This window comes from Bradyrhizobium sp. CER78 (assembly GCF_029846235.1).
GTDB lineage: Bacteria > Pseudomonadota > Alphaproteobacteria > Rhizobiales > Xanthobacteraceae > Bradyrhizobium.
Map to the genome: position 1 here is coordinate 341,543 of NZ_JARVWP010000006.1, position 56,360 is coordinate 397,902.

Annotated in this window: 54 protein-coding genes and 1 tRNA gene (2 of these 55 running past the window's edge); 34 read left to right on the top strand and 21 right to left on the bottom strand. The window is 64.9% G+C overall.

The genetic code is table 11. From position 1 onward, the window contains the following. From QDT69_RS15745 to QDT69_RS15765, 5 genes are all read left to right on the top strand, one after another. A protein-coding gene (locus tag QDT69_RS15745; protein WP_279707411.1) for an NAD(P)H-dependent oxidoreductase crosses the window boundary here: on the top strand, positions 1-495 show its 3' portion. 84 nt of this gene lie to the left of the window's left edge; 495 of the gene's 579 nt are visible here — the last part of the coding sequence; its start codon lies beyond the left edge, outside the window; its stop codon occupies positions 493-495. Between the two features lie 6 nt (positions 496-501). Then, on the top strand, positions 502-1,224 hold the full coding sequence (gene pyrF, locus QDT69_RS15750; protein WP_279707412.1) for an orotidine-5'-phosphate decarboxylase: 723 nt from the start codon (positions 502-504) through the stop codon (positions 1,222-1,224). Positions 1,225-1,247: 23 nt separating this feature from the next. Further along, positions 1,248-1,550 carry a DUF1330 domain-containing protein gene (locus QDT69_RS15755; protein WP_050424071.1) on the top strand — a complete coding sequence of 101 codons (303 nt, stop codon included), beginning with the start codon at positions 1,248-1,250 and terminating at the stop codon, positions 1,548-1,550. Between the two features lie 66 nt (positions 1,551-1,616). After that, on the top strand, positions 1,617-2,429 hold the full coding sequence (gene dapB / locus QDT69_RS15760) for a 4-hydroxy-tetrahydrodipicolinate reductase (RefSeq protein WP_279707413.1): 813 nt from the start codon (positions 1,617-1,619) through the stop codon (positions 2,427-2,429). A 47-nt stretch (positions 2,430-2,476) separates the two neighbouring features. Then, positions 2,477-3,100 carry a 2,3-bisphosphoglycerate-dependent phosphoglycerate mutase gene (locus QDT69_RS15765; protein ID WP_279707414.1) on the top strand — a complete coding sequence of 208 codons (624 nt, stop codon included), beginning with the start codon at positions 2,477-2,479 and terminating at the stop codon, positions 3,098-3,100. 129 nt (positions 3,101-3,229) lie between these two features. Here the strand turns inward: QDT69_RS15765 and QDT69_RS15770 are convergent, their stop codons facing one another. Next, positions 3,230-4,126 carry a bifunctional helix-turn-helix domain-containing protein/methylated-DNA--[protein]-cysteine S-methyltransferase gene (locus tag QDT69_RS15770; protein WP_279707532.1) on the bottom strand — a complete coding sequence of 299 codons (897 nt, stop codon included), beginning with the start codon at positions 4,124-4,126 and terminating at the stop codon, positions 3,230-3,232. A 57-nt stretch (positions 4,127-4,183) separates the two neighbouring features. Then, positions 4,184-4,729 carry a DUF2244 domain-containing protein gene (locus QDT69_RS15775; protein ID WP_279707415.1) on the bottom strand — a complete coding sequence of 182 codons (546 nt, stop codon included), beginning with the start codon at positions 4,727-4,729 and terminating at the stop codon, positions 4,184-4,186. A gap of 22 nt (positions 4,730-4,751) precedes the next feature. Between QDT69_RS15775 and nth the strand changes: the two genes are divergently transcribed. The 6 genes from nth to QDT69_RS15805 all read left to right on the top strand — a co-directional run bounded on the left by nth (position 4,752) and on the right by QDT69_RS15805 (position 11,716). After that, positions 4,752-5,549 (top strand): endonuclease III, encoded by a 798-nt coding sequence (gene nth / locus QDT69_RS15780; RefSeq protein ID WP_279707416.1) that lies wholly within the window; start codon positions 4,752-4,754, stop codon positions 5,547-5,549. A gap of 182 nt (positions 5,550-5,731) precedes the next feature. Next, positions 5,732-6,769: an HlyD family secretion protein gene (locus tag QDT69_RS15785; protein ID WP_279707533.1), complete on the top strand. Its 1,038-nt coding sequence runs from the start codon at positions 5,732-5,734 to the stop codon at positions 6,767-6,769. After that, on the top strand, positions 6,756-8,384 hold the full coding sequence (locus QDT69_RS15790) for an MFS transporter (protein WP_279707417.1): 1,629 nt from the start codon (positions 6,756-6,758) through the stop codon (positions 8,382-8,384). The genes QDT69_RS15785 and QDT69_RS15790 overlap by 14 nt, the downstream gene beginning before the upstream one ends. Before the next feature lie 127 nt (positions 8,385-8,511). Beyond that, positions 8,512-9,573 (top strand): type III polyketide synthase, encoded by a 1,062-nt coding sequence (locus tag QDT69_RS15795; protein WP_279707418.1) that lies wholly within the window; start codon positions 8,512-8,514, stop codon positions 9,571-9,573. Beyond that, the gene (locus tag QDT69_RS15800) at positions 9,570-10,082 is read left to right on the top strand and encodes an isoprenylcysteine carboxylmethyltransferase family protein (protein ID WP_279707419.1); all 513 of its coding nucleotides are present in this window, start codon (positions 9,570-9,572) and stop codon (positions 10,080-10,082) included. The genes QDT69_RS15795 and QDT69_RS15800 overlap by 4 nt, the downstream gene beginning before the upstream one ends. 62 nt (positions 10,083-10,144) lie before the next feature. Next, positions 10,145-11,716, top strand: a complete 1,572-nt coding sequence (locus QDT69_RS15805) for a DHA2 family efflux MFS transporter permease subunit (protein WP_279707534.1) — start codon at positions 10,145-10,147, stop codon at positions 11,714-11,716. Here the strand turns inward: QDT69_RS15805 and QDT69_RS15810 are convergent. From QDT69_RS15810 to QDT69_RS15820, 3 genes are all read right to left on the bottom strand, one after another. Then, positions 11,708-12,460, bottom strand: a complete 753-nt coding sequence (locus tag QDT69_RS15810) for a sulfate transporter family protein (RefSeq protein WP_279707420.1) — start codon at positions 12,458-12,460, stop codon at positions 11,708-11,710. The genes QDT69_RS15805 and QDT69_RS15810 overlap by 9 nt on opposite strands. A gap of 93 nt (positions 12,461-12,553) precedes the next feature. Beyond that, positions 12,554-13,966, bottom strand: coding sequence for an MFS transporter (locus QDT69_RS15815; protein ID WP_279707421.1), 1,413 nt, complete (start codon positions 13,964-13,966; stop codon positions 12,554-12,556). A gap of 186 nt (positions 13,967-14,152) precedes the next feature. Then, entirely contained in the window at positions 14,153-15,076 is a 924-nt protein-coding gene (locus QDT69_RS15820; RefSeq protein WP_279707422.1) for a LysR family transcriptional regulator, read from the bottom strand. Positions 15,077-15,247: 171 nt separating this feature from the next. Between QDT69_RS15820 and QDT69_RS15825 the strand changes: the two genes are divergently transcribed. Both QDT69_RS15825 and QDT69_RS15830 read left to right on the top strand, forming a co-directional pair. Next, positions 15,248-16,417: a CoA transferase gene (locus tag QDT69_RS15825; protein WP_279707423.1), complete on the top strand. Its 1,170-nt coding sequence runs from the start codon at positions 15,248-15,250 to the stop codon at positions 16,415-16,417. 7 nt (positions 16,418-16,424) lie between these two features. Continuing rightward, positions 16,425-17,372, top strand: coding sequence for a hydroxymethylglutaryl-CoA lyase (locus QDT69_RS15830; protein ID WP_279707424.1), 948 nt, complete (start codon positions 16,425-16,427; stop codon positions 17,370-17,372). Positions 17,373-17,406: 34 nt separating this feature from the next. On the opposite strand, the gene QDT69_RS15835 is transcribed toward QDT69_RS15830, so the two are convergent. Then, positions 17,407-19,032 (bottom strand): glycosyltransferase family 39 protein, encoded by a 1,626-nt coding sequence (locus QDT69_RS15835; RefSeq protein ID WP_347952042.1) that lies wholly within the window; start codon positions 19,030-19,032, stop codon positions 17,407-17,409. 160 nt (positions 19,033-19,192) lie between these two features. Beyond that, on the bottom strand, positions 19,193-20,074 hold the full coding sequence (locus QDT69_RS15840; protein WP_246667456.1) for a YiiX/YebB-like N1pC/P60 family cysteine hydrolase: 882 nt from the start codon (positions 20,072-20,074) through the stop codon (positions 19,193-19,195). A 198-nt stretch (positions 20,075-20,272) separates the two neighbouring features. Here QDT69_RS15840 and QDT69_RS15845 point away from each other — a divergent pair, with 198 nt between their 5' ends. Further along, complete coding sequence (locus QDT69_RS15845; RefSeq protein ID WP_279707425.1) at positions 20,273-21,682, top strand: NAD(P)/FAD-dependent oxidoreductase; 1,410 nt, start codon at positions 20,273-20,275, stop codon at positions 21,680-21,682. Positions 21,683-21,868: 186 nt separating this feature from the next. Here the strand turns inward: QDT69_RS15845 and QDT69_RS15850 are convergent, their stop codons facing one another. The 5 genes from QDT69_RS15850 to pheS all read right to left on the bottom strand — a co-directional run bounded on the left by QDT69_RS15850 (position 21,869) and on the right by pheS (position 27,960). Continuing rightward, a complete protein-coding gene (locus tag QDT69_RS15850) occupies positions 21,869-22,813 on the bottom strand; it encodes an MBL fold metallo-hydrolase (RefSeq protein WP_279707426.1) in 945 nt (314 codons plus the stop codon). Between the two features lie 39 nt (positions 22,814-22,852). Then, complete coding sequence (locus QDT69_RS15855; protein ID WP_279707427.1) at positions 22,853-23,629, bottom strand: sulfite exporter TauE/SafE family protein; 777 nt, start codon at positions 23,627-23,629, stop codon at positions 22,853-22,855. 217 nt (positions 23,630-23,846) lie between these two features. Further along, positions 23,847-26,255, bottom strand: a complete 2,409-nt coding sequence (pheT, locus tag QDT69_RS15860; RefSeq protein WP_279707428.1) for a phenylalanine--tRNA ligase subunit beta — start codon at positions 26,253-26,255, stop codon at positions 23,847-23,849. Beyond that, a complete protein-coding gene (locus tag QDT69_RS15865) occupies positions 26,252-26,686 on the bottom strand; it encodes a DUF559 domain-containing protein (protein ID WP_279707429.1) in 435 nt (144 codons plus the stop codon). Before QDT69_RS15865 ends, pheT begins: the two co-directional genes overlap by 4 nt. A 191-nt stretch (positions 26,687-26,877) precedes the next feature. After that, complete coding sequence (gene pheS, locus QDT69_RS15870) at positions 26,878-27,960, bottom strand: phenylalanine--tRNA ligase subunit alpha (RefSeq protein WP_279707430.1); 1,083 nt, start codon at positions 27,958-27,960, stop codon at positions 26,878-26,880. A gap of 194 nt (positions 27,961-28,154) precedes the next feature. Here pheS and QDT69_RS15875 point away from each other — a divergent pair, with 194 nt between their 5' ends. After that, positions 28,155-28,565: a hypothetical protein gene (locus tag QDT69_RS15875; protein ID WP_279707431.1), complete on the top strand. Its 411-nt coding sequence runs from the start codon at positions 28,155-28,157 to the stop codon at positions 28,563-28,565. Between the two features lie 15 nt (positions 28,566-28,580). Here QDT69_RS15875 and rplT read toward each other — a convergent pair whose 3' ends face one another. The 3 genes from rplT to infC form a co-directional block, all read right to left on the bottom strand. Beyond that, the gene (gene rplT, locus QDT69_RS15880; protein WP_018269297.1) at positions 28,581-28,940 is read right to left on the bottom strand and encodes a 50S ribosomal protein L20; all 360 of its coding nucleotides are present in this window, start codon (positions 28,938-28,940) and stop codon (positions 28,581-28,583) included. A 74-nt stretch (positions 28,941-29,014) separates the two neighbouring features. Continuing rightward, positions 29,015-29,215 carry a 50S ribosomal protein L35 gene (gene rpmI / locus QDT69_RS15885; RefSeq protein ID WP_008539890.1) on the bottom strand — a complete coding sequence of 67 codons (201 nt, stop codon included), beginning with the start codon at positions 29,213-29,215 and terminating at the stop codon, positions 29,015-29,017. A gap of 326 nt (positions 29,216-29,541) precedes the next feature. Continuing rightward, on the bottom strand, positions 29,542-30,081 hold the full coding sequence (gene infC / locus QDT69_RS15890) for a translation initiation factor IF-3 (protein WP_194461044.1): 540 nt from the start codon (positions 30,079-30,081) through the stop codon (positions 29,542-29,544). A gap of 227 nt (positions 30,082-30,308) precedes the next feature. On the opposite strand from infC, the gene QDT69_RS15895 reads away from it, so the two are divergent. After that, positions 30,309-31,112, top strand: a complete 804-nt coding sequence (locus QDT69_RS15895; protein WP_279707432.1) for an alpha/beta hydrolase — start codon at positions 30,309-30,311, stop codon at positions 31,110-31,112. Positions 31,113-31,297: 185 nt separating this feature from the next. Beyond that, a complete protein-coding gene (locus QDT69_RS15900) occupies positions 31,298-31,768 on the top strand; it encodes a nuclear transport factor 2 family protein (protein WP_279707433.1) in 471 nt (156 codons plus the stop codon). A gap of 102 nt (positions 31,769-31,870) precedes the next feature. Here the strand turns inward: QDT69_RS15900 and QDT69_RS15905 are convergent, their stop codons facing one another. From QDT69_RS15905 to QDT69_RS15915, 3 genes are read right to left on the bottom strand one after another with little or no spacing between them, the layout of a single operon-like run. After that, entirely contained in the window at positions 31,871-32,668 is a 798-nt protein-coding gene (locus QDT69_RS15905; RefSeq protein WP_279707434.1) for an acyl-CoA thioesterase domain-containing protein, read from the bottom strand. Positions 32,669-32,702: 34 nt separating this feature from the next. Next, positions 32,703-33,893 (bottom strand): tRNA epoxyqueuosine(34) reductase QueG, encoded by a 1,191-nt coding sequence (queG, locus tag QDT69_RS15910; protein ID WP_279707435.1) that lies wholly within the window; start codon positions 33,891-33,893, stop codon positions 32,703-32,705. After that, positions 33,842-34,534, bottom strand: a complete 693-nt coding sequence (locus QDT69_RS15915) for a glutathione S-transferase family protein (RefSeq protein ID WP_024584298.1) — start codon at positions 34,532-34,534, stop codon at positions 33,842-33,844. Before QDT69_RS15915 ends, queG begins: the two co-directional genes overlap by 52 nt. A gap of 263 nt (positions 34,535-34,797) precedes the next feature. Here QDT69_RS15915 and QDT69_RS15920 point away from each other — a divergent pair, with 263 nt between their 5' ends. Further along, positions 34,798-35,604 carry an undecaprenyl-diphosphate phosphatase gene (locus QDT69_RS15920; RefSeq protein WP_279707436.1) on the top strand — a complete coding sequence of 269 codons (807 nt, stop codon included), beginning with the start codon at positions 34,798-34,800 and terminating at the stop codon, positions 35,602-35,604. 145 nt (positions 35,605-35,749) lie between these two features. Here the strand turns inward: QDT69_RS15920 and QDT69_RS15925 are convergent, their stop codons facing one another. Then, a complete protein-coding gene (locus QDT69_RS15925; protein ID WP_279707437.1) occupies positions 35,750-36,718 on the bottom strand; it encodes a complex I NDUFA9 subunit family protein in 969 nt (322 codons plus the stop codon). A 145-nt stretch (positions 36,719-36,863) separates the two neighbouring features. Here QDT69_RS15925 and QDT69_RS15930 point away from each other — a divergent pair. Then, positions 36,864-36,950 (top strand) — tRNA-Leu (locus QDT69_RS15930). Between the two features lie 114 nt (positions 36,951-37,064). Here QDT69_RS15930 and QDT69_RS15935 read toward each other — a convergent pair. Beyond that, a complete protein-coding gene (locus tag QDT69_RS15935; protein WP_279707438.1) occupies positions 37,065-38,333 on the bottom strand; it encodes an MFS transporter in 1,269 nt (422 codons plus the stop codon). A gap of 367 nt (positions 38,334-38,700) precedes the next feature. On the opposite strand from QDT69_RS15935, the gene QDT69_RS15940 reads away from it, so the two are divergent. The 8 genes from QDT69_RS15940 (at position 38,701) to ptsN (ending at position 46,204) form a co-directional block, all read left to right on the top strand. After that, positions 38,701-39,315, top strand: coding sequence for a ribonuclease D (locus QDT69_RS15940; protein ID WP_279707439.1), 615 nt, complete (start codon positions 38,701-38,703; stop codon positions 39,313-39,315). A gap of 182 nt (positions 39,316-39,497) precedes the next feature. Beyond that, positions 39,498-40,229: an LPS export ABC transporter periplasmic protein LptC gene (gene lptC, locus QDT69_RS15945; RefSeq protein WP_279707440.1), complete on the top strand. Its 732-nt coding sequence runs from the start codon at positions 39,498-39,500 to the stop codon at positions 40,227-40,229. 8 nt (positions 40,230-40,237) lie between these two features. Further along, positions 40,238-40,966, top strand: coding sequence for an LptA/OstA family protein (locus QDT69_RS15950; RefSeq protein ID WP_279707441.1), 729 nt, complete (start codon positions 40,238-40,240; stop codon positions 40,964-40,966). Positions 40,967-40,989: 23 nt separating this feature from the next. Beyond that, positions 40,990-41,673: an LptA/OstA family protein gene (locus tag QDT69_RS15955; protein WP_279707442.1), complete on the top strand. Its 684-nt coding sequence runs from the start codon at positions 40,990-40,992 to the stop codon at positions 41,671-41,673. A 320-nt stretch (positions 41,674-41,993) separates the two neighbouring features. Then, complete coding sequence (gene lptB / locus QDT69_RS15960) at positions 41,994-42,980, top strand: LPS export ABC transporter ATP-binding protein (RefSeq protein WP_074131723.1); 987 nt, start codon at positions 41,994-41,996, stop codon at positions 42,978-42,980. 90 nt (positions 42,981-43,070) lie between these two features. Beyond that, a complete protein-coding gene (rpoN, locus tag QDT69_RS15965) occupies positions 43,071-44,726 on the top strand; it encodes an RNA polymerase factor sigma-54 (RefSeq protein ID WP_074131724.1) in 1,656 nt (551 codons plus the stop codon). Positions 44,727-44,911: 185 nt separating this feature from the next. Beyond that, positions 44,912-45,511, top strand: coding sequence for a ribosome-associated translation inhibitor RaiA (gene raiA, locus QDT69_RS15970; protein WP_050424100.1), 600 nt, complete (start codon positions 44,912-44,914; stop codon positions 45,509-45,511). Positions 45,512-45,742: 231 nt separating this feature from the next. Further along, positions 45,743-46,204: a PTS IIA-like nitrogen regulatory protein PtsN gene (ptsN, locus tag QDT69_RS15975; protein WP_016843543.1), complete on the top strand. Its 462-nt coding sequence runs from the start codon at positions 45,743-45,745 to the stop codon at positions 46,202-46,204. 203 nt (positions 46,205-46,407) lie between these two features. Here the strand turns inward: ptsN and QDT69_RS15980 are convergent, their stop codons facing one another. Further along, positions 46,408-47,013, bottom strand: coding sequence for a TetR/AcrR family transcriptional regulator (locus QDT69_RS15980; protein WP_279707443.1), 606 nt, complete (start codon positions 47,011-47,013; stop codon positions 46,408-46,410). A gap of 367 nt (positions 47,014-47,380) precedes the next feature. Here QDT69_RS15980 and QDT69_RS15985 point away from each other — a divergent pair, with 367 nt between their 5' ends. The 7 genes from QDT69_RS15985 to QDT69_RS16015 all read left to right on the top strand — a co-directional run. Then, a complete protein-coding gene (locus tag QDT69_RS15985) occupies positions 47,381-48,184 on the top strand; it encodes an SDR family oxidoreductase (RefSeq protein WP_050424116.1) in 804 nt (267 codons plus the stop codon). A gap of 36 nt (positions 48,185-48,220) precedes the next feature. Continuing rightward, positions 48,221-49,351: a DUF5938 domain-containing protein gene (locus QDT69_RS15990; RefSeq protein ID WP_279707444.1), complete on the top strand. Its 1,131-nt coding sequence runs from the start codon at positions 48,221-48,223 to the stop codon at positions 49,349-49,351. A gap of 143 nt (positions 49,352-49,494) precedes the next feature. Then, on the top strand, positions 49,495-51,018 hold the full coding sequence (locus QDT69_RS15995) for an AMP-binding protein (protein WP_279707445.1): 1,524 nt from the start codon (positions 49,495-49,497) through the stop codon (positions 51,016-51,018). Positions 51,019-51,317: 299 nt separating this feature from the next. Next, a complete protein-coding gene (locus QDT69_RS16000) occupies positions 51,318-52,649 on the top strand; it encodes an MFS transporter (protein WP_279707446.1) in 1,332 nt (443 codons plus the stop codon). A gap of 109 nt (positions 52,650-52,758) precedes the next feature. Further along, positions 52,759-53,106: a DUF6665 family protein gene (locus QDT69_RS16005; RefSeq protein WP_279707447.1), complete on the top strand. Its 348-nt coding sequence runs from the start codon at positions 52,759-52,761 to the stop codon at positions 53,104-53,106. 127 nt (positions 53,107-53,233) lie between these two features. Continuing rightward, the gene (locus QDT69_RS16010) at positions 53,234-54,652 is read left to right on the top strand and encodes an HlyD family secretion protein (protein ID WP_279707448.1); all 1,419 of its coding nucleotides are present in this window, start codon (positions 53,234-53,236) and stop codon (positions 54,650-54,652) included. A 226-nt stretch (positions 54,653-54,878) separates the two neighbouring features. After that, on the top strand, positions 54,879-56,360 hold the 5' portion of the coding sequence (locus QDT69_RS16015; RefSeq protein WP_279707449.1) for a cellulose synthase catalytic subunit. 282 nt of this gene lie beyond the right edge of the window; only the first 1,482 of its 1,764 coding nucleotides appear in the window; it begins with the start codon at positions 54,879-54,881; its stop codon lies off the right edge, out of view.

Below are 56,360 nucleotides of genomic sequence, written 5' to 3' on the forward strand. Positions count from 1 at the left end.
GAGCTCGCGCTAGCCGGGGCCGACGTCACCCGCATTTCGCTCGGGGATTTTCCGCTGCCGATCTATGACGGCGACCTGCAGGCCAAATCGGGCGTGCCGCAGCACGCCGTCAATCTGAAGCGGATGATCGGCGCCCATCATGGCGTGCTGGTCGTGACGCCGGAACACAATTCCTCGGTGCCGGCGCTGGTGAAGAACACCATCGACTGGGTGAGCCGCGTACAGGATCCGCACGAGGCCCGCGGCCAAGTGTTCCGCGAGCGTGTGTTCGCGATCGCCGCGGCATCCGGCAACCGGCTCGGCGGCACCCGCGCGCTGGCGGCGCTGCGCCTGATCCTGTCGGCGTGCCACGCCACCGTGATCCCGAACCAGCTCGCGCTGTCATTCGCCGAGCACGCTTATGACGACATGGATCATTTGAAGCACCAGGGCGACATCGACACGATGCGCGCGCTGGTGCGGCAGCTGATCGACCATTCCCAACGCATGATGTGAGGTGACATGCAGCCAGCCAAGATCGCTCCAAGGATCGCCCCAAGAGACCGGTTGATCGTGGCGCTCGATGTGCCGTCGGTCGCTGCGGCCGAGGCGATGATCGACAGGCTCGGCGACAGCGTCACCTTCTACAAGATCGGCTATCAGCTCGGTTATGCCGGCGGCCTCGTGCTAGCGAAGCAGCTTGCGGGCAGCGGCAAGAAGGTTTTCGTCGATCTGAAGCTGCATGACATCGGCAACACCGTTGCGCGCGGCGTCGAGAGCGTCGCCTCGCTCGGCGCGACCTTCCTCACCGTGCATGCCTATCCACAGACCATGAAGGCTGCGGTCGAGGCCCGCGCCGGCTCCGGCCTCAAAATCCTCGCCGTGACGGTGCTGACCTCCTATGACGACAGCGACCTCCACGCCGCAGGCTATCGCCTCAACGTCTCCGACCTCGTCGAAGCGCGCGCACGGCAGGCGCAGGCGCTCGGTGTCGACGGCCTCGTCAGCTCGCCCGAAGAAGCCGCCGCCCTGCGCAAGATCGTCGGCGATCAGATGAACCTGGTGACCCCCGGCATCCGCCCCGCGGGCTCGGCGACCGGCGACCAGAAGCGCATCATGACGCCGGCCCGTGCCATTGCCGCCGGCGCCGACTATCTGGTGGTCGGACGTCCGGTGATGGAAGCCGCCGATCCGAAGGCCGCCGCCGAAGCCATTCACACCGAGATCGCGCAGGCGCTCGCCTGAACCAATAACAAGGGAGAACACAGATGGCGAAGGGATACTGGATCGGACGCGTCGACGTTCACAACGACGAGGGCTACAAGCCCTACGCGGTCGCCAACCTTGCGATCTTCAAGAAATTCGGCGGCCGCTACGTGGTCCGCGGTGGCCAGCTCAACTGCGTCGAGGGCCAGAGCCGCTCCCGCAACGTCGTGATCGAATTCCCCGACTACGCAACCGCGATGGCCTGCTACAATTCCCCGGAATACCAGGCCAACATCAAGGTGCGGCAGCCGCATTCGATCGCCGACCTCATCATCATCGAGGGCTATGACGGCCCGCAGCCCTGACCGGCGGGCGGCCGGTTCGGTTGCCGGAACTGCCACGGCTCGCTATATCGCGTGGAGAGGTGAGCCATGGCTGACATGCGTTTGATCGTTGCGGGTGCCGGCGGCCGGATGGGCCGCACGCTGACGCGGGTGATTTCCGAAACCCCGGGGGCAGTGCTGGTCGGCGCGCTGGAGGCGCCGGGCTCGGAACTGCTCGGCAAGGACGCCGGCGTGCTTGCCGGCCTTCCCGCCAATGACGTCAAACTGTCGGCCGACCTGTGGTCGATGTCCGCCGACGCCGACGGCATCCTGGATTTCACCGTGCCGGCCGCGACCATCGCCAATGTCGCGATCGCGGCCGAGCGAGGCCTCGTACACGTCATCGGCACCACCGGCCTGTCGCAGTCCGACGACGCGGTGATCCGCAGCGTCACCGACCGCGCCATCGTGGTGAAGTCGGGCAATATGAGCCTCGGCGTCAATCTGCTCGCGGCGCTGGTCAAGCGCGTCGCGCAATCGCTCGACCAGAGCTTTGACATCGAAATTCTCGAGCTGCATCACAGGCAGAAGATCGATGCGCCGTCGGGCACCGCCTTGATGCTCGGTGAAGCCGCCGCCGCGGGGCGCAAGATCGCGCTCGATCAGCATTCGGCGCGTGGCCGCGACGGCCTGACCGGCGCACGGCGTGCCGGCGATATCGGCTTTGCCTCGCTGCGCGGCGGCACTGCGGCCGGCGATCACAGCGTGATCTTTGCCGGCCCCTCGGAGCGCATCACGCTCTCCCACCATGCCGAGGATCGTGCGCTGTTTGCGCAGGGCGCGCTGAAGGCGGCGCTGTGGGCGCATGGCAAGAAGCCCGGCATGTATTCGATGACCGACGTTCTCGGGTTGAGTGACTGAGATCGCTCGTCGAGATCAAATCCAGCTCAAGCGAAACGGAATCTGAAATGAGTGATCGACTTCTTGTGCTCGTTCGTCACGGTCAGAGCGATTGGAATCTGAAGAACCTGTTCACCGGGTGGAAGGACCCTGATCTCACCGAGCAGGGCATCCGTGAGGCCAAGGACGCCGGCCGCAAGCTGAAGGCGCAGGACCTGTCGTTCGACGTCGCCTTCACCTCCGACCTCACCCGCGCGCAGCACACGCTGAAGCTGATGCTGGAAGAGATCGGCCAGACCGGCTTGCCGACCACGAAGAACCTCGCGCTCAACGAGCGCGACTACGGCGATCTGTCGGGCCTCAACAAGGACGACGCCCGCAAGAAGTGGGGTGAGGACCAGGTCCTGATTTGGCGCCGCTCCTACGACGTGCCGCCGCCCGGCGGTGAAAGCCTGAAGGATACGCTGGCGCGCACGCTGCCCTATTATGTGCAGGAGATCCTGCCCGGCGTGCTGCGCGGTCAGCGCACGCTGATCGCCGCCCACGGCAATTCGCTGCGCGCGCTGATCATGGTGCTGGAGAAGCTGACGCCGGAGCAGATCCTCAAGCGCGAACTCGCCACCGGCGCGCCGGTGGTCTATCGGCTCAACGCCGATTCCACCGTGGCGTCGAAGGTCGATCTCGCGGGGTAGAAGCGATCGAGATTGTCGTCCCGTCATCCTGAGGAGCGCGAAGCGCGTCTCGAAGGATGCACGGCCACCAGCCGGGCCGTCGACCCTTCGAGACGCGCTTCGCGCTCCTCAGGGTGACGGACCTTCGCTTTAGTGCAACCCCACCTGCCCGGCTTCCCAGCCCAGCATCGCCTGCTTGCGGGTGATGCCCCAGTGGTAGCCGGTCAGCGCGCCGCTCTTGCCGAGGGCGCGGTGGCAGGGCACCACGAACGACACCGGGTTGCGGCCGACCGCGGCGCCGACCGCACGTGAGGCCTTCGGGCTGTTGATGTTGCAGGCGATGTCGGAATAGCTCACCGCGCGGCCCATCGGGATCTTGAGCAGCGTTTCCCACACCCGCACCTCGAAGTCGGTGCCGATCAGGACGACGCGCAGCGGCTGGTCCGCCCGCCACAACCTTGTATCGAACACGCGCTGTGCCAAGGCGGTGGTGCCGTCGGTGTCCTCGACATAGGTCGCGTTCGGCCAGCGCCGCTTCATGTCGGCAAATGCCGTCTGCTCGTCGCCGGGGTCGGCGAAGGCAAGACCTGCGAGCCCGCGGTCCGTTGCGATCACGATCGCGGTGCCGAACGGCGAGGGGTGGAAGCCGTAGCGCAGTGTCATGCCGCCGCCGCCGGTCTTCCATTCGCCGGGCGACATCGCCTCATGTGTGACGAACAGATCGTGCAGCCGTCCCGGCCCAGAGAGGCCGGAGTCGAGCGCCGCGTCGAGCACGCTGGCGGAATCGCGCAACAGGTTCTTGGCGTGGTCCAGCGTCAGCGCCTGCATGAAGGCCTTCGGCGTCAGCCCGGCCCAGCGGCGGAACAGATGGTGCAGTTCATCCGGCGTGACGGCGGCGGCATCGGCCATCGCTTCGATGGTCGGCTGCGTGCGCCAATGCTCCGAGATGAACGCGATGGCGCGCCGGACCGAATCGTAGTCGCGCAGCGCGGCGGTCTGGAGGCCCGGCTTGGCCAGGCGCTGATCATGTATGGCGAGTGTCATCATGGTGTCTGATTTAGGAGCCATGGCGCATCCAAACCACCCGATTTCCGACAAGCGTGCTCAACCGATGGGGTTGTAGGTCGGGCCCCGTTTCGCGGCGTTCAAGGCGGCAGTCAAGGCTTTGGAAAAACTGGCCTTTTCATCCGGGCCCAGAAAGCTGCCGACGCTGACCCGGCGGCCCCGGGACACCAAATAAAGACGCTCGATGCCGAACTCCTCATGCGAGATCTGTTCGAACCGCACCCAGAGCGGATTGAGCACCCATTCGGCCACGTGGCCGCGGTGGCTGATCCTGCGCACCCGCAGTTCCGACGGCGTGACGGTGATCTCCTCGCTCGCCCTGGCGGTGCGGAAATTGACCTTGAACGCCCAGTAGATCACCAGCACATCGAGCCCGAAGAAGCCGAAGATCGGCCAGGCGCCCAGCCACCAGAACACCGCGCCGGCGATGAAGCTGATCACGGTGACGAGCGACATCAGCACGATGAAGCCGGTGCGGTTCAGCGAGCGATGCGGCGTCAGCAGTGCCGAGAACAGTTTTGGCTCCGCCTCGGGGCCGGTCGCCTCGGCGTCGTTCGCGGGATCAAAGTCGTTGCCTGCGGTCATGACGTATCAGTATATGCCGTTCATGGCCAAAATCATCCGCTCTCAACGCACCAGCGCGCCAAGCGTTCGGTCCGCGCCGAAGAAGAAAGCCGCGAAAGCGACAAAGCCGCTGTCCAAACGCGCGGCCAAGAAGCCTGCTAAGCAGGCGCCGGCAAAGGCCGCCAAGAAGGCCGCAAAGCCGAAGCCGTGGACGGCGGAGGAGGTCTACGAGGTCTTCGACCGATTCCGCAAAGCCAATCCCGAGCCGAAGGGCGAACTCGAGCATCTCAATCCCTACACGCTGCTGGTTGCAGTGGTGCTGTCGGCGCAGGCCACCGACGCCGGCGTCAACAAGGCGACGCGGGCGCTGTTCGCTGTCGCCGACACCCCGGAGAAGATGCTCGAGCTCGGCGAAGACCGAGTGCGCGACTACATCAAGACCATCGGTCTCTATCGCAACAAGGCGAAGAACGTCATCGCGCTCTCGGAGAAGCTGATCGCCGAATTCGGCGGCGAGGTGCCGCGCACCCGCGCCGAGATCGAATCGCTGCCCGGTGCCGGCCGCAAGACCGCGAATGTCGTGCTCAACATGGCGTTCGGCGAACACACGATGGCGGTCGACACCCATGTGTTTCGCGTCGGCAACCGCACCGGCCTCGCGCCCGGCAAGACGCCGCTCGAGGTTGAGCTGGGATTGGAGAAGGTGATCCCGACGGAGTTCATGCTGCACGCCCATCACTGGCTGATCCTGCATGGGCGCTACACCTGCCTCGCCCGTGGTCCGCGTTGCGAAGTATGTCTGATCAATGATCTCTGCCGGTGGCCGGAGAAGACCGTCTGAGCCATGGTCGTGATCATGTGTTACTAGGTTCGTCCCTGGTTTCGATGCGTGCTTGATGGGAGTGTGGTGTGGCAGAGCAGGTTCAAGACGGTCCGTCACAAACCACACAGACCACTGCCGCTCGGGCGGCAGCGCAAGTCGCACCGAAATCTGCGACCAAGGGTTTCTGGCGCCGTTTCGCGATTCCGCTGTTTGCGGTGCTGGTTGCACTCGCCTTCGTCGTTGTGGCGACCTCGCGCTGGAATGCGTGGGTCGGCAGCGCCGCGATCCAGACCACCGATGATGCCTACGTGCGGGCCGAGCTCACCCAGCTCAGTAGCCGCGTCTCCGGCGAAGTGCTGACGGTCGCCGTCTCCGATTTCCAGCGCGTCAAGGCCGGCGATCTCCTGGTGCAGATCGATCCTGCCGATTACCAGGCGCAGGTCGCACAGGCCGAGGCGGGCGTGGTCGGTGCGCAGGCCGCGCTCGACAACCTCAACAACCAGGTCGAGCTGCAATATGCGACCATCGCGCAGGCCGAGGCTTCGCGGCTGTCCGCGGAGGCGCAGGAGACTTTGGCGCGGCAGGAGGAAGAGCGTCAGCACTCGTTGTCGCAAACCGATGCCGGCACGTTGCAGCGCCTCGAACAGGCCACTGCGGCTTACGCCAAGTCGCAGGCCGACGTGCAGGCCAGCCGCGCGGTGATCGCGGCGCAGCGCCATCAGCTCGAGGTCCTGCAGGGCACCAAGAAGCAGCGCGCCGCCGATCTCGACGCCGCCAAGGCGCTGCTGGCATCGGCCAAGCTCAAGCTCGGATACACCAGGATCGCCGCGCCGTTCGACGGCGTCACCGGCGAGCGCCAGGTGCAGCCGGGCGACTACGTCAACATCGGCACCAACCTGGTCAATGTCGTGCCGCTGCCGAACGTCTATGTGATCGCCAACTACAAGGAAACCCAGCTGACCAACGTCAGACCGGGCCAGCCGGTCGAGGTCACCGTCGATACGTTCTCCGGCCAGACGCTGCGCGGCACGGTCGAGCGCATCGCGCCGGCGAGCGGATCGCAATTCGCGCTGCTGCCGCCCGACAACGCCACCGGCAACTTCACCAAGGTGGTGCAGCGCATCCCGGTGCGGATCCAGTTCGAAAAGGGCCAGCCGCTGCTCGAGCGCTTGCTGCCGGGCATGTCGGTGGTGACGCGGATCAACACCGGCGAGGCGGTCGCCAATGCCGGAAAATGACGACCGCGAGCACGGTCCGGTCTCGCGCGGCGACGTCGCGCGCTATCCATTTTTCGCGGTCGTCGCCGTGCTGCTCGGCGCGTTCCTGGCGAATTTCGACAGCCGCCTGACCACGGTCGGCCTGCCCGATTTGCGCGGCGCGTTCTCGCTCACCTTCGACGAGGGCGCCTGGCTCTCGACCGCTGCGATCGGCTCGCAGATCTTCGTCGCGCCCGCGGTGGCCTGGCTCGCCACCGTGTTCGGCCTGCGGCGTGTGCTCGGCATTCCGAGCCTGGTCTATGCCGTGGTCTCGCTGACCATCCCGTTCGTGCGCGACTACACGGCGCTGATCGCGCTCAGCATCGCGCACGGCATGCTGCTCGGCACCTTCGTGCCGGCGACGCTGATGATCATCCTGCGCAACCTGCCGATCCGATGGTGGGTGCCGGCGATCGCGATGTATTCGATCCGCGTCGGCTTTGCGCTCGACTCGTCGAGCTCGCTGGTCGGCTTCTATGTCGAGCACCTCGGCTGGCAGTGGCTGTATTGGCAGGGCGTGGTGATTGCGCCGCTGATGGGACTGATGGTGTATCTCGGCACGCCGAACGAGCCGGTCAATCGCGACCTGCTGCACCATGCCGATTGGGGCGGCATGCTGCTGCTCGGTGCCGGTGTGGCGATGGTCTATGCCGGGCTCGACCAGGGCAATCGGCTGGACTGGCTGTCGTCGGGCACCGTGATAGCGCTCTTGATCGGCGGCGGGGCGTTGATCATCGCCTTCATGATCAACGAGATGGTGGCGCCCCGGCCCTGGGCGCATTTCAACGTGCTGTTCTCGCGCAATATCGGGCTCTCGCTGATCGTCATCCTCTTGTACACGCTGACCAGCCTGTCGAATTCGTCGCTGGTGCCGAACTTCCTCGGGACTGTCGGCGCGCTGCGGCCGGAGCAGTCCGGTGTGCTGCTGTTTACCTATGGCGCGCTGCCGATGTTCGTGCTGGTGCCGATTTCGATCCTGCTGCTCCGCCACCTCGATCCGCGCATCGTTGTGGTGCTCGGCTTCTCGGCATTCGCGGCGGCCAATCTCTGGGGCACGCAGCTGAGCCATGTCTGGGCGCGGGAGGATTTCGTCGGCATCGTGCTGCTGACGTCGGTCGGGCAGGCGTTCACGCTGCTGCCGATCATCATCATGGCGCTGTCCAATTCCGATCCGTCGCGGGCGACGGCGTTCGCGGCCTATATCCAGATCATGCGGCTCGGCGGTGCCGAGATCGGCGTGGCCCTGATGGGGACCTGGCTGCGCGTTCGCGAGCAGATCCATTCGAACTATCTCGGACAGCACGTCCAGAACGGTGACGTCGACGTCGTAAACCTGCTGAAGCGGCTGGCGGGAGAATTTTCCGGCCACGGCGTCGGGGCGGCGATGGGGCGGGCCGTCGGCACGCTGGCGGCGCTGGTGCAGCGCGAGGCCAACACGCTCGCCTACATTGACGGCTTCTGGCTGTGCTTCTGGCTCGCGATCGCCGCGCTGTTCCTCGTGGCCTTGATTACGCGTGCACCGGCTGGTCCGCTGTCGCCGGTTCCGCTCGGCTTCATGAGGAATGTGCTGCGCAAGCCAGGCGCCGCCGCGTCCTGATTTACGAACGGCGCGGCTGCCGCGGCCGGGGTCAATTTATAGTGAATGCCGCGCTCCCTCTATCTCGCCGGCGCCTGAAATATTTTGCACGTCGCGTGGTTCCACAACCGGGGGAACTGGAGCTACGATGATCGAGACCAAGCAGACGGCCGCGCTTGTTTCCATGGCAACGGCGGTTCCACCGCATCTATTCCATCAGAGGCAAGTCCTGCAGGCCGCGCGCAATCTTCTCGCCGACCGCTATCCCGAGTTCGAGACGCTCTCCAGCCTGTTCGCCAACACCGGCATCCAGCATCGCTATGGCGTGAAGCCGATCGAATGGTATCTCGAGCGGCGCGGTTGGCCGGAGCGAACGCAGGCGTTCCTGGAAGGCGCGGAGGCGCTGTTCGTCGATGCCGCGGGCAAGGCGCTCGCGCGCGCCGACCTGACCGGCAGCGACATCGATACCGTGGTCACGGTGTGCTCGACCGGCATCGCCACGCCGACGCTGGAGGCGCGCGTCGCCGGCAAGCTCGGCTTGCGGCCGGACGTGTCGCGTGTGCCGGTGTTCGGCCTCGGCTGCGCGGGCGGCGTGTCGGGCCTCTCGATCGCGGCGCGGCTGGCGCAAGCGCGGCCGGGCACGAACGTGCTGCTGGTCGCGCTCGAGCTCTGCACGCTCGCGGTCCGCCACGATGAGCTGACCAAGGCGAACATCGTTGCCGCCAGCCTGTTCGGCGATGGCGCCGCGGCGATCGTGCTGCGCGCCGGCGACGGCGGTGCGACGCGGATCGAGGCGGCCGGTGAAAAGCTGTGGCCGGATACGCTCGACATCATGGGCTGGACGGTCGATCCGGAAGGATTCGGCGTCGTGTTTCAGCGCACCATTCCGGATTTCGTCCGCGACCATGTTGGACCGGCCGTTGCCGAAATTCTGGCACGGATGCAGCTGACGACCGATGACGTCGACCGCTTCCTCTGCCATCCCGGCGGCTCCAAGGTCATCGCCGCGCTGGAGCGGGCGCTCGCGCTCGACCAGGGTACGCTCGATCACGAACGCGACGTGATCGCGGCGTGCGGCAACATGTCGGCCCCGACGGTTCTCTTTGTCCTCGAGCGCGCCCGCGCCAAGGGCTTGCCGCCGCGCGCGCTGCTCACCGCGCTCGGGCCGGGCTTCACGCTCAGCTGCGTCGCGCTGAGGCACGCGGCGTGAGCTTCGCCTCGGTCACCCTTGCGCTGGTCACGCTGCAACGCCTCGGCGAGCTCGCGCTTTCCCGTCGCAACACGGAGCGGCTGCTGGCGCAAGGCGCGATCGAGGTCGGCGCCGGTCACTACCCGCTGATCGTGCTGCTTCACGCCAGCTGGCTGATCGCACTGTGGATCTGGGGCCGCAACCAGGATGTCAACCTGGCTGCATTAGCGGCATTCGTGGCGCTGCAAGGCTTGCGGCTGTGGATACTCGCCGCGCTCGGACCGCGATGGACCACGCGGATCATCGTGTTGCCGGGTGCGCCGCTGATCGCATCCGGGCCGTACCGGTACTTTCCGCATCCAAACTATGCCGTCGTCGTTGCTGAAATCGCGCTGCTTCCGCTCGCACTACACCTGCCCGTGTTGGCGTTGATCTTCACCGTGCTCAATTGTGCGGTGCTCGCCGTCCGAATTCGCGCCGAGAACCGTGCGCTGTCGGTTTCCGACTGGCCACGCGTCGGCACGCCATGAGCGAGCGGGCAGATCACGCAGCCGACCGCCCGTCGGCTGCGACCTGGGCAGGCTTCCTGCTGATGTGCCTCGGCATGTTCATGGCAATCCTCGACATCCAGGTCGTCGCGACCTCGCTGCCGACGATCCAGCGCGCGCTAGCGATCTCGCCATCGGAAATGAGCTGGATCCAGACCGCCTATCTGATCGCCGAGGTGATCGCGATCCCGCTGACCGGACTGTTCACCCATGCACTATCGCTGCGATGGCTGTTCGTCATCGCCGTCAGCCTGTTCACCGTCGCGTCGGTCGGCTGCGCCTTCAGCGGCGGCTTTGCCGTGCTGCTGACGTTCCGCGCGCTTCAGGGATTTTCCGGCGGCATTCTGATCCCGGCGGTGTTCTCCGCCGTGTTCACGTTGTTTCCGGCGCGCCTGCATCCGGTAGCCACCACGATCGGCGGCGCCGTCGCCGTGCTCGCACCGACGGTTGGACCTGTTGTCGGCGGCTGGATCACGCAAACCTGGTCGTGGCCGTGGCTGTTCCTGATCAATCTGGCTCCGGGGACGCTTGCGGCCCTGGTCACGCCGTTGCTGCTTCCGAAAGATGGGGTGCATCTTCGCGCGTTATCCAGGCTGGACAAATCATCGCTGATCCTGCTCGCGGCGGCCCTCGCAAGCCTGATGATAGGGCTCAAGGAAGCGCCAGAGCGCGGCTGGGCCTCGATGCTCTGCCTCAGCCTGCTGATCGGAAGCATGGCCGGGATGGCGCTGCTGATCCGGCGCACGCTTCGCGCGGCGGATCCGATCGCGCGATTGACCTTGTTCCGGCGGCGCTCGTTCGCGATCGGTTGCGCCCTGAGCTTTTGCCTCGGCATCGGCCTCTATGGATCGACCTATCTGATGCCGGTCTTCCTCGGCTTCGTCCGCCGCCATGACGCCTTCGAGATCGGCACCATCATGCTGGTCACCGGAGCTGCGCAGCTGGTCGCCGCGCCACTGGCGGCCTTCCTCGAAAGTCGCGTCGGCGCGCTGGTGTTGACCGGCGCGGGCTTCGCCTTGTTTGGGCTCGGTCTCGGATTGAGCGCTTTCCAGCCACGTACGGCTGATTTCGGCGAGATGCTCTGGCCGCAGGCTGTGCGCGGCGTCGCCATCATGTTTTGCCTGCTGCCGCCGACGCGTTTTGCACTGGGCAGCCTGCCGGAGGCCGAGGTCGCCGACGCCAGCGGACTGTTCAACCTGATGCGCAATCTGGGTGGCGCGATCGGGATCGCCCTGATCGACACCATCCTCTACGGGCGCAGCCCAATCTATGGCGAGGATTTTCGTGCACGCCTGCTGGCAGGCGATGTGAACGCGGCGCAGGCGATCGGGCTCGATCCGATGTTGCTGATCAAACGTCCGCCGGGGCCGTCGGACGATGCGACGGTGGCGTTCGTCCGGCCGCTGGTCGAACGGGCGTCGCTCGCGCTCACCGTCAACGAGGCGTGGGCGATGCTTGCCAGCGTGGCGATCGTAGGATTGCTGCTGGTGCCGTTCGCGCGCGACCGGGCGCCGGCATCCGTCCAGGTGCCGCGGGAATGCGAGCTAGAGCATGATCCGGAAAAGTGGACACCGGTTTTCCGAAAAGATCATGCTCAAAAAAGACATCTAGATTGAGGAGACGTTGCTTCGCCGCGCGGGCTCGATCAGCTCGCGCCGCGGGCCCGATAGCCGCTTGTACATGTGGACCATGAAGGCCATGCCGAACAACGGCGTCGCCAGATTGACGATCGGGATCGAGACGAAGGCTGCAATGAACAGGCCCGCGGTGAACACGGTCGCGGCATTCTCCTTGCGCATCGCCTTGGCGTCGTCAGGCGAGCGGAAGCGCATCGCCGCGAGCTCGAAATATTCGCGGCCGAGCAGCCAGGCGGTCGCGATGAAGAAGATGATGAAGCCCGCGCCCGCGAACAGCACGAACGGCAACGCGACCAGATAGACCAGCACCGTCAGCAGCGCCGTCTTGACGCCCTCGATCGTCGCGAGCGTGACCGGCAGCGCCACGCCGGGATGGTCGGCCGGATAATGCTCGCGCTCGACATGGTCGGCGACGTCGTCGACGAACAGGCTCGCCACCAGCGAGGTGATCGCGGGCATCAGGAAGATGCCGCCGAGCACGACGCCAAGTCCCGCCGAGATCGAGATGATCCAGGACAGCACGTGCAGCGTGGAATGGAAGTTGGGACCGAGCATGCCTTCGGCCCAGACCTCGCCGGAGTCGGCAAACCAGCTCAGCAGCCGCTGCAATCCGATTGCCAGCACGGTGATCAGCACCAGCGCAAGCCCGATCGAGCGCCACAGGATCGTGCGCATCGGCGGCGACAGGATTTGCGAAAGCGCCTTGATGGCGGCATCGAACATGACCGGATTACCTCTGCAAATGACCCGCGAGAGGTAGCCACCCAATACGGCTTCGGCAAGTGCCGCTTGTGTCGCGGTAACAGCGTTTTCGAGCTAGGCGTCGAGTGGCTTGCCGCGGACGTTGGGTCCCCAGACACCAATGGCAATGATCACGATCACCATCGCCGCGGTGATCAGGCCGAACACGCCGATGACGCCGGCCTCCTTCAACATGAACGCCACGATGAAGCCCGAGAACGTCGCGCTGAGCCGGCTCATCGAATAGACGAGGCCTGCCGCGCGCGCCCGGATCGCGGTCGGGAACACCTCAGTCTGGTAGGCATGATAGGCGTAGGACAGCGTCATGTTGGCGCCGGTCACCAGCACGCCGCTGGCGATCAAAAGCGCCGGCGCGGTGAGCTGCGCGAAGGCGAGGCCGAACACCGAGATCGCGGCGGCGGCGCCGCAGATGATCCATTTGCGCTCGAAGCGGTCGGCGAAGGTTGCGGCCAAAAGCGGCGCGAGCGGATAGGCGAACGCGATGATGAAGGAATATTGCAGGCTCTTGGTGACGTTGATGCCCTTCTGGACCAGCAGCGCCGGAACCCAGTTGGAGAAGCCGTAGACGCCGAACGCCTGGCAGAGATTGAAGATCATGAACAGCACGACGAGCGAGGCGTAGGGCGGCCGGAACAGGTCGGCGTAGCCGGTCTCGACCGGCGCACGTGCCGGCGCTATCGCGGCCGCGGGGGCAGGGCGCGGCGCGGCCGTGCCCGATGCAGTCTCGAGCGCCCGCATGATCGTCTCGGCCTCGGCGGCGCGGCCATTGCGGGCCAGCCAGAGCGGGCTTTCCGGCACGTAGAGCCGCAGCACCCAGATGATCATGCTGGCGGCGGCGCCGATCAGCACCACCCAGCGCCAGCCATCGATGCCGTGGGGCGAGAGTGGCACCAGCCACCACGCTAGGGCTGCGACGATCGGCACTGCCGACAGCATCACCGCCTGGTTGATCGCAAACGCCCGGCCGCGCATCCAGCTCGGCACCAGCTCGGTGATGTAGGCGTCGATGGTGATGACCTCGATGCCGATCCCGATTCCGGCGATGAAGCGCCACAGCAGCACGCCGCCGGGCGTGGTCTGGCACGCCATGATGACGGACGCCGCGCTGTAGAACAGCAGCGAATATGTGAAGACCGTCTTGCGCCCGTAGCGATCGGCGAGAAAGCCGAGGCAGAAGGTGCCGATGAACAGGCCGGCGAAGGTCGCCGCGACGAAGGCGCCGATGCCGGAGAAGCCGAAGAAGGCCTGCGTCGTCGTGGTCATCAGCCCACTGCGGGCAAGGCCCGGCGCGATATAGCCGGTGAAGAACAGATCGTAGATTTCGAAGCAGCCGCCGAGCGAGAGCAGGATCACGAGCCGCCAGACATAGCCCGAGGTGGGCAGCGCCTCGAGCCGTCGCGAAATCTGGTCGGGTCCGCTGGTCGTGTTGGCGAGATCGGCAACCGAGCCGAGTTCGACGGCGCTCATGATGGTCCTCCCCGGAATGGTGCAATGGCCGTCTTTCTTGCGAAGGCGTGCGGTTCGCGCATGTTTGGCAGCCGGGAGCCAGAAATCCAGACGAACATATCGAAGGTATCGTTCGATATTTTCGATCGGACTACCTGAGACGCGCTTTCTTGACGCGAACCGGTACCCACTTCGCTTGAAAGCGCTTTAGATCAGAAGCGTCGCCTCCCAGGCGCCACGGCCGACCTGGTCTGCGATCAGGGCGCGGATCAGGCGGCACATTTCCTCCATGACGTAAGTCATCGGGCGGTTGCGCAGGCGGCAGAGATAGAGCGTGCGGGTCAGCTTGGGTTCGACGACCTCGCGGGCAACCAGCAGTCGTGCTTTCAACGGCTCGCTGACGAAATGCGTCGTCGCGATCGTGCAGCCGAGGCCTGCGGTCAGCGCGCCGATCATGCCGCTGGTCGAGTTGAGATGCATGATCGCGTTGGCCTCGAGCCGCTTCAGCAGCACGGGATCATCCAGCAATGCGCGTGCCGACAGTCCGTAGCGCAGCAGGATCAGCGGCAGCCGCGTCACCTCCTCGAAGGCGATCGGCGCCCGCTTGCCGATCAGCTTCTCGGTGCCGACGCAGAACATCTGCTCCTCCAGCACCGGCTCGGCGATCAGGTCCTTCTCCGAGGGCGGATTGTAGACCAGCGCGAGATCGACCTCGGAGCTCAGCAGATGCAGCAGCGTCGCGCCGGAGAGGCTCTCGGTCAGCGACAGCTTCAGGTTCGGATATTTCGTCAGCACGGTCCGCATCAGCGGCACGCCGATCGCCTTCATCCCGGAATTGGCCATGCCGATCGAGATGTCGCCGGCGATCTCGCTGCCGCCTTCCTTGATCTCGCGCTCGGCCGCCGCCATCGCGCGCAGGATGATGCGGGCGTGCTCGTAGAGCCGCTCGCCGGCCGCGGTCGGTTCCATGCCGCGTGGCTTGCGCTCGAACAGCGGCGTGGCGAATTCGGCTTCGAGATTGGCGATGTGGTGGCTCAGCGCGGACTGCGCGACATTGGCCTGATCCGCCGCCCGCGACAGGTTGCGCTGCTCGTAGACCGCGATGAAATAGCGAAGCTGGCGCGAATCCATGGGGTTCAGCGTTCTAGAACGGCGAATACACTATTCGACAGATTATATTTTTCAGATAGCGCGCGGAAGCCTAACCTGCGCCAATCACAAAGCGTTTTCGAGCGAAGTGGGTACCGGTTCGCGTGAAGAAAACGTGTCTGAATCAAGAGCGGAACGAGCACGGAGAAACCGATGACCGGGAGCGGACTGCCGCTGGAGGGCGTGAGGGTCGTCGAGATGACCCACATGGTGATGGGGCCGACCTGCGGGATGATCCTGGCGCAACTCGGCGCTGAGGTGATCAAAGTTGAACCTCCCTCAGGCGACAAGACCCGCTCGCTCGGCGGCATGGGTGTCTCGTTCTTCCCGCTGTTCAACCGCGGCAAGCGCAGCGTCGTGCTCGATCTCGCCAAGTCCGAGGACCGCGAGACGATGCACCTTCTGCTCGCTAGCGCCGACGTGTTCCTGGAGAATTTCCGCGACGGCCAGCTCGACAAGCAGGGCCTCGGGCCCGACGAGCTGCGCGCAAAATATCCGCATCTGATCATCGCCGGCCACAAAGGCTTTCTCTCCGGCCCCTACGATCATCGCCCGGCGCTCGACGAGGTCGTGCAGATGATGTCAGGGCTCGCCGCGATGACCGGCACGCGGGACAAGCCGCAGCGCGTCGGCTCGTCCGCCAACGACATCATGGGCGGCATGTTCGGCGTGATCTCGATCCTCGCCGCGCTCTATCAGAAGCGCGGCGGGAAGGTTGATGGTGCCGACATCCGCATCGGGCTATTCGAGAACTGCCTGTTCCTGGTCGCCCAGCATATGGTCGAGTACGAGATGACCGGGCGCAAGCCGCGCTCGATGCCGGAGCGTGAGCACGCCTGGCCGATCTACGACATCTTCGATGCCGCCGGCGGCGATCGCATCTTCATCGGCGTCGTCACCGAAGGTCATTGGCAAAGCTTCTGCCGCGAGTTCGGTTTGCACGAGTTTGCCGACGATCCGACGCTGTGCAGCACCACGGACCGCATCATGGCGCGCGACCGGATCATTCCGCGCGTCGCCGAGGTGATCAAGGGCTGGAACGTGGCCGACCTCTCGGCGCGGCTCGACGCGCTCAACATCTGCTTCTCGCCGATCAACCGTCCCGAGGATCTGTTGCAGGATCCGCACGTGCTGCGACCCGGCGGACTCGTTCACACCATCAACGCCGACGGCAAGCCGTTCCGCGCTCCCGCGCTGCCGCTCGAATGGAATGGCCACAATATCGGCGAGGGCCTGAAGGTGCCGGTGCTTGGCGCCGATACCGACGCTGTCCGCGCCGAGCTTGCACAACACAAGATTTCATCAACCGGAAACGCTGCGTGAGGCTGACATGACCCGCGTCCACGATATCTATCCCAACGACAGAGTGAGCCTACGCGAGGTCGGTCTGCGCGACGGTCTGCAGCTGGTGAAGACATTCCCGTCCACCGCGGCGAAGCAGCGCTGGGTGCGCGATGAGTATGCCGCCGGCGTCCGGCATTTCGAGGTCGGCTCGTTCCTGCCGGCCAAGACCTTTCCGCAATTCGTCGATGTCCGCGACGTCGTTGCGACGATCGCCGCGCTGCCCGACGCGCATGGCGTCGCGCTGGCGCTGAACGAGCGCGGCGTCAACGAAGCGCTGGCCTCCGGCGTCGCCGAGATCGCCTCGGTGGTGTCGGCGACCGAGGAGCACAGCCAGGCCAATGCCAACCGCTCGCGCGAATCCGCGATCGAGAACATCAAGCGGCTTTGTGAATTGCGCGATGCCAGCGCGCACAAGCCGCTGGTCAATGCGGCGATCTCGATGGGGCTGGGCTGCTCGATCGTGGGTGCGGTCGATCCGAAGGAGGTGCTGCGCCTCACCGAGAAGCTCTACGAGGTCGGCGTCGACATGGTCGCGATCGCCGATACCGTCGGCTATGCCGGACCTAAGCAGGTCGGCGAGCTGACGCGCGGCGCGGTGAAGATCGCAGGGTCCAAGCCGGTCTGTGTGCACCTGCACGACACGCGAGGTATGGGCATCGCCAATGCCTCCGCCGCGCTCGACGAGGGCGCCCGCGTGCTCGACGGCTCGCTCGGCGGCCTCGGCGGCTGCCCGTTCGCGCCTGGGGCGACCGGCAATGTCGTGTTCGAGGACCTCGTCTTCCTCTGCGAGAGCAAGGGATTTCCGACCGGCATCGATCTCGATCGCCTCATCGAGGTGCGCGCGATCCTGAAATCCGAGATGCCGAACGAGCAGCTCTATGGCGGCCTCGCCCGCGCCGGCCTGCCGCGTGGTGCCAAGGCCAAGGCGGCGTAGCGGGACCTGCCGCCGCGCAGCGGCAACGTTCTGATCAGTCGCGCATGCGGTGGCTCGAGCTGAAATCCTCGACATCCGGCTGCATTGGGGCCGTTTCGCGGTAGGGCGGCACGATCAGCATCACGACCCGCCGTGTCCGGCCGGGCCTGCCCAGCAGCGTCGCCTGGGCGTCAAACTCGGAGCGAAAGACGTCCGTCGCACGCAACGTCGTGCGCGCCATCCAGCTCAGGCAGTCCACCTGGTCGGCGAAGCACAATGCCGCCCAGCCGCGATCGAGCGTGGTCTTGCGCGGCAGCCCCCAGGTGTACTGATAGGCAAACGGCCGGGCGTAGAACGGATGATCCGGACTGTAGAAGGCGGCGGCGAAGGCGAGCGCATCATCGCCGCTGACGGCCACCAGCGGCGTCCCGGCTGCGTCGTGCCATCGTGCGGTGAGCTCGGTCGCGACCGCATGATAGAAGCCGCGGCCTTCTTCATAGCCGTAGGCGTGGCGATAGAGTGCGTGGATCGGAGCGCCGGCGGCAACCGCGAGAATGGCGATACCCGCCACCATGACGGTCAGATTGACGGCATAGAACCGCTCGATCGGGTAGCTCGTTCCGCACACGATCAGCACGATGAACATGAAGAGGCCCTGCACCGCCCAGAGCGAGGGCAGGTCGGTGCCGATCGCGAGCGACACGATCACCGGAAACAGGATGGTGCCGATTGCGACCAGCCGCAGCAGGCGGAGCCCCGGGTTCATTGCGCGGAAATCCGCAGGCAGCCGCGCCAGCCGCCGGCCGGCGATGAACACCCAGGTCACCGCCGCGATCGAGAGGGCAGCGATCAGGCCCATGATGAAGTAGGAGACCTCCCACAGCGCGGCGACATGATCGGCGCCGGCATGCGCGAGCGCATAATCGAACGTCGTTGCCCCCGTCGTGGCGAGCCAATGCAGATGCGGGCCGAGCACGAGCATTCCGGTCAGCGCCGAAATCCAGGGCGATGCCGACTGCAGATAGCGGCGGCGATCGGAATGCAGCACGGCCGCGAAAACGAAGCTTGCGACCAGGAAGATCGAATAATATTTGCCGAGCATCGCGAGAGCGCAGGCCGCACCTGCCGCGATCGCCCAGCCGAGTTGCCGTGGCGCCTCGAACGCACGCAGGAAGCAATACGTCGCCAGCGGCCAGGATGCCAGCAGCACCGCGTTCGCGTTGAACCGCTGGGCGTGGAATTGATAGGCTGGCAGCAGCATCGCCAGCAGCAGGACGATCGCGCGCTTCTCGCCGCGGACGAAGCGGCGCGAGATCAGGTCGACTGCCCACAGCGCCACGGCTGCGTTGACCATTGCCATCAGCTGCAGCGACCAATCGCTCAGCGGAAAGACCGCGGTCCATCCCCGGGTGATCCAGCCCATCAGTGGCGGATGCTTGGGATATCCCCATGCGAGGTGGCGGCCGAGCGTCCAGGTCTCGAGCACGTCGGGATGCAGGCCGGCGCCGAGATAGGCGACGATGAGATACGCCGTCCAGATCGCGACGAAGAGGACGAGAAGCAGCGGGATCGACCACCCGGTCTCGATGCCCTCGAGCCAGCTGTTGAATGGACGGCGCCAGCGTGCCGGGTCCTTCTCCGACGCGGCGGCCATCGCCGAGAAATCGATCAACGAAAACACCGTGAAACTACCGGATGAAAGCAAGCTTGAAACGCGCGCACCCTAGTGATGCAGCAGCGAGAACTCAACGACGAAGCCGAACGACGAGACCGATTTCAGATCATGGTTGACGAGGCCGCCCGCGGTGCGCGCGATATCCCGCGTTCGACATCGGCGGCCGTTATCCCGGCGTGGGCTCCGTGCTGATCACTTCCGCAGCCGGAAGCGTCGCCTCTTCGTCAATCGCTTCAGGAACAAGCGGCGGCGACTTACGCTCTGGAAACACACTGAATTCGCCGGCTACCTCCTGGAGCGGCTTCTGCTTGTCGGCCCAGTGCAGGGCCGTGTAGTCGAAACCGTGCACGATGGTGGGTTTGACGACTTCGAAATAGGGCGAGATGTCGAAGTCGCGCGGCATGTAGAGCGAGGAATCGCGGATATGCAGGATCTCGCGGCGCGCCTTGCGGCTGGCGGCGCGGGTGATCTTGGGCAGGATCGGATAGCGCACGGCATCGAACGCCTGCGCGATCAGCGCCGAGCAGATGATCTTGGTCGGATCGCCGGAGCCGAATGCGATCATGCGGCGGCGCCAGCGCTGCGGGATCGGCAGCGGAAACAGATAGCGCGCGAGATCGACGATGTTCTTGGTGTCGTAGCCGAAGCCGATGCGGTTGATGGCATAGCGGCACACCGTGGTGCGGTCCTCGAACGACAGTCCGACCGGACGGCAGAGGCGGGTGTGATAGGACAGGTATTTCGACAGCGGCGCGGAGGTCACGCCCTCGCCGATGTTGGCTTCGATCAGCACATGCTGCTCGCCGTCGGGCTCGAACGCACCGTCGATCGGTCCGACGAACAGCGCGGCATGCGACCAGGTCGATTGGGTGAGGTACTTGATGATGCCGGAAATGCGGTTGTTGCCTTCGACCAGCAGCACATCGCCGGGCTGCATGATGCCCCGCAGATGGTCCGGGTCGCTCGGCGTGAACGGCTCGTAACCGGGGACTTCCTTCGACAGGTACCCCGCGATCCATTTACCGACGGTATCGAGCATTACGCCCATGAATTCCCCCCAGCGGTTCTACGACCGCTTGTGTTCACTTAATCATGGTCGCAAGCCGTTGCAATTTAGTTCATGCCATCAGCGGATCAATCATGATTGATTTACCATGAGTGTTGCTGCGGTCGGTGAGATGCGGCACAGTTCGCGAAGCGTTCCCATTCTGTGCAAGTCCCCGGAAACCATGCCAGAAGCTATGTCATGACAGTGACCCGCCGCGATTTCCTGTCGGCGTCGGCTGCTCTCGCGCTGGCGCCAGTATTTGGCGGCCGGGCGCTTGCTGCGCCGCCGCCGCGCGAGGCCGACATCGTCGTGATCGGCGCGGGTGCCGCAGGCATTGCCGCGGCGCGACGGATCGCCGCCGCGAACCGCAAGGTGATCGTGGTGGAGGCGTCCGGCCAGGTCGGCGGCCGCTGCCAGACCGACGCATCGGGCTTCGACGTGCCGTTCGACCGCGGCGCGCGCTGGATGCACAATCCCGAAACCAATCCGATGATCCGCCTGGCTCGCTCCGCCGGGCTCGACATCGTGACGGCACCCGCGGGCCAGAAGATCCGCATCGGCCGGCGCTACGCCCGCCCCGGCGAGACCGAAGAATTCCTGGCCGCGCTGGTGCGCGCCAACCGCGCCATCGACGACGCCTCGCGCAAGGCCGATATCGCCTGCGCCGCGGCAATGCCGAAGGATCTCGGCGATTGGGCCGGCACTGCGGAATTCCTGCTCGGCCCCAATTTCTGCGGCAAGGATCTGAAGGATCTCTCCGCCGTCGACAAGGTCCGCGCGCAGGATCGCAACAGCGCGATCGCCTGCCGGCAGGGGCTCGGCGCGCTGATCGCAAAACTCGGCGAGGGGCTGCCGCTGGCGTTGTCGACACCGGCGCAGCGCATCCTTTGGAGCAATCGCGACGTGATGGTCGAGACGGCATCCGGCAAGATCACCGCGCGCGCCGCCATCGTTACGGTGTCGAGCAACGTGCTCGCCAGCGGCAGCATCAAGTTCGCGCCCGAGCTTCCGAAGCGCGCGTTCGACGCCGCCGCCAAGCTGAGCCTCGGCAGCTATGATCGCATCGCACTGCAGATCCCCGGCAACCCGCTCGGGCTGTCGCGCGACGACGTCATCATCGAGCAGAGCAACTCGACCAAGACCGCGCTGCTCTACGGCAATATCGCCGGCTCCTCGCTATGCACGATCGACGTCGCGGGCTCGTTCGGCCGCGACCTGTCCGCGCAGGGCGAGAAGGCGATGGCTGCGTTTGCGGTGGAATGGCTGACGAAGCTCTATGGCAGCGAGGTCGGCGCCGCCGTGAAGAAGACCAGCGCGACGCGCTGGAACGCGCAGCCCTTCATTCAAGGGGCAATGTCGGCCGCCGCACCCGGCGCGCAATTCTCGCGCCGGATCCTGTCCGAGCCGATCGGCGCGATGTATCTCGCGGGCGAGGCCACGCATGAGACGCTGTGGGGCACGGTCGACGGCGCCTGGGACAGCGGCGAGCGCGCTGCGGATGCCGCGCTGCGCAGGATCGGTGGAGTGAAGGAGGCGACGCCGGAGACGTCAGCGCCTGCCGCAAAACATAAGCGCCGCACGCGGCGATCGGCCGAGCCGATGAATTGACGTTGGGATGAGGTCGGGTACCGCAGCCCATGGTGGGATTGGTTCTCGATTCAAGATGCATGCGGGTGATCCAGTATTCCAGAGGCAGTCGTGCTTGAGCCGATGGGCCGCGGCGTACTGGATCGCCCGGTCGAGCCGGGCGATGACGGTGTGGGTGAGGGCGCAGCTTTGCCTTCTCGCCACGCCTCACACCGGCAGCTTCAGCTCCATCAGATCCTTCGCCACCACGATCCGGCCCTTGAAATTCGTCTTCACGTCCCGCGTCCAGTCGTCGTCGGTGACGAGTGGATCGTCGCCGGGCACGAAATGGCTCAGTACCAGCGTCTTGACGCCGGCGGCGGCTGCGACGCGGCCGACGTCTTCGGTCGAGGTGTGGCTGTCGAGCAGATGCTTCTTCAGCGTGGCGCCATTCTTGGTCGTCGCCACCAGGCGATCGACCGCGGGAATGTAGAGGCATTCGTGCACCAGCACGTCGGCTCCCTTCGCGAACTCGGCGAGCTTCGGATTATAGGCGGTGTCGCTGGAGAACACGATGACGCCGTCCGGCGTCTCGAACTTGTAGGCGAAGTTGTCGACGATGGGCGGGTGCGGTGTGCGGAACGCGGTGACGGTGACATCTGATGTCTTCAGCACCACGCCGTCGTCGGTGATGTCTTTCGCGATCAAGAGCTTTCGCGGATCGGGCCGGCCTTCATCCTCGATCCGGGTTTCGACGTCGAACTTGTTCAGCTCCCAATACTCTTTCGTCATCGCCTCGATGCCCTTGGGACCGAACGAATGGATCGGCGTCGAGAGCCCGGCCGCCCAAGCGTTGTAGAACAGATTGCCGTATTCCAGATTGTGATCGGAATGGTGATGGCTGATGAAGATGTACTTCACGGAAGGGATCGGCACGCCGGCGCTGACCAGCTGCCGGCTGACGCCCATGCCGCAATCAATAACAAAGGGCGTGTCGTTGACGACGAGAAGATTGGCGGGATTGGAGGCGCCGATGCCGACGCGCGGGCCGCCCTTGGTGCCGAGGAATACGATCCGGGTGCGTGGCTTTGCATTTTGCGCGCGCACGATGGGCGCCGCCAGCATGGCGGCGCTGCCGAGCGCCAGTTTCAGTGTGGAGCGGCGATCGATCATGGTGTTCCTCCCGCAGTCTTCTTCCGAGTTCTGCCGACCCTACCCGCCGCGCAAAATGCCATCAAGCGCCGGCAGGCCGACGATGACGGCCGCCGCGATCAGCGCGTAGCAGATCGCGCGAAACACCTGCTCGCTGGCCTTGCCGAACAGCGAGGCGCCGAACCAGACACCGATGCCGTAGATCGGACCCACGATCAGCGAGAACTTGGCCGATTCGATCGTGATCAGTCCGGTGAACCAGTAGCTGACCAGCGAGAAGAAATCCGAGGCGCCGAAGAACAGCACGATGTTGGCGCGTGAGATCACCGACGAGATCGGCCGTCCGAGCCAATAGGCCACGATCGGTGGACCGCCGGTCTGCGCGAGGCCGCTGCAGAAGCCGGAGAGGCCGCCGACGCCGATCGAGAGGGCGGCGTGATCCTTGCCGTGATAGCGCCAGCCCGACAGCAGCAGCACGAGCAGCGCCGCGACGAAGCAGGAGATGATCCAGCGCGTGGTCACGGGCTCGAGCACGGTCAGGAAATAGGTGCCGATGGGAACACCGACCAGCGCGCCGGCCACCATGACCGCGGTGGCCTTGCGGTCGGCGTGAGTCCAGGCATTCGGCAGCAGCGGCGTCGCGGCAATGAAGTCGATGATCAGCAGCAGCGCCGCCACCAGCCGCGGCGCCGCGACGCTGCTCGCCAGCGGCATGAAGATCAGCGCCGAGCCGAAGCCGGAAAAGCCGCGCGCCGTGCCGGACACGAACGCAATCGCGCAGATCGCCAGCGCGATGCTGGTCGAGATGTCGGACGGGATGAGGCTGAGGGAGGTCATGGGAGGGAAACGCAGTTCAACCAGCTGGCGGGCAAGTGGGCTCATGCCTTGAGACAAAGTGCCCGCAACTCAGACCCGTCATCCTGAGGTGCGAGCGGAGCGAGCCTCGAAGGATGAATCGGCCACAGTCGGGCCGTCGACCCTTCGAGACGCGCGCACGTGCGCGCGTCTCAGGGTGACGGTGAAGGGTTCCCCCTCGCGAGCGGGAGAGCCCACATCACGCCCGCAGCGTGCCGCCGGTCTTCTTGGTCACTTCGGCTACGACCTTGGCCGCAACCGCGTCGATCTCCTGGTCGGTCATGGTCTTCTCGCGGGGCTGGATCGTCACCGCGATCGCGATCGACTTCTTGTCGGGATCGATGCCCTTGCCTTCGTAGACGTCGAACACGGTCACGTCAGTGATCAGCTTCTTGTCGACATTCTGCGCCGCGCGGACGATGTCGCCCGCCTTGACGTTGCGGTCGACGATGAAGGCGAAGTCGCGCGACACCGGCTGGAACGCCGAGAGCTCCAGCACCGGCTTGGCACGCGTCGCCCGCTGCTTGCCTTGCGGGATGCGCTCGAGGATCACCTCGAACACGATCATCGGACCGTCGGCGCCGAGCGCCTCGGCAGCGCGCGGATGCAGCTCGCCGAAGTAGCCGAGCACATTCTGCGGACCGATCTGGATGGTGCCGGAGCGCCCCGGATGCAGCCAGGCCGGGCCGCCCGGCACGATCTGCAGCGCCTGCATCGGCGCGCCGGCAGCCGCCAGCACGGCGAACGCGTCGGCCTTGGCATCCATCGCATCGGCGGTGGCCGAGCTGGTCCAGTGCCGCCCGATCCCGTTCGACGAGGCGTAGCCATGGCGCACGCCCGAAGCAGCGACGAGCTGATCCTCGGGCTTGTCGCCGCGGAACACCTGGCCGACCTCGAACAGCGTGACATCGGGAGTGCCGCGGTTGATGTTGGCCTGAGCGGCCGCGACGAGGCCCGGCAGCAGGCTCGGCCGCATGTCGGAGAGATCGGCCGCGATCGGGTTGGCGAGCACGAGCTCGCTCTGGCCGCCGCCGAACAGTTTGGCCGCGTCATTGGTGATGAACGACCAGGTCACGGCTTCCACCATGCCGCGGACGCCGAGCGCGCGCTTGGCGCGGCGGGTGCGCAGCTGCATCGGCGTCAGCACCGGCTTGCGCGGCTCCTCGCCGCGTTCGAACGGCGTCATCGGCACCTTGTCGACGCCGACGATACGCACGATCTCCTCGACGATGTCGGCCTTGCCCTGCACGTCGGTGCGCCAGGACGGGATCGCGATCTTCACGACGGGGCCGGTCCCGGCCAGCATGAAGCCGAGCCGGGTCAGGATCAGCTTCACCTCGACCAGCGGCACTTCGATGCCGGCAAGACGCTTCACTTCGGTGAGCGGGAAATCGATGACGCGATCTTCGCCGAACTGCTTGCCGACCACGACGTTCTCGGACGGCGTGCCGCCGCAGAGATCCAGCACCAGCCTGGTCGCGAGCTCGAGCCCCGGCACCATGAACGCCGGATCGACACCGCGCTCGAAGCGATAGCGCGCATCCGAATTGATGCCGAGCTTGCGGCCGGTCTGCGCGATGTTGATCTCGTTCCACAGCGCCGATTCGATCAGCACGTCGGTGGTGTTGTCGTCGCAGCCCGAGGCCTCGCCGCCCATGATGCCGGCAAGCGATTCGACGCCGTGCTCGTCGGCGATGACGCAGACATTGCTGTCGAGCGTGTAGGTGCGGCCGTCGAGCGCGAGCAGCGTCTCGCCGTCCTTGGCGCGGCGGACGGTGAGGTTGCCCTGCACCTTCTTGGCGTCGAACACGTGCAGCGGGCGCGCGCGGTCGTAGGTCATGAAGTTGGTGATGTCGACCAGCGCGTTGATCGGGCGCAGGCCGATCGAGGTCAGCCGCTTCTGCAGCCATTCCGGCGACGGGCCGTTCTTCACGCCGCGCACCAGCCGCAGCGCGAAGCCCGGGCACAGCGTGGCGTCTTCCACCGTCACCTGGACCGGGCAGGGGAATTCGCCCTTGATCGGCTTGATGCCGGGGTCCTTGAACTTGCCCATGTCGGCGGCGGACAGGTCGCGCGCGATGCCGTGCACGCCGGTGCAATCCTGCCGGTTCGGCGTCAAATTGATCTCGATGGTGGGATCGCCGAGCCCGGCCCAATCGGCATAGCCCTTGCCGAGCGGTGCGTCGGCCGGCAGCTCCATGATGCCGTCGTGATCCTCGGAGATCTGCAGTTCGGCCGCAGAGCACAGCATGCCGCGGCTCTCGACGCCGCGGATCGTGCCGATGCCGAGCGTGATGTCCTTGCCGGGGATGTAGGTGCCGGGCGGCGAGAACACGCTGATGAGCCCGGCACGCGCGTTCGGCGCGCCGCACACCACCTGCACCGGCGCACCGCCGTCGCCGGTGTCGACCATGCAGACCCGCAGCCGGTCGGCATTCGGATGCTGCTCGGCCGAGATCACGCGCGCGATGGTGAACGGCGCAAGCTGCTTCGCCTTGTCCTCGATGTTCTCGACCTCGAGCCCGATCATGGTGAGCTTGTCGGCGAGCTTGTCGAGCGGCTCGTCGGTCTCGAGATGTTCCTTCAGCCAGGAGAGGGTGAACTTCATGACGATGACTTCTCTTGTCCCCTCTCCCGCTTGCGGGGGAGGGTTAGGGTGGGGGCTCTCTCCGCGATGGCAGCGGCGATTGTTTCAAGGACGCCTGCACGATTTGTCATGACGTCGAGATTGCTAAAGCGAAGGACTTTGAAGCCTTTGGCTTCAATGACGGCCGAGCGCGCGGCATCGGCGCGTTCGCCTTCGTCCGAAAAGTGTTGACCGCCGTCGAGCTCGATCACCAGCTTCGCCGAATGGCAGACGAAGTCGGCGACGTAGGTGTCGATCGGGACTTGTCGACGGAAGCTTGCGCCAATCAACCGATTGCCGCGCAGCTCAGACCAAAGGATTCGCTCGACGTCGGTCGAATTCTTGCGCAGCGCGCGTGCGTTGGAACGGAGTCTCTCGGAGATCTTCCAGTCCGGATGTTCGGGATCGACCATTGGCAGCCCCATTGTGGGGAGACCCCCACCCCAGCCCTCCCCCGCAAGCGGGAGAGGGAGTCCGACCGCTCTCTTCGGCGGGGTCTTCGTATCCACTTGATGCCGGCGAGCATATTCCATCCGTTCCCTCTCCCGCTTGCGGGGGAGGGGCAGGGTGGGGGCTCGCGCCGCGTCGGTAGTCTCAACGAGACTCACGAACTCAATCCCCCCGCGATGGTCGGGATGTCGAGCGGCTTGAAGCCGTAGTGGTTGAGCCAGCGGATGTCGTTCTCGAACAGCTGGCGGAGATCGGCGATGCCGTATTTCAGCATCGTGATGCGGTCGAGGCCCATGCCCCAGGCAAAGCCCTGGTAGACGTCGGGATCGATGCCGCAGGCGCGCAGCACGTTCGGGTGCACCATGCCGCAGCCGAGAATCTCCATCCAGTCCTCGCCTTCGCCGAAGCGGATCTCGCCCTTGTCGCGGCGGCACTGGATGTCGACCTCGAGCGACGGCTCGGTGAACGGGAAGAACGACGGCCGGAACCGCATGTTGATGTGGTCGACCTCGAAGAACGCCTTGCAGAACTCGTGCAGGATCCATTTGAGGTGGCCGAGATGCGAACCCTTGTCGATCACGAGCCCTTCGACCTGGTGGAATTGCGGCGTATGCGTCGCATCGGAGTCGATGCGATAGGTGCGGCCCGGGCAGATGATGCGAATCGGCGGCTTCTGGGTCAGCATCGTGCGCACCTGCACCGGCGAGGTGTGGGTGCGCAACAGCATGCGCGAGCCGTCCTGCTTCGGGTTGAAGAAGAAGGTGTCGTGCATCTCCCGCGCCGGATGGCCTTCGGGGAAGTTCAGCTTGGTGAAGTTGTAATCGTCGGTCTCGATGTCGGGACCTTCGGCGATCGCAAACCCCATGTCGGCGAAGATGGTGTTGACCTCGTCGAACACCTGGCTCAGCGGATGGATGCGGCCGGTCTCCGCCGGCGCGTCGCGCAGCGGCAGCGTGACGTCGATGGTCTCGGCGGCGAGGCGCGCATCAAGCGCGGCCGCCTTCAGCACGTCGCGCCTGGCCGCGAGCGCCTGCGTCACCGTATCCTTGGCGAGGTTGATCTTCGCGCCTTCGGTCTTGCGCTCGTCCGGCGACATCTTGCCGAGGGTGGCGAGCAAGGCCGAGATCGAGCCCTTCTTGCCGAGAGCCGAGACGCGCACCGCCTCGAGGGCGGCTTCGTCAGCGGCCGAGGCGATCTGGTCGAGGATGGATTGTTCGAGCGTTGCGAGGTCGGACACGGTCAATTCCTGCGCTGAGCATGATCCGGCGGCAAGAGCCGGCTTCCGAACCATGCGCCAAAATTCGGCTGGGTTGTCGCCGCCCGAAGGCCGTAACGTCAAGCAAAAAGCCGGTCATTTCGGGCTAATGGCCGGCGCATTGAACCCGATGCGGAGGCCGGGCTACCCAAGGGGAGTTCAAGGAGGCCCACGCGATGTTGCTGCGATCTTGCCTGGCCGTGCCGGCGGTCCTGTTGATGCTCGGAACGGCGCAGGCCGCGACCGAGGAATGTCCCGCCAAATCGACCCAGATGGACGACATCATCGCGGAGCTGGAGAAGGCGCCGAGCTGCAGCCGCGCCATGAAGATTTTCGAGGCGTGCGAATACGGCGCCAGCGGAGACGTCCAGTTCGGCGAAGTGGTCGAGAAGAAATGCGAGGCGGACTTCATGTCCGGTCTCGGAGCGTCACAGAAGAAGGCCTATGCCGGCCAGCTCAAGCGCTGTGACCACAAATACGACAACGAAAGCGGCACCATGTACCGCTCGTTCACAGCGTTCTGCCGGGCGATCGTCGCCCAGCGCTTTTCGCAGAAGGCGTTGAAAGCGGGCCCCAAGACCCGCTGACAAGGCCCGCTAGGGTCAGGCGGCCAGCGCAGCCTTGGCCTTCTCGGCGATCGCCTGGAACGCCACCGGCTCGTGGATCGCGAGATCCGACAGCACCTTGCGGTCGACGACGACGCCCGACTTGGACAGGCCGTTGATAAACACGCTGTAGGTCATGCCGAACGGACGGACCGCGGCGTTGATGCGCTGGATCCAGAGCGCGCGGAAGGTGCGCTTCTTGCGCTTGCGGTCGCGGAAGGCGTACTGGCCGGCCTTTTCGACGGCCTGCTTGGCGACGCGGATGGTGTTCTTGCGGCGGCCGTAATAGCCCTTGGCGGCCTTGTAGACTTTCTTGTGCTTGGCGTGAGCGGTCACACCGCGTTTGACGCGAGACATGACGGAAATCCTTGAGATCTAGAAGAGACGGGGCGCCGCGCTTGAGGCGGCAGGGTGCAAGCGAATGAGCGCGATCAGGCGTTCGGCAAGAAGTATTTCTTGACGTTGTCGCCGTCGGTCTTGAACAGCACGCGGGTGCCGCGGAGCTGACGGATCTGCTTCTTCGTCCGCTTGATCATGCCGTGGCGCTTACCGCGCTGGGCGTGCATCACTTTGCCAGTGGCAGTCACCTTGAAGCGCTTTTTAGCGCCCGACTTGGTCTTCAACTTGGGCATTTAGCTCTCCTGTGGCACAGCACGAAAATCGCCCCGAGAGGCGTCCGGCCGGCTAAAATGCTCGTTAGAGCGTTGAAAGTGCTAAGGTTTTTTCCGAATTGAAAGAACCTGCACTAGACGTCGCCACGGCAGCCCTTGATCAGCCGGGCGGCGAAGGCCCGGCTTATGACAGAGGATCGGCGGTTTTGCAACGTTTGAAGCGGGAAATCGGGCCGGAACTGGTCCCGTAGCCCGGATGGAGCGGAGCGCAATCCGGGCTACGAAAACGAAACAGCCCGCCAGATCGCCTGACGGGCCGTTCCATTCAACAAAGCGACTAATTCGAATTAGCGCGGCGCCAGCACCATCACGACCTGGCGGCCTTCGAACTTCGCGTCCTGCTCGACCTTGGCGAATTCGGCAACGTCGGCCTTCACCTTGTCCAGCAGCTTGGTCCCGATCTCCTGGTGCGCCATCTCACGACCGCGGTAGCGCAAGGTGATCTTGACCTTGTCGCCTTCCTCGAAGAAGCGCTGCATCGCGCGCATCTTCACGTCATAGTCGTGATCGTCGATCATCGGGCGGAGCTTGATCTCCTTGATCTCGACGACCTTCTGCTTCTTGCGGGCTTCGGCGGCTTTCTTCTGCGCGGAATACTTGTATTTGCCGTAGTCCATGATCTTGCAGACCGGAGGACTGGTGTTCGGCGAAATCTCGACGAGGTCCATGCCGGCTTCCATGGCCATCTTGATGGCCACCATGGTTTCGACGGTGCCCTTGTTGACACCATCGGCATCGATCAGCTGGATCTGCGCGTTGCGAATCTCATCATTGGTGCGCGGCCCGTCTTTTGCGACTGTGGGCGGGGCTCTATTGGGACGGCGAATGGGTAACTCTCCAAAGTTGTGAAAGGGAGGCGGATATTTTGAAGCAAGACGCTGCGGCGGGCAAGCGAACTCGCTTCTTTATGCGGCAAAACCGTCAATTGCGAGGCATTTTGGCCACGCCCGGCACATATAGCGGGCGCGTCTGCTCCGCAAGGCGTACCCGCTGCCGTTGACCGCTGCCGCGCGACGATTGAAAAGCAGATGTCTGACACGCGAGTGACCGAACCATGAGCCAAACCGCCGCATCCGGACAGGAACCCGCCTTCATCGAGGTCGGCGAGGGCCGAGAGGCGCGCCGGATCGCGGTGCGCGCCCGCGCCGGCGCCAATCCCGGCCTTTTCTGGCTGGGCGGCTTCAAGTCCGACATGACCGGCACCAAGGCGATCGCGCTCGATGCATGGGCCGCCGAGCATGGCCGCAGCTCGGTCCGATTCGACTATTCCGGGCACGGCGAATCCGGCGGCGAGTTTGCCGACGGCACGATCGGCCGCTGGCTCGAGGAGAGCGTTGCTGTGTTCTCGCAGTTCTGCAGCGGGCCGCAGGTCGTGATCGGCTCCTCGATGGGTGGCTGGATGGCGCTGCTGCTGGCGCGCGAGATCGCCAAACGGAACAATGCTGGCGGCGGCGGCCGTGCTTCGCTCGCCGGCCTCGTGCTGATCGCGCCGGCGCCCGACTTCACCGAGGAATTGATGTGGAAGGGCTTCTCGCCCGAGATCCGCGCCGAGATCGAGACCAAGGGTGTGTGGCTGCGTCCGTCCGAATATGGCGACGGCTCGGCTTACCCGATCACCCGCAATCTGATCGAGGAGGGTCGCAATCACCTCTTGCTCGGCAGCAAGATCGACGTCGGTTGCCCGGTGCGCATCCTGCAGGGCGCGCAGGATCCAGACGTGCCCTGGAAGCACGCCTTCGCGCTGGTGCACCGGCTGCCGGCCGAGGATGTGGTGCTGACCATGATCCAGGACGGCGACCACCGCCTGTCGCGGCCGCAGGACATCGCGCGGATCATCGCCGCGGTGGCGGAGATATAGGCACGCCGCCGCCCTTCGAGGGCCGCTGAAGAAGCGGCCGCCTCCAGCGATAACGCTCGCGTTGCGCGGGGGTGACGGCTACGGAAAAGGCGTCATCCCCGCGCAAAGGCTTTGCCTTTGTCGCTGGAGGTGCGAGCGAAGCGAGCCTCGAAGGATGGGCCAAGCGCACGAAGAGGAGACGCCAAATGGATACAACAGCGATGCTGCGCGCGTTCTGCGACGCGGTCGAACAGCGCAACGGCAAGGCCTTCGCTGATCTCTTCACCGAGGACGGCGTCTATCACGACGTGTTCTACGGCGCCTTCGAAGGCCATGCGAAAATCGCCGAGATGATCGACGACTGGTTCTACCGGACCGCGACCGATTTCCGCTGGGTGATGCACGATCCCGTCAGCGACGGCAAAACGCTCTACGCACGCTACACGTTCAGCTACCGCTCGACCTTGCCGGAAGCCAAGGGGGCGCGTGCGATGTTCGAGGGCGTCGCGATCATGCGGCTGCGTGACGGCAAGATCACGGAGTACCACGAGGTCGCCAACACCGCGCCGGCCTTCGTCGACCTGAACTTCGCGCCGGAGCGGATCGCGAAGATCGTCGGCAAGCAGGGCATAGCGCTACGGGCGCGGGACGAGATGAAGCGGCATTTGGCCGACTAATTCTCCGTCATTGCGAGGAGCGTAGCGACGAAGCAATCCATAGGTCCGCATTCGCGGAAGCATGGATTGCTTCGCTTCGCTCGCAATGACGGCGGTGAGGTCCTACGGCGGCGGCGGGTTGGTCATCGGCTTGCGCTGGGCAAGCGCCGCGACGGTCGAGGTGCCGATCGGACCTTTCTCGTCATAGAGCCAGCATTCGCCGATCGCGACGCCGTCGGTGGCGTGATGGTTGACGACCTCGAAGCCGATCCAGTTGGTCACCGGCAGCCGGTGCAGATAGATCGTGACGTCGCTGTTGATGTAGCCGAGGCCCTGGTCGCCGGCATTGGCGAAGGGGCTGGCGAAGTCAGCGCCGGTCGCGACATGGACGAACGGCGTCATCTTCACGCCGGCGACGAGCTCGCGGACTTCGCTCATCCACAGCCTGCGCTCGCCGAGCGAGCCCATATGGCCTGCGATCGGCCGCGTCTCCCATTTGCCGTTCATGCCGAGCCGGGGATCGGTCGGCTTCGGAATGTCTGCCGGCGCCGGCACCTTCCAGTTCGGCGGCGACCACACATTGCCCGGCGCATTTTCCGTCCTGCGCAACAATTGGCAGGAAGCGCGCGCCATGCTGGTGCCGCCAGAGACAAACTCGGCCTCGATCATCTTGATGCGCATGCCGTCGCGGACGAGCTTCGTCGTCACCTCGATCGGCGTCGTGATGTTCGGCAGCCGGAACATGTCGACGGTCAGCCGCGCCGGGACGAAATCGTCGGAGCCGTGGCGCTCCTCGATGACGAAGGCGAGCAGGCCGATCACGACGCGGCCGTGCAGGGATTCCGGACTCCACGGTCCGTTCGCAACAGCCGTCGGCATGAAGCCGTCGCCGTGCCTGGTGAAGAAGGGCTGGTTTGTCATGGCGGGCGACCATGACGGGAACGGCGCGATGAAATCAAGAGGCGGCAGCGGCGCGCCACTCCTGCTGCACGGTGGGATCGGGCTCGCCACCGGCCCGTGATGCCAGCGCCGCGAATGCATCGCGGGCGATCAGTTGCGACAGCGCCCACACCGCGGCGCCGCGCACCAGCGGGCTGGCATCGTCGAGCAGGCGCCGCGCCTCGCCAGCGAGCTTTGCATCGCCGGAGTTGCCGATCGCGATCAGCACATTGCGGATGAAGCGGTCGCGGCCGATGCGCTTGACCGGCGACTTCGTGAACAGCGCGCGAAACGCTGCATCGTCGAGCCGCGCGAGATCGGCGAGGTCAGGCGCGCGCAGCGCATCGCGCGCCGCAAGCTTCTGCTCGCGGCCCGCCTCGGCGAACTTGTTCCACGGACACACCGCGAGGCAATCGTCGCAGCCATAGATGCGGTTGCCGATCGCCTTGCGGAATTCGCGCGGGATCGGGCCCTTGTTCTCGATCGTCAGATAGGAGATGCAGCGCCGCGCATCGAGTTTGTAAGGCGCGGGAAACGCTGCGGTCGGGCAGATGTCCTGGCAGGCGCGGCAGCTGCCGCAATGATCCGTGTCGCTCTCGTCGCGCGGCAATTCGGTCGCCGAATAGATCGCGCCGAGAAACAGCCAAGAGCCGAATTCGCGCGAGACGAGATTGGTGTGCTTGCCCTGCCAGCCGATGCCCGCGGCCTGCGCCAGCGGCTTCTCCATCACGGCCGCGGTGTCGACGAACACCTTCACCTCGTCGCCGGTGATCGTGGCGAGCCAGCGCGCCAGCACCTTCAGCCGCTTCTTGATCACGTCGTGATAGTCGTCGCCCTGCGCATAGACCGAGATCGCACCGTGCGACCTGTGTGCGAGGAGCTTCAGCGGGTCATCGTCGGGTCCGTAATTGACGCCGAGCATGATGATCGAGCGTACGCCACCCCACAGCACGCGCGGGTCGGCGCGCCGCTCCGGATTGGCCGCGAGCCAGTCCATGTCGCCATGGCCGCCGGAGCCGAGGAATTCGAGGAAATATTTTCCGGCTTCGCTGGTCGCATCAGGACTGGTGAAGCCGATCGCATCGAAGCCGAGCGCGCGCGCCTCGCGCGTCAGCGCGGCCTTGAGATCGGAGGGAGAGAGCCTGACCGCTGGGTTCAGAAGTCGAGGTCCACATAGGTGCGCGACGCCGGCACCCCCGCCAGCCATTCGCTGAGCAGCGGGCGGAACGACGGGCGGGATTTCACCCGCGCGTACCACGACTTTGCCGCGTCGTCCTCGCTCCATGGCACATCGCCCAGATAATCGATCGCCGAGAGATGCGCCGCGGCGGCGAGATCCGCGTAGGTGAGGCGGTCGCCGGCGAGATAGTTCCGCGTCTTCGCCAGCCAGCCGATATAGCTCAGATGATAGCGCACATTGACCTTGGCGGCGCGCATGATGTCGGGCGCCGGCGGACCGCCGCCATTGTCCTCGCTCATGAAGCGCTTGTAGATCCGCTCGGTCACCAGCGGGTTGGAGGCTTCCTCGAAGAATTTTTCGTTGAACCACGCCATCAGCCGGCGCACCTCGACGCGCTCGGCCGACGACGTCGGCAACAGCCGCCGCTCGCCGGCATCGAGGCCATGCGTCTCGTCGACATATTCGGCGATGATGGGCGCACCCGGAATCGGCGGAAAGCCTTCAGCGATCAGCACCGGCGTGGTCGCCGCCGGATTGAGCGCCAGGAATGCCTCGCGACGCTCCCAGACCCGTTCCTCCACCAGGCGCAGATCGAGGCCATACTCGCCGAGCACGAGGCGAATGAAGCGCGAATGCGGACAGAACGGATGGTGATACAGCGTATACATGAAGCCCTTGGTAGTTTCGCGGCGCTTAAGAAACCATCAACCTGTGCGGCCCGGCCGTGTGATTTGGCCAGGCCGGTTCCGCTCGTCTCTATGTCGCGTCAGCACGCAAACCGGTAGCCACCCCCGCAGATGGTGCGGGTCACAAAAACGCTATAGCTCAGCAAATCGGCCGGGTAACCCATTGTTTGACGATTTTTTGCGATTGCGGCCAATGTGCGAATAAGCGAGAAGAATCCCGTTTTCCACACAGGGCAGGCCACACCATGATGACGGATATGCTGCGGGCGGTGATTCTCGGCATCGTGGAGGGCGTCACCGAGTTCCTGCCGGTCTCTTCGACGGGGCACCTGCTGCTCGCGGAGCGCTTCTTCAATCTCGGCGAAGGCAATTTCTGGAAGAGCTTTGCGATCCTGATCCAGCTCGGCGCGATCCTCGCGATCCTCGTGCTCTATTTCTCCAGATTGTGGCGCGTCGCGCTCGGCATGTTCTCCAACCCCGACGACCGCCGCTTTGTGATCGGCGTGCTCGTGGCGTTCCTGCCGGCCGTCGTGATCGGCCTGATCGCCGGCAAATACATCAAGGAATTCCTGTTCAATCCGTGGGTGGTCTGCTTCACGCTGATCGTCGGCGGCGCCGTGCTGCTCTGGGTCGATCAGCTCGATCTCAAAGTCTACGAGGACGATGCGACGCGGTTTCCGCTGCTGATGTATTTCTGGATCGGCGTCGCGCAGTGCCTGGCGATGATCCCCGGCGTGTCGCGCTCCGGCGCCAGCATCGTGGCTGCGATGCTGCTCGGCGCCGACAAGCGCTCGGCGGCGGAGTTCTCGTTCTTCCTCGCGATCCCGACCATGGTCGGCGCGTTCGTCTATGATTTCTACAAGAACCGCGCCGACTTCACCTCGGACAATCTCAGCGTGATCGCGGTCGGCTTCGTGGTGTCGTTCATCACCGCGATGATCGTGGTGCGCGCCTTCCTCAACTTCGTCACCCGCCGCGGCTTCAGCTTCTTTGCGTGGTGGCGCGTGATCGTCGGCACCCTCGGCCTGATCGCGCTGGCGATGGGAAGGTAAGGGATTCTCCGCTGTCGTCCCTGCGAAAGCAGGGACCCATAACCACTGTTCTCCCAGTGGCGCAGGGCTGCGGCCACAGCGTCTTACATCTCGGGCATTTGTGGTTATGGGTCCTGGCTTTCGCCAGGACGACGAATAGAGAGAGTTACGCGCTCTTCTTCTGGAACTGCCCCGTCGCGCGGAAGCGCCACAGATATTGCGGGGCGACCGCTTCCATCGAATCCGGCGTGATGCCGAGGCCCGCAAACGTCAGCCCCGCGGCCTTGGCGGCGTCGGACACCACGTTGTCCACGCGCAGCATCGCGACCTGGTCCGCGGTCAGGGTGAACGGGCCGGGCGCGAATTGCAGGACATACGACTGGAGCTTGGCAAGGCCGAACGGTAGCGGCGCCAGCATGCGATCGCGCTGGGTGATCTTGAGGATGATCTGCATCACCTCGCGCATGGTCAGCACTTCAGGCCCGCCGAGCTCGTAGGTGGCGCCTGCCTTTGCCTTGCCATCGACGGCATCCGCCACGGCGTCCGCGACGTCGGCGACATAGGCCGGCTGCACCGTGTTGACGCCACCGCCGACCAGCGGCAGCACCGGCGAGATCCGCGCCAGCGCCGCAAAGCGGTTGGTGAACTCGTCCTCCGGCCCGAACAGCAGCGACGGCCGCATGATGGTGGCCGACGGCAGGGCCGCCTGCACCGCGTTCTCGCCTTCCGCCTTGGCGCGGAAATAGCCCGACAGGGAGTTTTCGTCAGCCCCGATCGCCGAGACATGGACCATTCGGGCGCCGTTCGCGGCTGCCGCCTTGGCGATGGTCTCGGCGCCCTTCACCTGCACGGCGTTGAAGCTCTGCCCGCCGCCCTCGGCCAGGATGCCGACCAGGTTGATGGCGACCTGCGAATCACGCATCGCCGCCTCGACCGAGGCCGGGTAGCGCACATTGGCCTGGACGGCATGAATCTGCCCGACGCGGCCGAGCGGCTGCAGATGGCCGGCCAGTTCAGGCCGCCGCACTGCGACGCGGACCCGGTAATCGCGCTTGCAGAGCGCCCGGACCACGTTCCGGCCCAGAAAACCCGATCCGCCGAAGACCGTGACTGTGGTGTCCAGGTTCGATGCCATGGGGTCCATTCCTGCCGGATTCGAGAGTTATTGACGTGGGTTAGCCATCTGGCGATACGCCATCGACCCCACCATGTACAGGGTATTCGATTTTTCGTTTACTGAATTTGACAAGCGCGTAACCGAACCTTACTAACGCGCCCACGCCCAGGTGGTGGAATTGGTAGACGCGCTGGCTTCAGGTGCCAGTGGCTTAACGGCCGTGAAGGTTCGAGTCCTTTCCTGGGCACCACCCATTTCATAAGCGATTGAAATCGCTGAGCATCCGCGGGGTGGGTGCGGCGACGCCGTCACCCCTGCCCGCTTCAGGCCGTTTCGGCCCCATGCTCGCGAAGTAGCGCGGCCCTCACACAATCCGCCGCCCCGCCCGCCGCGCGATCGGCTTCTGCACAAAATACATCGCGACCAGCGAGATCAGGGTCGTTGCCACCACGACGTAGCCGATCCGGTCGAAATGCAGCAGCGAGCCGTCCGGATTCTCGGCGACGATCGCGGCGGCAACGACTGAGCCGAGCCCGCCCGACAGCTGCTGCACCGAGGCTGAGACCGCGCTGAACGATCCGCGCTGGCTCGCGTCTGGGATCGCCGACATCAAGGCCTGCGACGGGATCATGCGCGAGAAAATGCCGACGAACATCACGACATTGACCAGGATCGCGGTCAGCAGCGAGACGTGGCCGAGATTGGTGTAGATCAGCACCATGATCACGGACACGACGCAGCCGAACGCGAAGATCGGGTACTTGCCGAACGCGTCGCTGGCGCGGCCGACCAGCGGCCCCATCACGATGCTGAACAGGCCGGAGACCAGATAGATCGTCGGCAGATGCACGATGTCGATGCCGAGATTGTGCACGGTGAAGGCGCTGCCGAACGGCATCAGCATGAAGCCGCCGGTCGCCAGCAGCGTCGTCACCAGGAAGGCCAGCGTGTAGCGCGGCTGGCCGACGGTCGCGATCAGATGGCGGAACGGATTGCTGTCGTGCTGCAGCTTGAGGTGCCCGTCGACGGGCTGCATGAACAGCGCGATGGCGGCGATCGCCGCGACCGACAGGCCGACGATGGCCACGAAGCAGATGTGCCAGTTCCAGTGATTGGCCAGGAAAAGTCCGGCCGGCACGCCGAGCACCTGGCTGGCGGCAAACGCGGTTTGCAGCACGCCCATCGCGCGGCCGCGCTGTTGCAGCGGAAACAGGTCGGTGACGATGGCGAGCACCACGGAGCCGATCACGCCGCCGAACAGGCCGGTGACGATGCGGCCGAGCAGCAGCACGTGGAAGTTCTGCGCCAGCGCGCAGAGCACGGTGCCGAGCATGAAGCCGACATAGAAGAACAGCAGTAGCTTCTTGCGGTCGAAGCGATCGGCAAAGCCGGCGGCGAGGATGCCGGAGAATCCGGCAGCGAACGCGTAGGCCGAGACCGCGACGCCGAACTGCCCGGCCGTGATGTTGAGCGAGGGCATCAGGATGGCGCCGAGCGGCGACATGATGATGAAGTCGAGGATCAGGTTGAATTGCGTGAAGGCAAGCAGCGCGATCAGGAAGGATTGATAGCGCGTGAAGCCGCGTAACTGCGGCTCGTCGTCGATCGGCGCGGCGATGGTCTGTTCCGACATGGGACTCATTCGTGATGATGCAAAGGGGCGCAAGCGGCTGCGCAGAGATAGGATCACCGCTCGCGGATTTCATCGGCGCCGAAACGCAAAAAATTGCGCGGAAGTGTGATCGGAAACCGCAAAATTTCCCGTCATTCATATGGGGATTGCGCGGCGTCCGATCATCCCATCTCTGATCGTTTGAATTGCAGCGTGATCCAAATGCAACAGAGTTCGCGCGATGCCGGGCCGCCGTGTCGGGATATGGCAAGAGCCGGGCGGAAAACCAGCACCTGAGCGGCCCGGAAACGGCCTATCCGCTCGCATCCCCGGCGTTTGGGGGCTAGTGTCGCCTGTCGAATCGATCCGAGACCCGAGGCCTTCATTCATGACCATCCGCCTGCATCGCGGCGATCTGCCCGATCTCACCCGCTACACCGATTCCGTTGCGATCGACACCGAGACCATGGGGCTGCATCCGCATCGCGACCGGCTCTGCGTGGTGCAGATGTCGAACGGCGACGGCACCGCCGACGTGATCCAGATTCCGAAGGGGCACACCGATTCACCGAACCTGAAGGCGCTGCTCGCCGATCCCAAGATCACCAAGATCTTCCATTTCGCGCGGTTCGACGTCGCGGTGCTCTACAACACCTTCGGCGTGATGCCGGCGCCGGTCTATTGCACCAAGATCGCCTCGCGCCTGTCGCGCACCTACACCGACCGCCACGGCCTGAAGGATCTGGTGCGTGAGGTGCTGAATGTCGAGCTGTCGAAGCAGCAGCAGTCGAGCGATTGGGGCGCGCAAAGCCTGAGCGAGGCCCAGCTCGCCTACGCCGCGTCCGATGTGCTGCATTTGCATGCGTTGCGCGAAAAATTGAATGTGATGCTGGCACGCGAGGGACGCACTGATCTCGCCCAGGCCTGCTTCGATTTTCTCCCCGCCCGCGCCAGGCTCGATCTCGACGGCTGGGAGGCCGAGGATATCTTCGCCCATTCATGATTTCGCCCGTTCATGATGAACGCCGAATTCGTCGCGCCGGGGAGCAATTCCGCCCCGTTTCGGCCAAACTGTTCACGCGTGGTCTGGTCTGAAGTGGCTTGGGGGGCGCGACGCGAGGTCCGGGCTGCATATTTGGGCGGCTCCGGCTAGAATAGGGGCAATTTCGTGCCTCTGGAGCTCAGGTGAATTCGGTTCAGAATCCAGCCTATGTGACGGGCCTCGAGGCGCGCTTTGCCGCTGCCGCGCGGCACAGCCGCATGGTGCGGATCCTGCGCGTCGCGGTGCCTGCGGTGGTTGGCCTCGCGATGGCCTCGATCATCTTCGTCTCGGTCTACAATCCATTCCGCGAAATGATCCCCAAGCTGCCGGTCGAAATGGACAACCTCGTGGTGTCGGGCACCAAGATCACGATGGAATCGCCGCATATCGCCGGCTTCTCGGCCGAAGGGCGGCCCTATGAAATGTGGGCCAAGGCGGCGATCCAGGACGTCACCGATCCCGACCATGTCGAGCTGAAGACCATCCGCGCCAAGGTGGCGCAGCAGGACGAGTCGACCGTGACGATGGATGCGCGCACCGGCTTCTTCGACAACAAGAAGCAGCTGCTCGACCTGCGCCAGGATATCTTCCTGCAGTCGTCCACCGGCTATGAGGCCAAGCTGACGCAGGCCTTCGTTGACATCAACAAGGGCAACGTGTCGTCGGACGAGCATGTCGACGTCAAGCTGCTCCAGGGCACGCTGACATCGGACCGGCTCAGGATCTACAACAGCGGCGAGCTCGTGCGCTTCGAAGGCAATGTCGTGATGTATCTCGACAAGCTCGGCGACAACAATCCGAGCCCGCCTGCCGAGGCCGCGCCACCGCCACCTCCGCCGCCACCGAAGGCGCGCAAATCCGCCAACACGAAATGAATTTGATGATGAGACGTTTTCCGCACGGCTTCGCAATCGCGGCCTTTCTGCTCACGGTGTTTGCAGCCGGCGCTGCGTCCGCGCAGGGCTCGATGTCGGGCGTTCCCAACGCCATGCAGGGCTTTTCGCAGAACCGCGACCAGCCGATCCAGATCGAGGCCGCCGCGCTCGAAATGCGCGACAAGAAAAAGGAGGCGACCTTCTCCGGCAATGTGAAGGTCGTGCAGGGCGACACCACCATGACCTCGAAAGTCCTGGTCGTGTTTTACGAGGATAAGTCGAGCCAGACGCCGGCGCCTGCTCCGGCCGCCACCAAGGGTGCCGCCGCCAAGGGCGCCGCGCCGATGCAGTCGGCAACCCCTGGCCCCGGCGGCGCGTCCTCGATCAAGCGGCTGGAGGCGAAGGGCAATGTGGTCGTGACCCAGAAGGACCAGGTCGTCACCGGCGAGACCGCGATCTTCGACACCAAGACCAACCTGATCACCATGCTTGGCGGCGGTGGCGGCCAGGTGGTGCTGACCCAGTGCCAGAACGTGCTGCGCGGCGACCGCCTGCTGGTCGACATGACCACCGGCGTCTCGCGGGTGGAATCCGACAGCGGCAAGGTGCAGGGCCTGTTCATCCAGTCGCAGGGCGGACAGAGCGGCAAGGGTGGCTGCGGAACGCCGGCCGCCCCCGGCACGGCCCCAGCGGCCCCGTCACCGCTTCAACTGCTGCCGGGTAGCAAGTCGAAATAAGCGCCGCCGGCGCGAGGATCGTCATGCCGATGCTGGTTTCGCGCGCCGCACTCGTCGCTCTCCTCGCGCTGACGGCGTGCGACACCGCGCGCGGACAGGGCACTGCGTCCGTGCCCAACGCCATGCAGGGTTTCGCGCAAAACCGCAACCAGCCGGTCAAGATCGAGGCGGCCGTGCTCGAAATGCGTGACAAGAAGAAGGAGGCGACTTTCTCCGGCAATGTGAAAGTCACTCAGGGCGACACCACCATGACCTCGAAAGTCCTGGTCGTGTTCTACGAGGACAAGTCGACCCAGCCGCCGGCGACCGCGCCGGGCTCCACCGTAGCCAAGGGCCCGCCGCCGCAATCGGCAACGCCCGGCCCCGCCGGCGCATCCTCGATCAACCGGCTGGAAGCGAGGGGCGATGTCGTCGTGACCCAGAAGGATCAGGTTGTCACCGGCACGACCGCGATCTTCGACACCAAGACCAATCTGATCACCATGCTCGGCGGCGGTGGCAGCCAGGTGGTGCTGACCCAGTGCCAGAACGTGGTGCGCGGCGATCGTCTGCTGGTGGACATGATGACCGGCGTCTCGCGCGTGGAAGCCGACAACGGCAGGGTGCAGGCCAAGGTCGTTCAGGGACAAGACTGCGACGGCGCGCCGGCCGCGACCAGCCCCGTAAGCCCCCCGTCAGCTTCCGCAAAGCCATCAAAATCAAGATGAATCAATGCATTAGATAATATTTTGCGGCCGCGAGGTTGAAGCGCGCGGGGCGAGACTGTATCTACTCCAGCGGCCCGGCCGAACGATATGCCTTCGAGGGGGAGTTGTTGGCCGGGACAGGGGCATCCATTCATTCAAGGCGCGGGTGATCGCGCTTTGCCGTGTTGTTTGAGCATGATCTCCGCGCAGAGGCGTCCGCTTTTGTCGCGAGGGAAGGCCGGTATCCAGGTTTCCGGTGCATGCTTGCGGGTACGCGTGCGAATCGATTGGTCCGCAGGCAAAGTCGCGGGATCACCGTGAAAGGCTGAAGCGAAGCGGGGATGGTGGATTTTCTCGGCATGTTCCGGCGGCGCTCTGCGAAACGCAGCTCCGGATTTGCGCGCTCGCATGACGACATCACGGCGCTCGGCGACCAGTTCGGCGAGATGCTGACGTCGCCGGTGCGTGACGCGCCGCCGATGGCGCGCGCCGCCTCGGTTCCTGCCGCCGAGCTGCCGCGATCCCAGCCCGCAGCCGCGCCCGCTCCGGCGCGGGCAAGGCCAGCCAGGAACAGCGCCCCGGCGGCGCCGCAGCTGATCAAGCGGCCGGGCTACCTGGCTGTGCATAGCGTGGAAAAGAGTTTCGGCAGCCGCCAGGTCGTGCGCGGCGTCAGCATCTATGTGCGCCGCGGCGAGGCGGTCGGCCTGCTCGGGCCGAACGGCGCCGGCAAGACCACAGTGTTCTACATGATCACCGGCCTGATCAAGGCCGATCGCGGTGCGATCGAGCTCGATGGCCACGACGTCACCAAGCTGCCGATGTATCAGCGTGCGCGGCTCGGCATCGGCTATCTGCCGCAGGAAGCCTCGATCTTCCGCGGCCTCTCGGTCGAGCAGAACATCCGCGCGGTGCTCGAAGTCGTCGAGCCCTCGAAGAAGAAGCGCGAGCACGAGCTGGATTCGCTGCTCGACGAATTCAACATCACGCGGCTGCGCAAGAGCCCGTCGATCGCGCTGTCCGGCGGCGAGCGCCGCCGCGTCGAAATCGCGCGCGCGCTGGCGACGCGGCCCAATTACATGCTGCTCGACGAGCCGTTCGCCGGCATCGACCCGATCGCGGTCGGCGACATCCAGGACCTCGTCCGTCATCTCACCAACCGCGGCATCGGCGTTCTCATCACCGACCACAATGTCCGCGAGACGCTCGGCCTGACCGACCGTGCCTATATCGTCTATGCCGGCGAGATCTTGACTGAGGGAAGCCCGGAGGAGATCGTTAATGATCCCGATGTACGTCGGCTTTACCTTGGCGAGGAATTCCGCCTCTAGCCCAAATTTTGCGTCCGTCAAGCCGTGTACAAGCTTCACGGACTAAGATAAGCAAGAATCGAGCCAACTTTTAAGGTCGATCTTGCCTCCATGGCGCTGACGCAAAGACTAGAGTTCCGCCAGTCGCAGTCGCTGGTGATGACGCCGCAGCTGATGCAGGCGATCAAGCTGCTGCAACTGTCGAACCTAGACCTGTCGACCTTTGTCGAGGAAGAGCTGGAGCGCAACCCGCTGCTGGAGCGAGCGGCCGACGGGCCGGAACCACCGGTCGCCGGCGAGCCGGCCATGGACCGGCAAGACTACGGCGATTCAGACGGTTCCTCGAGCTATGGCGATGATGGCGATGGCTCCGACATGGCCGCAGGTTCGGGCGGCGAAGCCGCTTTCGAGCCCGGCCAGGAGGAATGGCTGAACCGCGACCTCGGCACCCGCGCCGAGATCGAGCAGACGCTCGACACCGGTCTCGACAATGTGTTCTCCGAGGAGCCGGCGGAGGCGGCCGCGCGCGCTGCGCAGGACGCGCCGCCCTCGGTTTATACCGAATGGGGCGGCGGCGCCTCCAGCGACGACGAATACAATCTCGAAGCCTTCGTGGCCGCCGAGCTGACGCTCGCCGACCATCTCGCCGAACAGCTTGCGGTGGCGTTCTCGGCGCCGGCCCAGCGCATGATCGGGCAGTATCTGATCGACCTGGTCGACGATGCCGGCTACCTGCCGGCCGATCTCGGCCAAGCCGCCGAACGGCTCGGTGCGTCGCAGCAAGCGGTCGACGAGGTCGTCGCGGTGCTGCAGAAGTTCGATCCGCCCGGTGTCTGCGCGCGAAACCTGAGCGAGTGCCTCGCGATCCAGCTGCGCGAGCTCGATCGCTACGATCCGGCGATGCAGGCGCTGGTCGAGCATCTCGATCTGCTCGCCAAGCGCGACATCGCAGGCCTGCGCAAGCTCTGCGGCGTCGACGACGAAGACATCACCGACATGATCGCCGAGATCCGGCGGCTCGATCCGAAGCCCGGCCTGAAGTTCGGCACCTCGCGGACGCAGACCATGGTGCCCGACGTCTATGTGCGTCCGGGTCCCGACGGCGGCTGGCACGTCGAGCTCAACAGCGACACTCTGCCGCGCGTGCTGGTCAACCAGACCTATTACTCTGAGCTGTCGAAGACGATCCGCAAGGACGGTGACAAATCGTACTTCACCGACTGCCTGCAGAACGCGACCTGGCTGGTGCGCGCGCTCGATCAGCGCGCCCGCACCATCCTGAAGGTCGCGACCGAAATCGTCCGCCAGCAGGACGGATTCTTCACCTATGGCGTCGCGCATCTGCGGCCGCTGAATCTGAAGGCGGTCGCGGACGCGATCCAGATGCATGAATCGACGGTGTCGCGCGTCACCGCCAACAAATACATGGCGACCAATCGCGGCAGTTTTGAATTGAAGTATTTTTTCACCGCGTCGATCGCGTCCGCCGACGGCGGCGAGGCGCATTCGGCCGAGGCGGTGCGTCACCACATCAAGCAATTGATCGACGGCGAGGCGCCGTCGGCGATCCTGTCCGACGACACGATCGTGGAACGTTTGCGGGCCTCGGGCATTGATATCGCCCGCCGTACCGTCGCGAAGTACCGTGAGGCGATGCGGATACCATCCTCGGTGCAGCGCCGCCGTGACAAACAGAGCATGCTCGGTAATGCCCTTTCGGCTCCTGCCTCCTCGCCCGACCGCTCGCGCGATACAGCCCCCGTTTAGGTTACTTCTTGAGGATGGCCCCGTCCGAGCACGGACAGGTCCATGCGCTCGTTGCGTTCGCCTCAAATCGCGATAGTCTCAACCTTTCCAGGTCGAGCATCGTCCAGAAAGGAAGGTAACCGGAATCCAGCAACGATCATGCTCCCGCAAGACTGACCGAGGCATCCCAGCAATTGAGGCATCAAATGACCCTTCGAATCTCGGGAAAGAGCATCAGCATCGGCGAGGCGCTTCGTGCGCGCGTCAGCGACCGCACCGACGAGGTCCTGCGAAAGTATTTTGATGGCAACTATTCCGGTCACATCACGCTGAGCAAGGATGGCTTCGGCTTCCGAACCGACTGCGCGCTGCATCTGGATTCCGGGATCACGCTGGAGGCCGAATCCAACGCCGCCGACGCCTATGCCAGCGCGGACGCCGCGCTGTTGATGATCGAGAAGCGCCTGCGCCGCTACAAGAGCCGGCTCAAGGATCGCTCCGCCCGCAAGACCTATGCCGCCAACGCTGCGCTTGCCGAGTTGAACGGCGTCGGGCTCGACGCGCCGAGTTATGTCATCGAGGCGCCCGAGAACGAGGACGAGGTCACCGAATACAGCCCGGTGATCATTGCCGAGGCAACCACCGCGCTGAAGCGGCTGTCGGTCAGCGAGGCCGTGATGGAGCTCGATCTGACCGGCGCCTCCTGCCTGGTGTTCCAGCATGGCGGCAGTGGCCGGTTGAACATCATATACCGCCGGACGGACGGCAATGTCGGCTGGGTCGATCCGCCGGCGGTGAGCCCCTGAGGATAGTTGGCAGATGGCATTGACGTCGGAAGCCAGCCCTGCTTATGGTCCGCCGCCTCCAGGAACAAGGGGGGCGGAACAGGGTTCGCAGGTGTTGGCACCGCCGATACGTTGGAGTAGAAGCCCTGCCAAATGGACCCGGGCTAAGCCCGCATCCCACCTCATCTTCTTGACGCCGCCGCTGTAAAGCCTATTTCGCAACCTGACGGTCATTCACCTCGGAACGTCCCAATGCCGATTACCGATCTGGTCGCACCCGAGGCGATACTTCCGGCTTTGAAAGTCATCAGCAAGAAGCAGGCGCTGCAGGAACTTGCGGCCCGTGCTTCGGCTCTGACGGGCCAGAACGAGCGCGCGATCTTCGAGGTGCTGCTGCAGCGCGAGAAGCTCGGCACCACGGCGGTCGGCTACGGCGTCGCCATTCCGCACGGCAAGCTGCCCAAGCTGGAAAAGCTGTTCGGCTTCTTCGCCCGCCTCGAGCGGCCGATCGATTTCGAGGCGATGGACGGCCAGCCGGTCGACCTGATCTTCCTGCTGCTGGCACCCGAAGGCGCCGGCGCCGACCACCTCAAGGCGCTGGCGCGCATCGCGCGCCTGCTGCGCGACCAGGACGTCGCCAAGAAGCTGCGCGCCTCGCGTGACGCGCAGGCGATCTACTCGGTGCTCGCGCTGCCGCCGGCGAGCGCGGCGTAGTCGTCAGCTTCAGCGAATTCGTTCGCGCAACTGTCATTCGGAAATGGTCTGTTCGTCACGCGATGGCGCATGCCAATGCGTTGCCCCGCTCTCCGTAGCCCGGATGAAGCGAAGCGCAATCCGGGGCAAATCTCGCAACGGGCGCGAATCCCGGATTTCGCTGCGCTCCATCCGGGCTACGAAGCTGCGTATGCCGCAGCGCTTCAGCAGATCGTCGGCAGCAGACGGCGGACTTCGTCGAGCAGATCGGGCACGGCCTTCTCGTCATTGGCGAGATGCCTGAGCAGCGCGCTCTGGAACAGGCCGTCGAACAGCGCATAGAGCGCGGCCGGCGACGATGCCGGCTTCTTGTTGCCGAGCTCGGCATAGCGCGTAGCGATGCGCCAGATCATCGCCTCCAGGCTCTTGTCGATCTCGAGCACGTCCTTGCGGAACGCGGGCTCGAACATCGCTTGTGAGCGCAGATCGTACCAGAGCCGGTGCATGCGGGCTTCGTCCCGCAACGTCGCTGCGAGCTTGGCGAGGAAGCCTTCGGTCAATTCGTCGCGGCTTTGCGCCGTCGTCACCACCGCGTCATAGCGCGTCACGCATTTCGCCTTGTAGTGACGGACGCAGCAGCAGATCAGATCGAGCTTGTCGCTGAAGTAGTAGTGAAACACGCCGTGCGTGAATGCGGAGTTCTGCGCGATCTCGCGCAGGCTGGTGCGCGCGAAGCCGAGCTCGCCGAGCGTCTCCAGCGCGGCCTCCGCAAGCTCGACGCGCCGCGCGTTGAACTTCTCGTCGCGCAGCGCCTCGGTCGCCACAGCCACGCGTTGGGCCGCTCCTGTCGCTTGCCGCGCCATCCCGTGCCTTTCCTCTGTCTCTTCCGCTCAGCGACTATACCGCGGCGACCGCGGCGCGCTCCATCCCTTCACATCATCCTCTTTGACACTTGTCAAATTGAGGCTTGACAAGTGTCAAGCTCCTGGATGAGGGTTGGCGAAATAATTTGGACAACCGTCAAGACGGCTGACCAATCGACAAAACAGGAGGAAATGCACCGCCAGGGGCGCGCTGACGCTGCGCCCCGCTGATGCCGGCCGCGACCACCACCGCGCTCCGAATGCGCTTCCGCCGGCCCGTGCTGCCGACGGCTACGGCACCGATCAAAATCACCAGCAAAGGGAGGAATACGTCATGAGTGGGAAGAGCCTTGAAGGCAGGAAAGCCCTGGTCACCGGCGGCGCCCGGGGGATTGGCGCAGCAATCGCGCAGGCGCTGGCGCGCTCCGGCGCAGCGGTCATGATCGGCGACATTCTGGACGATGCCGGCAAGGCGACCGCCGCCGAGATCGCCAAAGCCGGCGTCAAGACCGGCTTTGCAAAGCTCGACGTCACCGACGACGCGCAATGGGAGAGAGCCGCCGCCGCAACGGTCGAAACCCTCGGCGGCTTCGACATCCTGATCAACAATGCCGGCATCGAGATCACCTCGCTGGTCGCCGACATCAAGGCCGAGGATGCGCGCCGGATGTGCGACGTCAACATCGTCGGCACCGTGCTCGGCATGAAGCACGCCTTCCGCGCGATGCGGCCGGGCGGCGCCGCCGGCAAGGGCGGCGCGGTGGTCAACATCGCATCTGTCGCGGCGACGATCGCTTTCCCGAGCATCGCCGTCTATTCCGGCACCAAATCCGCGGTCGATCGCATGACGCGCGTTGGTGCGATGGAAGCCGGCAAGCTCGGCTATGGCGTGCGCGTCAACTGCATCTATCCCGGCCTGATCCCGACCGACATGGGCCTGCAGCTCGCCAATGACATCGTGAAGATCGGCCTTGCGCCCGACGTCAATGCCGCCGTCGGCTCGGTGGTGGAGCAGACGCCGCTCGGCAAGCTCGCGGAGGTCTCCGACATCGCCGACGCCGCAGTGTTCCTGTGCTCGAACGATGCCCGCTTCATCACCGGCATCGGCCTGCCGGTCGATGGCGGCATGGGCATGTAGCAACAACGCCGACAACAAGCATTTCGGAGGATCGCAATGAGCGAGAAGAAACCCGTCATCGTCTATGGCGCGTCCGGCTACACCGGCCGCCTGGTCTGCGAATATCTGCGCGAGTACAACATCCCCTTCATCGCCGCCGGCCGCAGCGCCGACAAGCTCAACGCCGCGATGAAGTCGAACGTGGCCGGCATCGAGACCGCCGACTATGAGGTGGTGACGGTGCCGCACACCGCCTCGGCGCTGACCGAACTGTTCAAGGGCGCCTCGGTGGTGCTCAACACCGTCGGCCCGTTCGCCAAGTTCGGCGTCGAGGTGGTGCAGGCCTGCCTCGCTGCCAAGTGCCACTACACCGACACGACCGGCGAGCAGGACTGGCTGATCACGCTCGAGCAGGAGTTCGGCGCGAAGTTCGCCAATGCCGGCCTGCTGCTGGCGCCGGGCATCGCGCAGATGTACACCACCGGTGAGATCGCCGCGCAGCTGTGCCTGGAGACGCCCGGCCTCGACACGCTCGATATCGCCGTGTTCTGGGGCGGCAGCCCGACCATCGCTTCGACGCAGACCATCCTGGTCAACGCCGCGATGGCCAAGGCCTACTACCTCGAGCAGAACAAGTACGTCGAGCATCAGCCCGATGCCGGCCTCTACAACCTCGCGATCCCCGGCCAGCACGAGCTGGCGCTGGCGCTGCCCTGGGGCGGCACCTCGCACCCGGTGTGGTTCAAGCGCGATCCGCGCGTCGCCAACGTGAAGGTGCTGGGCGGCGTGTTCAATCGCGCGCTGATGCTGGGCGTGCCGCAGATCGTCGCCGCCGCGCTGGAGGCGACCAAGGACATGAAGCCCGATGAGCGCTACGCCGCGCTGGCGCAGACCGCGGCCGGCGTGATGAACACCATGCCGCCGCGCGAGAACCCGCGCGTCAACAAGTCGTTGGATTCGGTGTATGCCTCCGGCCCGCTGGGGCGCGCGCACTGCGTCATCTACGGCAACAGCAACTACAAGCAGACCGGCATGCTGCAAGCCTTCGCCGCAGCGTACCTGCTGCAGCAGTCGCCCAAGCGCGTGGGCTTCGCCTCCGGCTGCCAGGCATTCGGCCATCACGAACTGCTCGGGCAATTGCGCAGCTTCGGCCTGGTCGGCAAGCCGGTCCTGACCGTGCACGACTGATCTTGAGCCCCGATCGGATCGGGGCTCAACACTCGGCTCCCTGAAGCGTTTTCGTCAAGCGGACTGGTATCTGCCTTGCTCGAAAACGCACTATCCGCGGGTGACGCAGTCGCGCGTCACCCGCGCCTCTTGCGAGACCCGCCATGCGCTTCATCGATTATCTCGACAAGGGCGCCTCGCTCGGCGCCGACGCGCCGTGCCTGACCATGGATGGCCGCGACCTCAGCTATGGCGAGGTGCAGCGGTTGAGCTACCGGATCGCGCGCGGGCTCGAGCGATCGGGCATCGCGCCCGGCGAGAAGGTCGCAATCCTGTCCGGCAACGATCCGCTCGCCTTCGCCTGCGTGTTCGGCATCTCGCGCGCGGCCGCGGTGTGGTGCCCGATCAATCCGCGCAACGAGGCGGCCGAGAACAAGTTCATCCTCGACCAGTTCGATTGCAACCTGTTGCTGTTTCATTCCAGCTTCGCGCCGATGGTCGAGGCCGTCAGGCAGGATCTGCCGAAGCTGCGTACGCTCGTCTGTCTCGATACCGAGCTGCCGCTCGCGCCGTCATTCGATCGCTGGCTCGGTGGGCTCGCGGATGATTTCTTCCAGCGCGACACGATCGACGACCTTGCGATGATCCCGGGCACTGGCGGCACCACCGGCAAGCCGAAGGGCGTGATGCTGTCCGGGCGCAACATCGAGGCGATGACCGCGCTGACCCTGATGGGCTACCCGTTCAAGGGCCGTCCGGTCTATCTCGCGCTGGCGCCGCTGACGCATGCCGCCGGCGTGTTGTGTTTCCCGATCATGACGCTCGGCGGCCGCGTCGTGATCATGCACCACCCCGACATCGGCGAGTTCCTTGCGCTGATCGAGCGCTATCGCGTCACCCACACCTTCCTGCCGCCGACGGTGATCTACATGCTGCTCGATCATCCCGGGCTCGATGCGGCCGATCGCAGCTCATTGCAATGCTTCTGGTATGGCGCGGCGCCGATCTCGGCGACGCGCCTTGCGGAGGCGTTGCAGCGGATCGGGCCGATGGCGCAGCTGTTCGGCCAGACCGAGGCGCCGATGATGATCTCGATGATGCCGCCGGCCGATCACTACAATCCGGACGGTACCATCGCGATGGAGCGGCTTGCGTCGGCCGGGCGGATCGGTCCGCTGGTGCAGGCCGGCATCATGGATGGCGACGGCAAGCTGTTGCCTGCGGGATCGCGCGGCGAGATCGTGGTGCGCGGCTCGCTCGTCATGGAGGGCTATTACAAGAACCCGGAGGCGACGCGCGAAGCATCATTGCATGGCTGGCACCACACCGGCGACATCGGCTACATCGACGGCGACGGCTACCTCTATATCGTCGATCGCGCCAAGGACATGATCATCACCGGCGGCTTCAACGTCTACTCGATCGAGGTCGAGAACGCGTTGCGCGCCCACGAGGCGGTGCAGGATTGCGCTGTGATCGGATTGCCCGACGACAAATGGGGCGAGCGCATCGTCGCCGTGGTGCAGCCGCGCGCCGGCCACACCGTCGATGCGATTGCGCTGGCGGCGTTCGTCAAGCAGCAGATCGGCAGCATCAAGACGCCGAAGCAGATCGAGGTCTGGGACGACCTTCCACGCTCCAAGGTCGGCAAGGTGCTGAAGCCGGACATCCGCGCGCGACTGACCTGAACGTTCGAGCAGTTGGCGTAAGCCACAGACCAAGGTCGAATTTACCGGGCGGACCGAAGGGCTAGATTTCGGTTTGCAAGACCGTGTCACAAGGGATGTCGTACTCCCGCGATGGCGATCGGTTGGGCCGCTCGCGATCCAAGGACCGGCTTCCCGGGGCCCTGCATGGGCGCGACCCGCGCATAGGCGACGCCGCCCCAACCAAACTGGCAATCGGGCATCGATAGCATCGTCCACCGCCGTGGACGGTGGCGCAACGCATTCCAGAAGGCCGAATATGTCGGCCAGGGAGATGCACAATGACGACATTGGACATTGCAGTCACCCCACTGCCGGAAGCCGAGCATCACGCGCAATTGCGTCGCGCATTGATCGCCAGCACGGTCGGCACCACCATCGAATGGTACGACTTCCTGCTCTACAGCACGGTGACCGGGCTCGTGTTCGGCAAGCTGTTCTTCCCGAAGTCCGATCCTCTTGTCGGTGTGCTGGAGGCGTTCGCGATCTACACGGTGGGCTTCATCGCGCGGCCGATCGGTGCCGCGATCTTCGGCCATTATGGCGATCGCATCGGCCGCAAGGCCACGCTGATCGCAACGTTGCTGCTGACCGGGCTTGCCACTGCGGCCGTCGGCCTCGTCCCCACCTATGATCAGATCGGCATCTGGGGTGCGGTGATCCTGACCGTCATCCGTTTCATCCAGGGCGTTGGCGTCGGCGGCGAGTGGGGCGGCTCGGTGCTGCTCTCGATGGAGTGGGCGCGCACCAACCAGCATCGCGGCTTCATCACCTCATGGCCGCAGCTCGGCGGTCCTGCCGGACTGTTGCTGGCGAACATCGCGGTGCTGGTGTTCAGCCGTCTGTCCGGCGATCAATTCCTGGTTTGGGGCTGGCGCATCCCGTTCCTGCTCAGCCTCGTGATGATCGCGATCGGGCTCTACATCCGGCTCGGCATCATGGAGACGCCGACGTTCCGCCGGATCGTGGCCGAGAACCGCGTCGCACGGGTCCCGGTGATCGAGGTGATCAAGCGTCAGCCGCGCTCGATCATCCTTTCGGCGCTGGCGCGAATGGTCGAACAGGCGCCGGCCTATATCTATCTGGCTTTCGTCTTCGCCTACGGCACCCAGGTGATCCACCAGGATCGCGACTTCCTGCTGGTCTGCCTGATCTGCGCCGGCACCATCGAGCTCTTCAGCATCCCGCTGGCCGGGCACCTGTCGGATCGTGTCGGGCGCAAGCGCCTGTACACGATCGGCGCGGTCCTGACCGGGCTGTTCGGCTTTGCGTATTTCGCCATGCTGAACACCGGCGCGCCTTGGTTGATCTTCATCGCCATCGTGCTGTCATTCGTACCGCACGCCTTGACGTATGGACCGCAGGCGGCCCTGATTGCCGAGTGCTTCACCCCGCGGCTGCGCTACAGCGGCTGCTCGATCGGGTATCAGCTCTCCTCGGTGATATCAGGCGGACCGGCGCCGCTGATCGCCACCGCGCTGCTCGCGGCCACCGGGTCAGGTTATGCGATCGCGCTCTACATTCTGTTCTGCGCGGTCGTCAGCATTGCCGCGACCGCCTTGATGCCCGACTACACCAACAAGGACATTTCCGAGGAGCATGACAGGCCTTGATCGAATGATCCGTGACCGCCGGATGGAACGCGGCCGGCGCCTATTGACAAGCGAGCACCGGGGAAGACGATGGGCGCATCGTTGCGCATGCGACCCCACGGATTCACTGATGTCCCGCGACTTTCGTCTTGATCGCGTTCCTGTCGACGTCCTCGCCTACGAGCTCGCCGAAGAGCGGGCGAGTGCGCTCGGGCGGATGGGCCGCGCGCTGGAACAGGCGCTCGCCAAGCTGCGCGAGTTCGATGCCGCGCATCCGCACGCTGGAGTCCCGGCGCCCGTGCAACAGGCACGGCGCACCTTGGTGCGGGAAGCCGGCCACGCGCTCTGGATGTTCGTGGTGCAGCGGGAGGCGTGCGGGCTGCGCAACAACCGGATGCTGATGCGCGACTACAATGTTCCCGGCGAGGTGCAGCTCAGCATGGGGCCGATGCTCGCTACTTCGTCAACATCACCATAACGCCACGCAAGAAACGCGCACGGCACAGCCGCGATCCGCGTCGAAGCCTGCTGCGATAGGCCCGGGTCGCGTAATCGACTGGCTGGGCCGGTCGGCGGATTGCGCCTTTTTGGTGAATTCAGATCGCATGCTGGCGGGTTTTGGAACGGAGCTGATTTCTTCGCGTTCACGGCAATCCGGCTGCACCACCATTGGCAGTCTTTGCGGCGGCCGCGGTTCGGCCGAACCGGCAGCGGCAAGAAAGGATTGCTCCATGATTCGACGCGGAACGAAGATGGTGTTCGGGTTGGGGATGCTCGGGCTCGGCAGCTGGACCATGCTTTCGACTTACAATGCCTCGGAAGGGGCGACAGCTGTGGTTAACGGAAAGGTCGCAATTATCCGCGCACCCAAGGACGGCTACGTCTCGTTCGGCTCGCTGCATCGCGGTTCCGCGGTCGAAAAGGGGGAGCCGATCGGAAGCTTCGCCGTGAGCCTGTCTCCAGGGCAGGACACCAGCGGTCCTAAGACGATCGCGCAGGCGCGTGGCCGCGTGCGAGCGGTCGCAGCCGAGATCGACGATTTGCAGAAGCAGTACGACGCGCTCCGCCGCGAGTCGGACGAATATCGTGACGCGCGGCTGAAGCAGCTCGATATCAAGCTGGCGGAGACGCAAGCCGCTGCTGAGGCAAGCCGCGCGAAAGAACGTTCAGCCAACTCGATCGTCGACCGGCAACGGCATGAATTCGCACGAGGCTTCGCGCTCAAGGAGACCGTCACGGCCGCCGAGCAGACTGCCAACGCGGCGCGTCTGGACCGCGCGGCTGCCGAGAAGAAGCTGGACGGCCTGAAGGTCGAGGTCGCGGCCGCCAAGAATGGCACTTACCTTGCCGACGGATATAACAATTCTTCCTATTCGCAGCAGCGCGCCGACCAGGTCGCGTTGCGCATCGCCGAACTCAAGTCGGACTCGCGACAACAAAGTTCGCTGATTGCGTCGCTCAGCGACAACGATCAGTCACCTCGCCCGGTCGATGCCGGAACGGACACCGCCGTCAGATCCGACCTCAAATCGCCGGTGTCCGGCATGCTCTGGAGCATCAATTCCGAAAGCGGCCAGTTCGTGCGTGCCGGAGATGAGCTCGCACGGGTCATCGACTGCACGCAACTTTTCACGAGCATCGCCGTGTCCCAGCGCGGATACGGCGCGATCCGGGAGGGTGAACACGCATCATTTCGCGGCGAGGGACAACTGGCCGCATGGCGAGGGACAGTGGTGTGGGCCGGCGTTGCCGATCGCGAATTCGGCACCCGCATCCAGGCTGCGCTGGATCCGCCGGTGCCGTCCGACGCCCGCTACAATCTGATGGTGGCCCTGGACAAGGGAGAGCGCGTCGACGGGCAGTGCCCGGTTGGAAAGCCGGGTCGCGTGACCTTCGATTCCGAAACGACGTGGGGCAAGACGGCGAGTGAATGGAGCCAAACGGCGAGCGAGTGGAGCCAGCTGGCCTTGACCACTGCGGCCTCGCTCCGGGACCGCCTCGCCAGCCGCACCGCACCCAATTGAACAGCCGGCTTTCGCTCCTCCTTCGTTGGGCAGGTCAATGATCGACTTCGGCAATCTTGCTCCCACTCTGGTGACAATCGGTGCGGCTATCGTTTTGCTGCCGATGCTTGACCGGCACAGCACCCTCGGGCGCGCTTTGCCCTGCGCTATCTGTCTTTTGCTCATCGGACGAACGCTGGCTTGGCGGCTGACAAGCACACTGCCGCCCTTTTCGTTCGATATGGACGTGCTCTGGGCCTATTCCTTCGTGTCGGTCGAAGCGCTGAGCACCATCAGCAGCATGCTTCTGTTCTTCTTTCTGGCGAGGACGTGCGACCGGCGGCTGGACGCGGACCGCGCGCAACGCTGGGTCAAGGAGCGGCGCCCCCGTATCGATCTTCTGATCCCGACCTATGACGAGGACGCCGCAATCCTCGAGCGGACGATTATCGGCGCGCAGGCCCAGGACTATGACAGCTACCGCGTCTGCGTGCTCGATGACGGAAGGCGCGAATGGCTGAAGGATTTGTGCCGGCGGCGCGGGGTCGGCTATCTCGTGCGCACCGACAACGCGCATGCCAAGGCCGGCAACATCAATCATGCGATCGAGCTCCTTGGTCGTGCGGCCCAGCCGGCCGAGTTCATTGCAGTGCTCGACGCGGATTTTGTCGCGCAGCCGAACTTCCTGAGCCGCGCCGTTTCGTTGTTTGCGGACCCGTCGGTCGGATGTGTGCAAACGCCCCAGCACTTTTTCAATACGGACCCGCTGCAGCACGGCTTCCGCGCGTCGGCGCACTGGCCCGACGAGCAGAGGTTCTTCTTCGATGTCCTGCTCGCCTCCAAGGACGCATGGGGCGCGGCATTCTGCTGCGGGACATCCTCGATCTGCCGGCGCGAAGCGCTGGAGGCGATCGGCGGTGTTCCGACCGAGAGTGTCACCGAGGATATGCTGCTGTCGCTGAAGCTGAAGGCCGCGGGCTGGAAGACCGTCTATCTGAATGAACGGCTCAGCATGGGTCTCGCGCCGGAGGGCGTCTCCGAATACATCACCCAGCGCAGCCGCTGGTGCATCGGCTTCATGCAGATCGCGCGCAGCGACTGGGGACCGTTCGGCCGGGCGCGACTGCCGCTCATCGACCGCATCTCCCTGCTCGATGCCTTTCTATATTGGAGCCTGAGCTTCCCGTTCCGGCTCATGTGCCTTGCCGCGCCGGTTGTTTACGGGCTGACGGGAGCTGCCGTGATCTTTGCCGACGCCGACGGCGTGCTGACGCATTACGGCCCCTCGATCTGCGCGGCGGTGGCGACACTGGCCTGGATCACCGCCGGCCGGGTGTTGCCGATCGTGACGGACGCAGCTCAGCTCCTGGTCGCGGTCGACGCGATGAAGGCCGCGATCTTCGGGTTCTTCAGGCCGGCTGGACAACGATTCAAGGTGACGGCGAAGGGACGCTCGCGAAATCGCGTGACGGTGCAGTGGCCAATCTTCCTCAAGGTGCTCTTGCCACTGCTCGTTCTCACCTTCTCGGCGATCGCCTATGGCACGCAGTATGAATTCAGTCCGGTGTACGGAGACAGGAGCGCGCCGGTCTGGCTGTTCTGGGCGTACTATAACATGACGGTGCTGGTGGTGACGGCGCTGACTTGTATCGAACTGCCTCGCGCGAAGTTCGAGGGCTTCCGGGCCGACGAGGCCGTGACCTTGACGATCGGCTCAGCCGTCTACAGG

Coding starts and splice junctions, on each gene's coding strand:
- rplT (WP_018269297.1), bottom strand. CDS start 28,940: ATGTCTCGCGTCAAACGCGGTGTGACCGCTCACGCCAAGCACAAGAAA.
- QDT69_RS15795 (WP_279707418.1), top strand. CDS start 8,512: ATGATCGAGACCAAGCAGACGGCCGCGCTTGTTTCCATGGCAACGGCG.
- QDT69_RS15875 (WP_279707431.1), top strand. CDS start 28,155: ATGTTGCTGCGATCTTGCCTGGCCGTGCCGGCGGTCCTGTTGATGCTC.
- QDT69_RS15790 (WP_279707417.1), top strand. CDS start 6,756: ATGCCGGAAAATGACGACCGCGAGCACGGTCCGGTCTCGCGCGGCGAC.
- QDT69_RS15855 (WP_279707427.1), bottom strand. CDS start 23,629: ATGACCTCCCTCAGCCTCATCCCGTCCGACATCTCGACCAGCATCGCG.
- QDT69_RS15990 (WP_279707444.1), top strand. CDS start 48,221: ATGAGCGAGAAGAAACCCGTCATCGTCTATGGCGCGTCCGGCTACACC.
- QDT69_RS15950 (WP_279707441.1), top strand. CDS start 40,238: ATGAGACGTTTTCCGCACGGCTTCGCAATCGCGGCCTTTCTGCTCACG.
- rpoN (WP_074131724.1), top strand. CDS start 43,071: ATGGCGCTGACGCAAAGACTAGAGTTCCGCCAGTCGCAGTCGCTGGTG.
- QDT69_RS15830 (WP_279707424.1), top strand. CDS start 16,425: ATGACCCGCGTCCACGATATCTATCCCAACGACAGAGTGAGCCTACGC.
- QDT69_RS15935 (WP_279707438.1), bottom strand. CDS start 38,333: ATGTCGGAACAGACCATCGCCGCGCCGATCGACGACGAGCCGCAGTTA.
- QDT69_RS16005 (WP_279707447.1), top strand. CDS start 52,759: ATGTCCCGCGACTTTCGTCTTGATCGCGTTCCTGTCGACGTCCTCGCC.
- QDT69_RS15805 (WP_279707534.1), top strand. CDS start 10,145: ATGTGCCTCGGCATGTTCATGGCAATCCTCGACATCCAGGTCGTCGCG.
- QDT69_RS15895 (WP_279707432.1), top strand. CDS start 30,309: ATGAGCCAAACCGCCGCATCCGGACAGGAACCCGCCTTCATCGAGGTC.
- QDT69_RS15865 (WP_279707429.1), bottom strand. CDS start 26,686: ATGGTCGATCCCGAACATCCGGACTGGAAGATCTCCGAGAGACTCCGT.
- QDT69_RS15905 (WP_279707434.1), bottom strand. CDS start 32,668: ATGACAAACCAGCCCTTCTTCACCAGGCACGGCGACGGCTTCATGCCG.
- QDT69_RS15845 (WP_279707425.1), top strand. CDS start 20,273: ATGACAGTGACCCGCCGCGATTTCCTGTCGGCGTCGGCTGCTCTCGCG.
- QDT69_RS15755 (WP_050424071.1), top strand. CDS start 1,248: ATGGCGAAGGGATACTGGATCGGACGCGTCGACGTTCACAACGACGAG.
- ptsN (WP_016843543.1), top strand. CDS start 45,743: ATGCCGATTACCGATCTGGTCGCACCCGAGGCGATACTTCCGGCTTTG.
- QDT69_RS15925 (WP_279707437.1), bottom strand. CDS start 36,718: ATGGCATCGAACCTGGACACCACAGTCACGGTCTTCGGCGGATCGGGT.
- nth (WP_279707416.1), top strand. CDS start 4,752: ATGGCCAAAATCATCCGCTCTCAACGCACCAGCGCGCCAAGCGTTCGG.
- QDT69_RS15770 (WP_279707532.1), bottom strand. CDS start 4,126: ATGATGACACTCGCCATACATGATCAGCGCCTGGCCAAGCCGGGCCTC.
- raiA (WP_050424100.1), top strand. CDS start 44,912: ATGACCCTTCGAATCTCGGGAAAGAGCATCAGCATCGGCGAGGCGCTT.
- QDT69_RS15810 (WP_279707420.1), bottom strand. CDS start 12,460: ATGTTCGATGCCGCCATCAAGGCGCTTTCGCAAATCCTGTCGCCGCCG.
- QDT69_RS16010 (WP_279707448.1), top strand. CDS start 53,234: ATGCTGGCGGGTTTTGGAACGGAGCTGATTTCTTCGCGTTCACGGCAA.
- QDT69_RS15840 (WP_246667456.1), bottom strand. CDS start 20,074: ATGGGCGTAATGCTCGATACCGTCGGTAAATGGATCGCGGGGTACCTG.
- queG (WP_279707435.1), bottom strand. CDS start 33,893: ATGGCTGGCGGGGGTGCCGGCGTCGCGCACCTATGTGGACCTCGACTT.
- QDT69_RS15900 (WP_279707433.1), top strand. CDS start 31,298: ATGGATACAACAGCGATGCTGCGCGCGTTCTGCGACGCGGTCGAACAG.
- QDT69_RS15775 (WP_279707415.1), bottom strand. CDS start 4,729: ATGACCGCAGGCAACGACTTTGATCCCGCGAACGACGCCGAGGCGACC.
- QDT69_RS15940 (WP_279707439.1), top strand. CDS start 38,701: ATGACCATCCGCCTGCATCGCGGCGATCTGCCCGATCTCACCCGCTAC.
- QDT69_RS15955 (WP_279707442.1), top strand. CDS start 40,990: ATGCCGATGCTGGTTTCGCGCGCCGCACTCGTCGCTCTCCTCGCGCTG.
- QDT69_RS15985 (WP_050424116.1), top strand. CDS start 47,381: ATGAGTGGGAAGAGCCTTGAAGGCAGGAAAGCCCTGGTCACCGGCGGC.
- dapB (WP_279707413.1), top strand. CDS start 1,617: ATGGCTGACATGCGTTTGATCGTTGCGGGTGCCGGCGGCCGGATGGGC.
- pyrF (WP_279707412.1), top strand. CDS start 502: ATGCAGCCAGCCAAGATCGCTCCAAGGATCGCCCCAAGAGACCGGTTG.
- QDT69_RS15920 (WP_279707436.1), top strand. CDS start 34,798: ATGATGACGGATATGCTGCGGGCGGTGATTCTCGGCATCGTGGAGGGC.
- QDT69_RS15765 (WP_279707414.1), top strand. CDS start 2,477: ATGAGTGATCGACTTCTTGTGCTCGTTCGTCACGGTCAGAGCGATTGG.
- QDT69_RS16000 (WP_279707446.1), top strand. CDS start 51,318: ATGACGACATTGGACATTGCAGTCACCCCACTGCCGGAAGCCGAGCAT.
- QDT69_RS15815 (WP_279707421.1), bottom strand. CDS start 13,966: ATGAGCGCCGTCGAACTCGGCTCGGTTGCCGATCTCGCCAACACGACC.
- lptB (WP_074131723.1), top strand. CDS start 41,994: ATGGTGGATTTTCTCGGCATGTTCCGGCGGCGCTCTGCGAAACGCAGC.
- QDT69_RS15915 (WP_024584298.1), bottom strand. CDS start 34,534: ATGTATACGCTGTATCACCATCCGTTCTGTCCGCATTCGCGCTTCATT.
- QDT69_RS15995 (WP_279707445.1), top strand. CDS start 49,495: ATGCGCTTCATCGATTATCTCGACAAGGGCGCCTCGCTCGGCGCCGAC.
- rpmI (WP_008539890.1), bottom strand. CDS start 29,215: ATGCCCAAGTTGAAGACCAAGTCGGGCGCTAAAAAGCGCTTCAAGGTG.
- QDT69_RS15820 (WP_279707422.1), bottom strand. CDS start 15,076: ATGGATTCGCGCCAGCTTCGCTATTTCATCGCGGTCTACGAGCAGCGC.
- pheT (WP_279707428.1), bottom strand. CDS start 26,255: ATGAAGTTCACCCTCTCCTGGCTGAAGGAACATCTCGAGACCGACGAG.
- QDT69_RS15825 (WP_279707423.1), top strand. CDS start 15,248: ATGACCGGGAGCGGACTGCCGCTGGAGGGCGTGAGGGTCGTCGAGATG.
- QDT69_RS15850 (WP_279707426.1), bottom strand. CDS start 22,813: ATGATCGATCGCCGCTCCACACTGAAACTGGCGCTCGGCAGCGCCGCC.